Here is a 55542-nt window from a genome sequence, read left to right as displayed (position 1 = left end):
GTTCCGGAGGATGCTGAGCCGGGTGACTACACGGTGGTCGCCACCGACGACGCGACGGACACCCCGGCGGAGACCCCGCTGACGGTGACGCCGGGTGCGGGTGAGATCGACCCGTCGATCACGGCCGACCCGGTCGAGGTCGCTCCGGGCGACGCCACGGACGTCACAGGCACGGGCTTCACGCCGAACGGCATGATCACCCTGTACCTGATGGACGAGGACGGGAACGTGCTCGGCGAGCCGGAGCCGTTCGAGGCGGACGGTGACGGGATGTTCGTCATGCCGCTGAACGTGCCCGAGGACGCCGAGGACGGCCCGCACACGGTCGTCGCGGTCGACGAGACCACCGGCCTCGAGGCCACCACCATGGTGGAAGTTACCTCGGGTGAGGAAAACCCCTGCTTCGACCCGAGCCTGATGGCCACGACCGAGGTCGTGACGGCAGGCGACGACGTGCTGGTCACCGGTATGGGCTTCGCGGCGGGCACCGACGTCTCGGTGCAGCTCACCGGTCCGGACGGGGAGCCTCTGGGCGACCCGATCATGGTCACGGTGAACGACCAGTGCGGCTTCCAGGTGACCATCACGGTGCCGGAGGACGCGGACCCGGGGCTGCACGAGATCGTCGCCACTCCGGAGGACGGCAGCGACGGCGCTTCGGTGCCGATCGCGGTCTGCGGTCCGGAGGGCGTGGCGCGTGCGCTGGACGCGTGGTTCGAGCACGGCACGGTCGAGCCGGGTGACAGCCAGACGTTCTACGCCTCGGGCTTCGACCCGGGCGAGGTCGTCGTCGGCATGATCTACTCCTCGCCGGTCGCCTTGCAGGGCAAGCCGGCGAACGACGACGGCGTGGTCAGCTGGACCTTCACGGTTCCGGAGGGCTTCACCGCCGGGCCGCACGTGGGCATCGCCACCAGCACGGAGATGGGCGACCACGCCATCGCCACCTTCGACGTGGTGGTGCACGACGGCAACGGCAACGGCAACGGTGGCGACGACTGCGACTGCAACGGCTCCGGCGGGAACGGCGGCTCGCCGTCGGCCGACGGTTCCGACGGCCACCTCGCCGCGACCGGTGCGGATGCCGGGACTCTCGCGGCCTTCTCGTTCCTGCTGCTCGCGGCGGGTGCGGTGCTGATCCGCCGGCGGCAGGTGATGAGCCGCCGATGAGAGAGGCGGGATCACGGACCGCCTAGCGGCCCGGTGACCGCAGGAAGTTGGGCCGGCCCGGTGCGACGCGAGTCGCGCCGGGCCGGCCCATGTTCGAGGATCGGTGAGGCAAGGGGCTCGGAGCAGCGATCTTCAGGGGGTAGCAGGGTGCAGGATCACAGCAGTGCAGGGCGGCGGTGGTGGGGCCGGCAGGGGGCCGTGACGGCGGTGGTGGTCGGTCTGGTAGCGCTTGCCGCCGTGGTCGTCGCTCTTGTGGTGGTGTCCGCGGGGCCCACCACAGGGGGCGAGCAGGCGGCGCGGTCGGCCTCCGGGCCGTCGTCGGGCGCGGTGGACGAGCCGGACTGCGGCGAGAACGAGCCGATCACGGAGACGCTCAGCAGCGGGTCCTCCTGGACGATGTGCTGGCGGGTCGATCCCGACGCCGGGCTGATGCTGGAGGACGTGACGTTCGCCCCGGTCGGGCATGCTCCGATGCAGGTGCTGGCGGCGCTCTCGATCGGGCAGCTCGAGGTGCCCTACGACACCGGCCTGCGGAACACGGAGGACATCACGGCGCAGGGGTTCGGCGGGCGGCAGATGCTGACGCTGAACGAGCGGTCGTGCGGCGGGGAGCGGGTGTCCGCGGACGTGCCCACCCTGGGTGACGGCAGCGTGGGGAGCGTCGAGACGCGCGAGGTGCTCTGCCGCGAGACGGTGGACGGTGGCATCGCCTACCACGCGCAGGACGACGAGGCCGGGACCGAGCCGCTGGTGGAACGGCGGGCCGACCTGCGACTGTCCACGGTGTCGAAGGTGGGCTGGTACGAGTACGTCACGCAGTACACGTTCGGGGCGGACGGGTCGATCACGCCGGAGCTGGGCGCGACCGGCGAGCTGTCGCCCGAGGACTACACCGACGCGGAGCACGGCTGGGCGATCGGGGAGGGCGACCACGACCACGCGGCCAGCCACTCGCACAACGTGGTGTGGAAGGTGCACTGGGCGATCGACGGGCGGGGCGGTCAGGAGGTCGAGCAGTACGACGCCGAGGACACGCGGGAGAAGGGCCCGGAGGCACGCGTGGTCAAGGGGCGCCTCACTCCCGTGCCGCGGGAGGACACCCGGGAGGCGGTCGACCGGCGGTGGTGGCGCGTGGTGAACCCGGACCGCCTGAACGACGACGGCCACCCGGTCAGCTACGAGATCGACCTGGGGGCGTCGTCGTCGTTCACGTTCACGCGGGACGACGGGCACGAGCACGGCGGCTACGACATCGCGTTCACCGAGGCGACGGACTGCGAGCTGTTCGCGACGGCGAACCGGGACGGCCACTGCGGGCGCGGGGTGCCCGACTACGTGGCGGACCGGGAGGAGCTGTCCGACGTCGTCTCGTGGGTGGCCGTGGGCTTCCATCACGTGCCGCGGGACGAGGACCAGAGCCCGATGGAGTCGCACTGGCAGGGCTTCACCATGCTCCCGCGCGACGTCACGGCGACGAGGCCGGACGTGCCGCCGGGGCGCGAGTCCGTGAACGGCAGCCCGTCACCCGCGCAGTAGCGCCTCGACCTGGCATGAGGTCTCCGTCCTGACCACGAACCTGCCGCACCGCCCGAGAGCGGTGTGGCGACCTCGTGCGGACGACGGAAGCCTCGTGCCGGGTCAGCGGGGGAGGTGGGCTTCGATCTCCTCGACGACCTCCGGGGCGTCCGGGACCGTCTGCGGGGCGAAGCGGCGGACCTCGCCACCCGGCAGGACGAGGAACTTCTCGAAGTTCCAGCGCACGCGGCCGGCGTGGCCCTCGGCGTCCGTGGCCTTCTTCAGCTCGGTGTACAGCGGGTGCGTGTTGCGTCCGTTCACCTTGACCCGGTCCACGACGGGGAACGTCACCCCGTAGGTCGTGGAGCAGAACTCGGCGACCTTGTCGTTGCTCCCGAGCTCCTGGAAGAACTGGTTGCTGGGGAACCCGATCACGGTGAACCCGCGCTCCGAGTAGGTCTTCTGCAGCTGCTCGAGCGCGGTGTACTGGGGTGTGAGGCCGCAGCGGGAGGCGACGTTGACCACGAGGACGACGTCGTCGGAGTGGTCGGCGAGCGTGATCTCGCTGCCGTCCATCTGCCGGAAGGGAATGTCGTAGAGGCTCATGCCTCCCATCCTGGCACGTGCGACCGCTGTAACCGATCCTCCGGCCGGCTCTGACTTAATCGGTTCACCTGGGTGCCCGTCGCGGAGGTGTCGGCCAGAGTCCGGGAGAGCCGACACAGGAGGTTCGACGATGAACCGCACCATTCGCCGCTTCGCGGCCGCCGTCGCCGCAGCGGTGGCGCTCGGCGCACCGCACGCCACCGCGGCACCGCCGCCGGACGCCGCCGGCGCCGTGGACGCCGAGGACCCCGCAGCGACCGCCGTCGACCTGGTCGATCCCGCGGCCACGCCCGCCACGCGCAGCCTCTTCGCCTACCTGGGGGACGTCCGCGGCGAGGGGATGCTGTTCGGTCACCAGCACACGACCAGCTACGGGGAGTCCTTCTCCGAGGCCGACGGCGTGGCGTCCGACGTCCTGACCGCGACCGGTGACCATCCGGCAGTCTTCGGGTTCGACACGCTCATCATCGAAGGGCGTGAGGCGCCGGGCCGCCTGGACAACACCCGGGAGGAGAACGCCCTGATCCTGGCGGACTCCATCCGGGAGGCCCACGAGCTCGGCGGCATCAGCACGCTGTCCGTGCACATGGAGAACTTCGTGACGGGCGGCGACTTCTACGACACGTCGGGTGACACCCTGCGGGCCGTGCTGCCCGGTGGCAGCCACCACCAGGACCTGGTGGACTACCTCGACACGATCGCCCTGGCCGCCGACAACGCCGTGGCCGACGACGGGACGCCAATCCCCGTCGTGTTCCGGCCGTGGCACGAGAACGGCGGCTCCTGGTTCTGGTGGGGTGCGGCGTTCGGTACCCCAGGCGAGTACCAGGAGCTGTACCGCTTCACCGTGGAGTACCTCCGCGACGTCAAGGACGTGCACCAGTTCCTCTACGCCTTCTCGCCCGGCGGAGGGTTCGGCGGTGACGCCGAGACCTACCTGCGCACCTACCCGGGTGACGACTTCATCGACCTCCTCGGGATCGACACGTACGACGGCACCGGCGGCTCGGAGGCCGGCCTGACCGCGATCACCCAGGACCTGGGCATGATCGCGAACCTGGCCGACGAGCGCGGCAAGGTCAGCGCCTTCACCGAGTTCGGGCTCACCGGCGGTGTCCAGCCCGACGGCGAGAACGCCAACACCACGTGGTACACGGATCTGCTCGACGCGATCCACGCCGACCCCGACGCCTCCCGCAACGCGTACATGCTCACGTGGGCCAACTTCGGCGGTTCGACCACGCCGTACACGCCCACGGAGGGCGAGCTGCTCCCTGACTTCCAGGCCTATCACGCCGACCCGTACAGCTACTTCGCCGACGACGTCACCGGCGCGTTCGACGTCGAGACGGAGGCGGCGCCCGCGGTGCCCACCGCACACCTGGCCTCGCCGGCACCGGGGTCGCGCGTCGCGACCGCGGCGACGACGTTCCGCGCCTCGGTGCGCGGCCACGACGTCGATGCGGTGTCCGTCACCGTCGAGGGCACGGACACCCAGGTCGACCTCACCCCGCCGCCGGGCACGGGAGAGGACTCGCTCTGGTGGTCCGGGGACTGGGCCGTGCCCGCCGACCTGCTGGACAACTCCACCCGCGCGGTGACCCTGTCGGCCGAGTCGGACGGGTCCACCGTGGTGCTCCAGGAGGCGTCGGTCGTGTTCGGCCCGGCACCGGAGTACGGCCCCGGCGTGATGGACGACTTCGAGGGGTACGGCGACCGCGACGCGCTAGCCGCGCAGTATGTCCGGTACGGCGCCAACGAGCTCGACCTGGTCACGGCCGCCGCCGGCGACGTGGGCGAAGGGGAGCAGGCGGCGCGCCTGTCCTACGACTTCTCCACCCAGACGTACACCGGGTTCGGTCGGCAGGTCGGTGCCGACTGGAGCGGGAGCTGGGCGTTCCAGGCGTGGATCGACCCCGACGCCTCCGCCAACACGCTGGTGCTGCAGATGGTGGCGGGCGGCGTCTCCTACGAGGCATACCCCTCGCTGGAGGGCGACGAGCCCTACCTCGTGACCCTCCCGTTCGCCGACTGGCGTCCCGCCCCGTGGGACGAGGGGAACGTGGACCGGCGCGTCACCCAGGACGACCTCGCCGACGTGAGCCAGTTCAACGTGTACGTGAACGAGGCCGAGGGTGGGGCGGCGGCCGGTGCCGTCGTCGTCGACGACCTGCGGGCGGTCACCGGGACGCCGCCACCGCCGCGCTACTCCGACGTGCCGCGTGACCACCGGCACCACGAGGAGATCGAGTGGTTCGCGGACCTGTACGAGTGGGGCCAGGACGGGCGGTTCCTGCCTCGCGAGGTCGTGTACGGCGAGGAGCTCGCCGAGGTGCTGGAGGCGTACGAGCCCGGCGCCGACGTGTCCGGGATCGGCCACTGGCACCCGCAGCACGCCGTCGCGCGGACCCTGTGGGAGCTCTACGGCTCTCCGGAGACCGACGGGCCGGCCTACCGGGACGTCCCCGAGGAGTCGGCCGCCGCGGTGGCCTGGGCGGTGGAGGCCGGAGTGGTCGAGCCGTACTCCCACGACGTGTTCGGCGCGTGGTTCCCCGTGCAGCGCGAGGACGTCGCGGTCTACCTGTACCGCTACGACCGGCTCCCACCGCCGTTGCGTCCCGAGACCCTGTTCGACTTCGCCGACGGCCCGCAGGGCTGGTACGCGCTGAACGGGAACGGCACGGCCACGGCCTCCGACGGCGTGCTCACCGCGGACCTCGGGGCCGACGGCGACTGGGTCGGTGTCACGGGTGCGTGGGACCTGTCCGGCCGGACGTCGCTGACGTTCGACGCGGTGGCGACGACCGGCTTCGACACCAAGGTCGCGCTCCAGCTCGGCACCGACTGGACCTGGTGCGAGACCGGCTACACGGGCTGGACGTCCGAGCCGGGGACGGTCGCGGTCGACCTCACGAGCCTCTCGGCGGACTGCGCCGCGATGCTCGACGACGTCAAGGCGATCAACGTCTACCTCAACGAGGGCACCCACACCATCGACGACGTCGGCATCGCCTGAGGCCACCCATGGGGCGGCGCGGGTGACCGCGCCGCCCGGACCCTCAGGTGGTGGGCGGCGACTCGCGCAGCCGCAGGCGGGACTCGAAGCGGCGCGGGGCGCCGGTCAGCGGGTCGTCGAACTCGACAGAGCGCGCCAGGAGCTGGAGCGGGCGGGAGAAGTCGTCCGGGGCGTCCGCGCGGAGCACCGGCCAGAACGGGTCGTGCAGCAGCGGCGTGCCGAGGCTCGCCATGTGCAGGCGGAGCTGGTGCGTCTTGCCGGTGCGCGGCTCGAGGCGGTAGTGCCCCAGGCCGCGGGCGTCGTCGCGGGCCACGAGCGTGATCAGCGACTCCGCGTTCGGCTCGCCCGGTACCTCTTGTGCGGGCGCGGTCCCGCGGTGCTTCTCGATCCGGGAGCGAACCGCGACCGTCCTTCCGTCGCCGAGCCGACCGACCAGGCTGCTGTCCGACGACGGCGATGTGAGCCGCGGCAGCGGCGCGACCGCCTCGTAGACCTTCCTGACCCGCCGCTCCTGGAAGAGGAGCTGGTACGCGCCCCGCACCTCGCGGCGGACGGTCAGGACCAGCACGCCGGCGGTGGGCCGGTCGAGGCGGTGCACAGGGCTGAGCTCGGGCAGGTCGAGCGCCGCGCGCAGGCGCACCAGCACGGTGTTCCGGATCCACCGGCCGCGCGGCATCGTCGCGAGGAAGTGCGGCTTGTCGATGACGAGGAGTTCGTCGTCGCGGTGCAGGATCTCCGGCTCGAAGGGGATTCCGGGCTCGTCCGACGGCGGGTCCCGGTACAGGAAGAGGAATCCGCGCGGCTCGTAGGGGGTGCCGGGGGTGATGGGCTCACCGCGCCCGGTGACGACCTCGCCGGCGGTGATCTTCTCGCGCAGGCGTAGGACGTCGTCGGGAAATCGGTCGAGGAGCCACGCGTACGACGTCGGATACCGGGCGACGGTCGCGGCATCGTGCGGAAGGACGAGGCGTGTGGGATTCAGTCCGTCACGCACGGGGAGGGGTGGGCGCACGCGGTCACGGTAACGCGGGCCGGAGGGGCTGTTGGTTGCCGTTGGCAGGACGGTGCGGACGAGCACCGCGGAGATGCCGCCGTGCGGGCCATGACCGCATCCAGCCCTCCCGCCGTGCCTCAGCCCGCCAGCCCGACCGCGTCCTCGCGCTGCTCAGCCCGCCAGATCAACTGTGAAGACGCCCCGGATCTTGCCCGCTGGTTCTGGTCGTTCCGGCACCGATCCTCGCTAGAATCGGCTACAAGTCGGGCAAACTTCTCGGCGGCCTGGTCGGCTAGGAGCGTATGTGTACAAGGTGGTTATTGTGGCCAACGATCCTCGGACGATGCGGTTGGCTCAAAACGAGCTTCGGGCGGTCGACGACGTGTTGATTGCTGGTGTCGCGCTCGATGCGGCCGGTGTCTCAGAGATGCTTCGCGTGACCGAGGCTGATGTCCTGGTAGCCAACACCGCGGTGTGGCCGGAGGTGGCACGTGCGGTGATGGGCCCCAGTTCGACGTTCACCGCAAAGGTGATCGCCTTGAGCGGCGAGCGCGATAGGGAATCGGTCGCCGGACTCGTGGCTTCGGGCGTAGACGTCGTCGTCCAGGTGCCCACCCGGTCCGGAACGTTCGCTCAGGCGATCAGGGCGGTGCTTGCAGACGTGACATTCGTGACGGCTCCGTTGGTAGACGAAGGGCGGCGGCTGGTTGCGAAGCTCAGCGAGCGTGAGCGCGACGTGCTTCGCGCGATTAGTGACGGGATGTCCAACGCCGAGATTGCCGATGAGCTCGTGATCGGCAAGGAGACGGTGAAGTTCCATGTCTCTGCCCTGTTGCGCAAGGCCCGGATCAGGGACCGGCAGATGCTCATCGTCATGGCGCACCGTCTCGGGCTTGTGGGCCGCGGATCCGAGCGCCCATGGCTGCGCTACCACATCAGGTAGGCAAGACCACTCCAATGGGGGGGGGGTTACGGAGGCGCTGCTTTCATAAGGTGGAATCGCAAACCATGAGCCGCACAAACCATGAGCCGCAACTGCGCTTCCTGGCGCCGGCTGCATGGCTTGCACCTGTCAGGGAAAGGTGGAACGTCGATGTCGGCAATGTCAAGCCGTATGGTAGCCAATCTGCGGCGAGGTGCGGCGGCGATGGTGGCAGGGCTGCTCAGCCTCGCCGTTGTTACTGGTGTGATGGTCGGTACGCCCGAAGCGCGTGCCGATGAGGCCAGCATTGAAGCCGAGGAGGGTGTACCTGCAGCGTTTATGATCGACATGCCATTGGCGCTCAGTGCGACCGTCGACGGAACCACCAAGGTTGAGGTGACGGCTTGGCCGTCCCCAGAAGTGGACAAGCAGTTGGAGCTCGATGAAGAGTTTACGCTGCATACTGTGGAAGCATCGACGTCGATCAGCGGCGGCCAGATGGCGGTCCATGTCGATCCGACGACGATCCCCGCGGACTACATCAGCGCGGATGGCATGGTCGACTTCGAGGTCCAAGTGCTCAACCTTGATGCGGGGTGGACTCGATCGACAGCGACAACCTCGCGGGTTGTTGAACAGGCAACCGGACCGACCTGGATCGACCCGTTGTACACAGTTGAGGACCTGTCGGCACTTGGTGCCGAGGTTGTCTCCGCGCCGGTTGCTGACCTGGTGGAAACCGCTGAACTTCCGGACGAGTGCGAAGACTCGGAGACTATTGTCGAAGACTGTGAGCCCGAGATGCCTGCTACGGCGACGGGTCCGTCGGGCCTGGCGGCCGGCGACTGCATCTATTGGGCCTCCGACGGCCGCAGGGTGGCGGACAAGCTGGTGATGGTGCGAACCGGCGCAACGTTCGCCTTGAAGACTGATGACCGTGGCTCCAAAGCCCATATGATCTACCAAGATGGGCGGGAGCACAATACAACATCAGGTATTGGTGTTTCGTTGAACAATTCGAGTTGGTACGCCGAGGGAACCAAGTCGACTTCTGACGACTGGGGAATGATTTTCGGCAAGAGCCAGGGCTACAAGTCCTATCGGATTCAGATGAAGTATGGCAAGTATATGCACAAGTACATCGTGTATCCCAATTGCTCCCCGCTTGGCTCGTACACCAAGTACGGATTCAAGTGGCGCGCGCGCTTCGAGACCGGCGGTGTCGCGGCAGTGAATATTAGCCGACCGAAGGCATTTAGCAATTGTGCGCCAGTGGGCACGGGGGACTGGTTCAGATCGAGTTCTTCGGGGTCGGCGTACGAACATGGTGGTGGTGTCATCATCAAGAGCGCGATCGAGATCAACCTGAAGTCGAAGAGCCAGTACTCCTCGCGAAAGAAGTATGTATACAGCGTGGTGGGACCCAAGCAGATATGTGGCAACAATCGCTCCCCCTCGAAGTCGAGGCTCCAGATGTTGAGGTGGCGCTCGTAGGCAGGGCCAGGTGTGCGCAGGCTGTCGGGCCGAATCCAGATCGGCCCGACAGCCAGTGATTCCGATCTCCGGCTTGTGGCGCAGAAAGTGGTGAGGGCGTGCGACTGTCCCGAGTGTGGATTGTGCCGATCGTTGGCCTGGCTGTTCTGAGCGCTTGCGGCTCGCTCGGCGACGGCGTCGATCGGCATCGAGACGATGAGGTGCACGGCGCGCTGTCGGTCATGCCCGGTTCTGGGGGTGCCACGCTTGAGGTGCCAGGTTACGTCAAGAAGGGCGAGGAATGGGATGGGATCTTTGGGTCACACATCCCATGCCTGAACGATGAGGCTGTTCCCGTGACGATCACGGGGATTCGATGGAAGGTCGATGACGAGACTCGCCCCGTCTCGGTGACCCCGTACTCCCGGGTGTTTGACAGCCGAGAGGCTCCCCCCATTGGGAGTGCACGGGGGAATATGTCCGATCCGGAGTTTCCTGAAGACCTCAAGTCGTTGGAGATGCGCAAGGGTGTTGATGAAATTGAAGTAACAAGACCCTGCGGTGACGACAGCACTCCGTGGAAAAAGGGCATCGAGAATGAAATTCTGTTTGTGATTCGGTCGGGACCGGAGGGCGCCGGTATCAGGAACGTCACCGTCTCCTACACCACGCCGGACGGTAAGAAGCACGAGTCTGTCAGTCACTGGCGGTTCTACCTCTGCGGATCGAACGTCCCGAAGAAGTATGGCTGTGACTGACCTCAGTTCTTCAGGCGGTGGGTGGGTCTGCCTGGCGCCGTGCCGCCGTCGACCATCGGAACCCGCCTGGTAACGACTGGCGGACTTTCTCACCAACTACGTCGCCGATCTGATCAACCGAGATGTTGCGTGCGCGATTCTGGGCATGAACGCGAGTCCGCTACGCAAGATCGGCGCACCGCTCGGCGAACTGCTCGAGGGGTTCGTCGCCATGGAGATCGCACGCCGGCTCACCTGGAGCGAAGCCCGGGCGGAACTGTTCCACTACCGCACCAAGGACGGGTACGAGGCCGACCTGATCCTGGAGAATCCTCTCGGTGAGGTCGTAGCGATCGAGGTCAAGGCGACCGCGACACCGTCGCCCGATCACTTCCGCGGCATCCGGCACCTGCATGAGCGCATCGGCGAGGACCTCGTCGCCGGCTTCGTCCTGCATACCGGGTCACGCACACGCCCGTTCGGGCCAAAGTATCGAGCGATCCCGATCAGTGCGCTCTGGCAGACCGAGGTGTCTTGACCAGGTACGCCGGCCCGCCAGACAGATGAAGGGCCGCCAGGCGTACGATCCGGCGCGGACCGGGAGGTGGAAGAATCGGCCTCGTGAGCACCACCCCGCCCCTCGGCGCCCTGCCCGGGTTCGACCCCGAGTACCCCGCGCGCGCCGTCGTCGACCTGACCGCCGTCCGCGACAACGTGCGGTCGCTGCGCCGTGCCGCCGGAGGGGCCGCCCTCATGTCCGTCGTCAAGGGCGACGCGTACGGGCACGGGCTGCTGCCCGTCGCGCGGGCGGCGCTCGCGGGCGGCGCGACCTGGCTCGGGGCGGCGCAGGTCGGCGAGGCCCTGCGACTGCGGCAGGCCGGGATCACCCCCGCCGAAGCGCGCGTCCTCACCTGGCTGTACGCACCGGGCGCCCCGTTGGAGGAACTGCTGCTCTCGGACATCGACGTCGGCGTCGCCGCACCCTGGGGGCTCGACGCGGCGGCCGACGCCGCCCGCTCCGCCGGGCGTCCCGCACGCGTGCACCTCAAGGTCGACACCGGACTCGGCCGCAACGGCATCACCCCGGACGACCTGCCCGCCGTGCTCCGGCGCGCCACCGAGCTGCGTGGCCTCGTCGAGATCACCGGCGTCATGTCGCACTTCGCCTGCGCCGACGAGCCCGGCCACCCCAGCATCGATGCCCAGACCAAGGCGTTCGAGGACACCGTGTCCGCGGTCGAACGGGCCGGTTTCACGCCCGAGGTGCGGCACCTCGCCAACTCTGCCGCGACCCTCACCCGGCCCGAGACGGCGTGGGACCTCGTGCGCACCGGCATCGCCATGTACGGCCTGTCACCCGTGCCGCAGGTCAGCGTCCCCAGCACCTACGGCCTGCGGCCCGCCATGACCCTGGAGGCGCGGCTCGCCACCGTGAAGCGCGTGCCCGCGGGCAGCGGCGTCTCCTACGGGCTGCACTACACGACCACGCAGGACACCACGCTCGGCGTGATCCCCCTGGGGTACGCGGACGGCATCCCGCGGCACGCCAGCGGCGGTGCGCTCGGGGCCGGCGGCCCGGTCCTCGTGGGCGGGGGAGTCGACGACGTCTCCTCGCCCGACGCCGGTCCCGGTTCCGCACGCGTCGTCCGGGTCGCGGGCCGGGTGTGCATGGACCAGATCATGGTCGACCTCGGCCCGTACGCGACCGAGCGGGCGGGCGACGTCGTCACCCTGTTCGGGCAGGCCGACGGCGTCGAGCACGCGGGCGCCCCCAACGCCGAGGACTGGGCGCAGGCCGCCGGCACCATCAGCTACGAGATCGTCACCCGTGTCGCCGCGCGCGTCCCGCGCGTCTACGTGGGAGCACAGGAGGTGGGCGCGGACCGCACGGACCTCGGTGCGCTCGCCGGAGAGGGAGCATGGTCATGAGCGGCACGACGACGAACGGAACCGTGACGCTGGAGCTGGCCGACGCCGACGCGACGCGCGCGCTCGGCGCGGCGCTCGCGGAGCACCTGAGGGCCGGCGACCTCGTGATCCTCACCGGTGACCTCGGCGCCGGGAAGACGACCCTGACCCAGGGGCTCGGGGCCGCGCTCGGTATCCGCGGGCAGGTGGCGTCACCGACGTTCATCATCGCCCGCGAGCACCCGCCCCTGCCGCGCGAGGACGGCACCCGCGGCCCGACGCTGGTGCACGTGGACGCCTACCGGCTCGGCGGGCTGGAGGAGCTCGACGCGCTGGACCTGGACTCGTCGCTGGACGAGTCCGTCACCGTGGTCGAGTGGGGACGCGGCCTGGCCGAAGCCCTCACGGAGGACCGCCTGGAGATCGACCTCGCCCGGCCGCGCGGCGGAGAACCGGACCCGGACGACCCGGAGTCCGGCGTGCGCCGTGCGACGGTCCGCGGCGTGGGAGAGCGCTGGGCCGGCCTGCGCCTGTAGCCGGGCGTGGTGGCCGCCGTCCTGCTCTCCGTCGGCGGACGGTGTGGTGATCCCGCATATTCACCCGGCCGTGCCCGTTGCTAACGTCTGACGACCGAGAAACAGGCACCGGAGCCGTAGCCCGCCACGGCTCCGGACACGAACCGAGGTGGTCTCACATGGTCTCCCGCCGCAGCTCCATCACCGTCGCCGTCGCCGCGGCCGCGATGCTGACCGTAGGGGTAGCGCTCGTCCCAGGACTGCCGGGCCCCGCGGCGGCAGGTGACTCCGCCGCCGGCCCCGCGTCCGCGGCGGCCGGACCGGCGTCGACGGCGGCCGGCCCGGCCCTCGTCACCCCCGTCGAGGCCAACGGCCGGCTGCACGTGTGCGGCGTCAACCTGTGCAACGAGGACGGGACGCAGGTCCAGCTGCGCGGGATGAGCTCGCACGGCACGCAGTGGTACTCCCGGTGCGTCAACGACGCGTCGCTCGACACGCTCGCGGACGACTGGGGCGCCGACGTCATGCGGATCTCCACCTACGTGCAGGAGGGTGGCTACGAGACCGACCCGGAGGGGTTCACCGACCTGGTGCACACCTACATCGAGGAGCTCACGGCGCGCGGCATGTACGTCGTCGTCGACTGGCACATGCTCGACCCGGGCGACCCGAACGTGAACCTGGAGCGCGCCAGGACGTTCTTCACGGCCGTCGCCGAGCGGCACGCCGACAAGGACAACATCATCTACGAGGTCGCGAACGAGCCCAACGGCGTGTCGTGGCAGGACCTCAAGGGCTACCACGAGCAGATCGTGCCGGTGATCCGCGAGCAGGACCCGGACGCCGTCGTCCTCCTGGGCACGCGCGCCTGGTCCTCGCTGGGCATCTCCGAGGGCTCGGACGAGTCCGAGGTGGTGAACGACCCGGTCGACGCCTCGAACGTGATGTACACCTTCCACTTCTACGCCGCGTCGCACGGCGACGAGTACCTCGACGCGCTCTCCCGCGCCGCGGACCAGATCCCGATGTTCATCACCGAGTTCGGCACGCAGGACTACGCGGGCGAGGGCGCGAACGACTTCGCCATGTCCGAGCGATACCTCGACCTGGCGGCGTCGAAGAAGATCAGCTGGGTGAACTGGAACTTCTCGGACGACCACCGGTCCGGTGCCGTCTTCACCGAGGGGACCTGCTCCGGCGACTCCTACGGCACCGGCAACCTCAAGGAAGCCGGCCTCTGGATCCGTAACCGCATCCGCACCGGGTCGTGACCCGGCCAACTACGCTGGTGCCGTGCCCGTCCTCGCCATCGACACCTCCGCCGCCGTGTCCGTCTCGCTCGTCAGTGAGACCGGTACCCGCCTCGCCGCCCGCTCGTCCGCCGAGCGTCGGCGGCACGCCGAGTCGCTCGCGCCGCTGATCACCCAGGTCATGGACGACGCCGGGGTCGACAGGACGGCGCTGACCGCCGTCGTCGCCGGGACGGGGCCCGCGCCGTTCACCGGGCTGCGGGTCGGGCTGGTCACCGCCCGGACGCTGGCGCTCGCGCTCCGGATTCCCGTGCTGGGCGTGCCCAGCACCGACGCGCTGGCCGCGCAGGCGGTCAGCGACCTCGGGCTGGATCCCGACGACGAGGTGCTGGTCGCGTCGGACGCCCGGCGCAAGGAGGTCTACTGGGCGCGGTACCGCGTCGTCGCGCACGAGGGGCCGCACGGGGTGCCGATCGTCGAGACGGTGGCGGGGCCGGACGTCGGACGCGCGGCGACCGTCGCGGAGGCGCTGCCGGGCGTGCCGGCCGGCCCGACTGGTGCCGCCGCGGAACCCGGCGCGACCACCGGTGCGCCGGGTGCGGGGGGTGTGCCGGGTCCGGCGTCGGCTGCGGGCGCCACCAGGACCGCCGTCGTCGGCGAGGGAGCCGCACTGTACCCCGACGTCCTGCCGCTCGACGACGACGCGCCGCTCCTGCCGGACGCGACCGTGCTGGCGCGCCTCGCGCTCGCGCGGCGCGACGCGGGGGCGGACCTCCCGACCGAGCCGCTCTACCTGCGCCGTCCCGATGTGCAGGAACCCGCCGCGTCAAAGTCTCCCGCGCTCGGCTAGCCCCACCTATCCTGGACATATGGCCGAGTTCCACATCCGCCCGCTCCGCAGCTCCGACTTCGATCGCGTGCTGCAGCTGGAACGCGAACTGTTCGGACGCGGCGCGTGGACCTACGGAATGCTCGCCGACGAGCTCGCCGCGCTCGGTCGCTGGTACGTCGTCGCCACCATCGACGAGCCCGGCTCGATCGGGCCGGACCCGGTGGTCGGGTACGCGGGCCTCTGGTTCGACGGCGACGACGTGCAGGTCATGACCATCGGCGTCGACACGAGAAACCAGCGCAGCGGCGTCGGCCGGCTGCTCCTGGACGCACTGATCGATCGCGCCCGCACGTTGAAGGCCCAGGCCGTGCTGCTCGAGGTGCGCGTGGACAACGAGCCCGCGCTGGCGATGTACGGCCGGTTCGGCTTCGAGGTGCTCGCCCGGCGCAAGCGCTACTACCAGCCCGAGAACAAGGACGCCTACACGATGCGTCTCGACCTGCGGGCGGACGCACGCGACGCGACGAAAGGCGGCAGCGCCGCCTGACGCGAGAACGAGGAGCTTTCTTTCTCGGCAGTGGCCGGCCCGGGGATCCGGACCGGTTGTCGGGAGGCGGCCCGCCACGACCGAAGGGAAATGACACGTGAGGGAACGGGTACTCGTCCGCGCCACGGAGCTGGCTGCGGACCTCCAGGTCACGGCGGGGACGCACCGGGATCCCCAGGTGGGGGTGCCCGTGCTGCTCGACGTGCGCTGGGCACTCGGTATGACCGACGGTGCCGAGCAGTATCGCGCCGGGCATCTTCCCGGGGCGGTCTACGTCGACCTGGAGACCGAGCTGGCCGCGCCCGCCTCGCCCTCCGCCGGGCGGCACCCGCTGCCGTCCGCCTCCGCGTTCCAGGCCGCCGCCCGCCGCTGGGGAGTCCGCGAGGACTCGCGCGTCGTCGTGTACGACGGCGTCGGCGGCACCTCCGCGGCCCGCGCCTGGTGGCTGCTGCGCTACTACGGGTCGGACGACGTGCGCATCCTCGACGGCGGTCTCGACGGCTGGACCGCGGCCGGCTACGCGCTCGAGGTCGGTCGCGTGACCGCCGAGCCGGGGGACCTCGTGGCGCGGCCCGGAGGGATGCCCGTGCTCGACGCCGCCGATGCCGCCGAGCTGGCGGACGGTGACGGCGTCCTGCTGGACGCGCGGGCCGGGGAGCGATACCGCGGCGAGGTCGAACCGGTGGACCCGCAGGCCGGGCACATCCCGGGCGCGGTCTCGGCGCCGACGGTCGAGAACCTCGGTGCGGACGGCCGGTTCCTCGACGGCGCCGGGCTCCGGGAGCGGTTCGCCGACCTGGTTCTTCGCGCCGGCAGCACCGCCGCACCGTACGAGGAGAGACCTGCCTCCGAGCGCGTCGGCGTGTACTGCGGATCCGGCGTCACGGCGTCTCACGAGGTAGCGGCGCTGGCGGCCGTGGGGGTCGAGGCAGCGCTCTACCCGGGTTCGTGGTCCCAGTGGTCCAGCGACCCGTCCCGTGGCGTCGCCACGGGCTCCTGACGTCAGACCGTGATGGTCGTCAGCTGCATGGACGAGTCGACCGGGATGTCGAGGGTGCTCGGGGCCACGCCCGCGCGCACCACGGCCGAGCCGAGAGCCGCGATCATCGCGCCGTTGTCCGTGCAGTAGCGGATCGGCGGGATGCGCAGGTCGATCCCGGCCTCGGCGCACCGCTTCGCGGCCATCTCGCGGAGCTGCGAGTTCGCGGAGAAGCCGCCGCCGACGACGAGCGTGTCGACACCGTGCCGCCGGCAGGCCGCGATCGTCTTGGTGGTGAGCACGTCGGCGACCGCCTCGGCGAACGACGCGCACACGTCCTCGACGGGCACGGCCAGGCCGGCGTCGGTGCGGGCCTCGACCCAGCGGGCGACCGCGGTCTTCAGCCCGGAGAAGCTGAAGTTGCTCGCGTGCCGCTCCTGGTCCTTCGGCGCGGTGAGGCCGCGCGGGAAGCGGATCGCGGTCGGGTCGCCCTCGCGCGCGAGCCGGTCGACGTGCGGGCCACCGGGGTAGGGGAGCCCGAGGAGGCGGCCCACCTTGTCGAAGGCCTCGCCGGCGGCGTCGTCCAGCGTGGCGCCGAGCTCGGTGACGTCCGTGGCGACGTCGTCGACGAGGAGCAGGGAGGAGTGGCCGCCGGAGACGACGAGGGCCATGACCCGGTCGGGGAACTCGCCGTCGACGAGCTGGTCGACGCAGGCGTGGCCGATCACGTGGTTCACCCCGTACAGCGGCTTGTTCAGCCCGATCGACAGCGCCTTGGCGGCGGACGCGCCGATGGTCAGAGGGCCGACCAGCCCGGGACCGGCGGTGACGGCGATGGCGTCGACGTCGCCCAGGTCGACGTCGGCCTCTCCGAGCGCGCGCTCGATGGTGGGGACCATCGCCTCCAGGTGGGCGCGGCTGGCCACCTCGGGGATGATCCCGCCGAAGCGGGCGTGCTCCTCCATGGACGAGGCGACGGCGTCGAACAGCAGGTCGTTCCCGCGGACGAGGGCGACACCGGTCTCGTCGCAGGAGGACTCGATGCCGAGGACAAGGGGGTCGGTCATGGCTCCCAGCGTAGTTCGCGCGCCTGTCCGGCGTCGTCAGGCGGGCTGCGTCCGCGCCTCCCCGGGAGATCCGCCCGGCGGGAGCGGACGGCCCGCCGCCATCTCCGCGAGCATCGCCTCGGCCACCGCCGTCAGGTCGCCCCCGGAGTCCCGCGCCACCCTGAGCTGGCGCTGGTAGGAGGGCCCGTCCCGCACGATGTCGGCCACGGCGGCGAGCTGGTCCGCGCAGCCGAGCCGCTCCGCCGTCGGCTGCAGCTCGACCAGGACCTTGGCCACGGCGTCGGCCACGGACAGCTGGTCGCCGTCGGCCGACGTGATGATCGTCGCGTCCATGCCGTACCGCGCCGCCCGCCACTTGTTCTCCTTGACGTACCAGGGCGGCAGGGTCGGTAGCTCCCGGCCGTGGTCGAGCTCTGTGGACAGGTGCTCCACGAGGCAGTGCGTCAGCGCGGCGAGGGCGAGCGTCTCGGTGAGGTTGGTCGGCCCGTCGCAGACCCGGACCTCGATGGTGCCGTAGGCCGGCGACGGCCGGACGTCCCAGTGGATCTCGTTGAACTCCTGCGCGACCCCGACCCGCCGCATGTCCTCGGCGTACGACTCCACCTCGTGCCACTCCGTGAACGGGTACGGCAGGCCCGCCGTCGGGATCTGCTGGAAGAGCATGGCGCGGGTGGACGCGTACCCCGTCTCGACGCCGCCCCAGAACGGCGACGACGCCGACAGCGCCTGCAGGTGCGGCGTGTACGGCAGCATCCCCTGGACCAGCGCGAGCACCTTGTCGCGGTCCTCGACCCCGACGTGCACGTGCAGCCCCCACGTCACTAGCTGCCGCACGAACAGCTGGATGCGGTCCACGAGCCGGGTGTAGCGCTCCTTGTCGGTGACGAGCTGGTCCTCCCAGCGTGCGGACGGGTGCATGGCGCCGCCGACCACCGCCGCACCGCGGACCTGGGCCGCCGTGGCGACCCGGTCGAGCAGCTCGCCGAGGTCGGCTCCGGCCGCGCGCACGTCCCCGCACACGCCCGTGGCGATCTCCACGGTGTTCTTCAGGAGCTCGACCTTGATGCGCGGGTCGGAGCCACCGGGCGACAGCTCGTCGACGACCAGGGAGGCGACCTGCGACATCGCGCCGGAGCCGGTGTCGACGAGCCCGACCTCCCACTCGAGGCCGATGCTGGAGCGCCGTGACGTGCCGAACGGCACGGGTTCGGGGCGTGTCATGCCCCGCCCCGAACGGGCTCGACCAGCAGGATCGTCTGCGCGCCGGCGACTCGCGTCAGCACGATCGTCGCCTCCTCGGTCCCCGTCAGGACGAGCTGCTTGCGCAGCTGTTCGGGCACGACGGCCGTGCCGCGCTTCTTGATCGTCAGCCGCCCGACGTTGCGCTCCCGCAGGTACGCCTTGAGGCGCTTGAGCCCGAACGGGAGCGTGTCGAGGACCCGGTATCCGGTGGCGACGGGTGCGGAGCCGTTGGTGCCGAGCGGCGCCGGAGCGTCGGTCGTGATGTAGGCGATCGTGGGGTCGACCAGGCGTCCGTCCAGCTCGGCGGCGGCGTGGGCGACGAGGCCGGCTCGGATCACGGCGCCGTCGGGCTCGTAGAGGTACTCGCCGACGGAGCCGGTGGAGGCTTGCAGGGCCGCGCCGTCCGGATGGTCCGAGGCGCGCAGCACGCGTGTCCGGGTGTGCTCCTTGCCGTCGGCGTCCAGGAACGTCCGGACCACCAGTGCGCTGCGGCCGGGCCCGCCCGGCGCGAGCGGGCCGAACCACAGGCCGGCCTCGACGACGTCGTTGTCGACCGAGACCCACTGCGCCTCGGCGGCCTCGGGGAGCCCTTCGTGCGGGATGCCCGGGCCGACCTTGACCCCCAGGGCGGGGACGGTCGCGCGCAGCGCGAACACGCTGTCGAGCGCGGGCTCGTAGGCGCGGGGGTCGAAGACGCGCCGGGTACCGCCGCCGCGTGCGCGCGTGCGGCGTGCCGGGTCGGCGTAGACGCCGTCGACGTGCTCGGCCCGGAGGTCGAGGGCCAGGCCGTCGGCGTTGCGCGCCTCGGCCTCGGGGAACTGCCGGAGGTTCCAGGCGGCGATCCGCGACGTCACCTCGTCCAGGTCGGTGGCCAGCACGCGCAGCCCGGCCCCGGCGAACGCCATGGCATCGGCGCCGATGCCGCTCGTGAGGTCTGCGACGTGGGTCACACCGGCGTCGGTGAACCGGTCGGCGTGGAGCGTGGCGACGAGCAGGCGGGTCGCCTGCTCGAGGCCGTCGGCGGTGAACAGCATGCGTTCGGCGAGCTCGCCGAACTTGGTCCGTGCCCTGGCGCGCAGGCGGGACTGAGTGAGAGCAGCGGCCGCGAGGTCGGGCGCGACGCCTTGCTCCCGAAGCGTGGTGGCGGTGCGCATGGCGACCCGTTCGTCGTACGGCGGGAGGTCCCCCAGCAGCGCCCGGCCATCGGGACTGAGAAGTTTGCTCAGAATCGCCTCATCCATGGGCAGATCTTTCCATAAAGCCCCTGCTGATAGCGAGACCCTGAAGGAGAAGTGTCCTCAGTTCGACATATCACCACTCGCCTGCCGGGGTGCGACCATCCGGGGCGGCCCCACGGATCTGGCACTCGCCTTGACCGAGTGCTAGCGCCGACCTAGATTTGGGTTGTCACCGCTGCACGGCCCTTGGGCCGGCGCGGCGGTGCCGCGAGATGTTCCGTGCCCGCCGGCACCCGCGACGACGGCGGTCCGCCGAACGCTCGAGCAAACCAGTCAACGTAGCTGATCTTCGATCTGCTCAGGAAAGAGGAGGTCCGACGTGTCGGTCCCCATCAAGCCGCTCGAGGACCGGATCGTTGTCAAGGCCCTCGAGGCCGAGACCACGACCGCTTCCGGCCTGGTCATCCCGGACACTGCCAAGGAGAAGCCCCAGGAGGGCGAGGTCCTGGCCGTGGGTCCGGGCCGCGTGAACGACAGCGGTAACCGTGTGCCGGTGGATGTCGCCGTGGGTGACAAGGTCCTGTACTCGAAGTACGGCGGCACCGAGGTGAAGTACGCGGGCGAGGACTTCCTGGTCCTCTCCTCGCGCGACATCCTCGCCGTGGTCGCAGGCTGAGGAAGCCTCGACCCAGGAGGTCACGACGACGGGGTGTCCTGCCGTCGTGACCTGCTGCTGCGAAGGGCCCCGCACCGATCGGTGCGGGGCCCTTCGTGTCAGGCGGTCGCGGACTTGCCGGCGAGGATGGCGGACCGCTCGTCCTCACTGAGGGCCCCCCACACCCCGTACGGCTCTCGCACTCGGAGCGACTGTTCGCGACACTGCATCATGACCGGACAGGACCGGCAGATGGCCTTGGCTGCTTCGGCTCGACGGCGACGCGTGGACCCGCGTTCCCCCTCGGGGTGGAAGAACAGCGTGTCGTCCGCGTCGCGGCATGCCCCCTGGTACTGCCACTCCCACAGCTCCATCACCGGGCCGGGCAGTCTCGAGATCTCCGTCATGCCGAACAACCTACAAGTTGTGCAGAAGTTGTTCAAGGGGCATTTTTGCGCCAGCGCTACTGATTCAGGTTGTGACGAACCGCGCCACCTCTGGCGAGGTTTGGTGGATATCGCCCTGAAACATGCGGAGATAAGCGGCACACCGGGCGGATCGGTGGCGAACCTTTGCATGTCTCGGCAGAATCGGTTCCATGACATCGACGCGGCCTGCCCAGAGTCAGGGCGGGTCCCGCCCGTCGAGTCCCGGCCTCGCCGTCGCGGCGGTGGCCAAGCGCCTGGGGGTCGCGCCCGCGACCCTGCGTACCTGGGACCGTCGATACGGGCTGGGCCCGTCGGGCCGCACCGCGGGCTCCCATCGGCGCTACACCCCCGATGACGTGGCAAGACTCCTCGTCATGCGGCGACTCACGCTGGAGGGGCACGCGCCGGGCGACGCCGCCCGGGCCGCGATCGAGGCGAGCGCCGAGGAGCTCGCCACGGTGCAGTCGGACGAGCCGGAGGAGTTCTCACCGAGGGACCGGGACTCGTCGTCGTCCCCCGCCGGCCGGGCCGCGGCCGGTGAGCGTGACGATGCCGATCCGCAGGCCGGGTCGGAGCTCAGGTCGGGTGTCGCTGCCGCGGAGAGCTCGAACCGGCCCGCGTCGTCGGCGTCCGGCGCGGTCGGGGGCGCGCCGTCCGAGCCGGAGGGTTCGCGTCGCGGCCACCTGCGCGCGCTGCCCGGGGGCGGCGGGGCGCAGCAAGAGCCCGGACGGCCGCGCCAGGTGAACAGCGCTGCCTGGTCAGGACGGGTGTCCGCGCTGGTGGACGCCGCGATCAAGTACAGCCGCACCGCGTGCGACGCGTTGCTGCGGATGAGCCCCGAGGACGACCCCTCGGCGTGGTGGACCGAGCTCGTCGAGCCGGCGTTCGACCAGGTCGCCGTGCGGACCGTGCTCGCCGGGCCCGGCGAGGTGCCGGAGATGGTGCTCGCCGCGGCCGCGCTGTCGAGCCTGCGCGGCTACACCGAGGAGTTCGAGCGGGAGGTTGTCGAGGCCGGCGGGCCGCCCGCCAACCACCCGAGCCGGATGCGCAAGATCGTGCTGGTGTTCGCCGCCCCGGACGAGCTGGTGCCGCTGTCCGCGCACGCCTTGGCGGCGTCGCTCGCGGCGAAGGGGACGATGGCGCGGATCGTCACCGGCCCCGCCAGCATGCACCGGTCGGTCGAGCTGGTGACGATGGTCCGGCCGGCCGCCGTCGTCCTCGCGACGACGCAGACCCGGCCGGCGCTCGACGTCGTGCACGCGGTGCACGAGGCGTATCCGGACCTGCCCCTGTTCGTCGGCATGCGCGCCGACGCGGCGGCGGGCGACGTGCCGCTGGGCCCGACGGTCCAGCGCGTCCGCTCGTTCAACGGCCTCCTCCACGAGGTGCTGGCGGTCCTCAAGTAGCCCGCGGTCCCGCGGACGTCCGCGGAGGGGGCGCAGCACGCCGGGCGACGCGGAGAGGGGCGCGCGGTACCGGTGCGAGGGTGATTTCGACGGTGACGGAGGCGACGCTCTCCGGATCACCGTCCCTGGAATATCGCGGGGTCTCGCACCGTAGACTCTTGACATGGAGCCCACAGCACCCCAAGCGCACGACCCGTTCGGTTTCCTCGGCCTCACGTATGATGACGTGCTGCTGCTGCCTGGCCACTCCGATCTGGCCCCGTCGGACATCGACACGACCTCCCGTCTGACCAGGGAGATCTCCATCCGCGTACCGCTGGTCTCCGCCGCGATGGACACGGTCACCGAGTCCCGCATGGCGATCGCGATGGCGCGCCAGGGCGGCATCGGGGTGCTGCACCGGAACCTGTCCATCGAGGACCAAGCGCTCCAGGTGGACATGGTGAAGCGGACGCAGACGGGCATCATCTCGAATCCGGTCACCATCGGTCCGGACGCGACGCTCGAGCAGCTCGACCGGCTCGCGGGGGAGTACCGGATCTCCGGTTTCCCGGTGGTGGACGCGGACAACCGGCTCATCGGCGTCGTGACCAACCGCGACCTGAGGTTCACCCCGGTCGCCGAGTGGGCCACCACGAAGGTCGACGAGGTCATGACGTCGAGCGGGCTCGTCACGGGCCCGGAGGGGATCGCCCGCGACGACGCGACGGCGCTCCTGCGGCAGAACAAGGTGGAGCGGCTGCCGCTGATCGACGGCGACGGCCGGCTCACCGGACTCATCACCGTGAAGGACTTCGTGAAGTCGGAGCAGTTCCCGCACGCCTCCAAGGACGGGCAGGGACGCCTGCTCGTGGGCGCGGCGATCGGATACTTCGGCGACGCGTGGACGCGCGCCACCACCCTGATCGAGGCGGGGGTGGACGTGCTGGTGGCGGACACCGCGCACGGGAACGTGCGGCTGCTGCTGGACATGGTCAAGCGCCTCAAGACCGACCCGTCCACCCGCCACGTGCAGGTGATCGGCGGGAACGTCGCCACCCGGGAGGGCGCGCAGTCGTTCGTGGAGGCCGGTGCCGACGCGATCAAGGTGGGCGTGGGGCCCGGCTCGATCTGCACCACCCGCGTCGTGACGGGCGTGGGCGTGCCGCAGGTGACCGCGGTGTACGAGGCGTCGCTGGCCGCGCGCGAGGCGGGCGTGCCCGTGATCGCCGACGGCGGGATGCGGCACTCCGGCGAGATCGGCAAGGCCATCGTGGCCGGTGCCGAGGCCGTGATGCTCGGGTCGATGCTGGCCGGCACCGAGGAGGCCCCGGGCCGGACGATCCTGATCAACGGCAAGCAGTTCAAGTCGTACCGTGGCATGGGCTCGATGGGTGCGATGTCGTCCCGCGGGAAGAAGTCCTACTCGAAGGACCGGTACTTCCAGGCCGAGGTGACGAGCGACGACATGATCGTCCCCGAGGGCATCGAGGGCCGGGTGCCGTACAAGGGCACGCTCGCCACGGTGGCGCACCAGCTCGTCGGCGGACTGCACCAGACGATGTTCTACACCGGTGCCCGGACCGTGCCGGAGCTGCAGTCCAAGGGCCGGTTCGTGCGCATCACGTCGGCGTCGCTGCAGGAGAGCCACCCGCACGACGTGCAGATGACGGTCGAGGCGCCGAACTACACGGGCCGCTGACGCGCGACGATCACTCGTGCGGCGCCGCTGACGCGGCGTTCATCGGTGCGGCGCCGCTGGCGCGGCGGGCGCGGCGGCGCTGACCGGATCCGCTGCGCCGACGCGGCGCCCGCGTCAGAACCAGCGTCCCAGGGTCGTGGTCTCCTGATCTGCGTAGCCGAGCCTCGCGTAGAAGTCGACGACGGCCGAGTTGCTGCTGCGCACCATGAGCATGACCTTCCGCGCACCGGCGGCACGCAGCCATTCCTCGCCGGCGGCCACGGCGGCCCGGCCGAGGCCGCCGCCCTGGCGTCCGGGGGCCACCGCGATGTAGTACAGCCATCCTCGGTGGCCGTCGAGCCCGGCCATGACGGAGGCGACGACGCTCCCAGGCGTGGTCTCGTCGTCGCTCGTCAAGGCGTCGCCGGCTGCCGGGGAGCCGGTACCCGTGGCGGCGACCTCGTCCACAGGGCCCTTGTCGTCGTCCCGGAAGACCAGGATCGTCGAGGTCGGGCCGCTCCGGGCGTCGGCGATGTCGACGTGCGGGTCGTTCCACGGGCGCGTCAGGCCAGAGGCGTGCCACAGCGCCACGACGCCCGCGACGTCGTCGTCGGTGATCTCGGTGAAGTCGGCGGCAACCGTGGTCCGGCTCATGCGCCGGATCGTACGCACGGCGACCAGCCGCTCGGCGGCGCGGTTCGCCTGCCGGCCGGACCGATCAGGTCAGCCTGCCGTCTGGACCGGCCAGACGCGGGACGCGCCCGGGCCCTCCATGCCCTGCTCCGCGCGCCAGGTGTTGAACCCGTCCGCCCAGGCGGCGTGGGCGCCCGCCTGGGACTGGTGCAGGTCGATCAGGTGCGTCTCGTCGAGCTCGGGGAAGCGCGCCACCAAGGCCGCCAGCAGGTCGAGGGTGGCGAGGACGTCCACCTCGGCAGTGTGCAGCTCGCCGTCGGACGTGATGCCGTAGACCTCTGACAGGTCGCCGAGGCGCCGCTTGCCCGACCGGAAGCGGTCCTTCCAGCGGTCGATGACGAGCGGGTCGATGACCGGGCCCACCGAGTGGCCGAGCCGTTCGGGCAGCGTGGGCAGCCCGTGGCGGACCAGCTCGTGGTCCAGCAGGGAAAGGTCGAAGGCGGCGTTGTACGCCACCACCGGCACGCCCTGGGCCAGGTGCTTCGCGAGCTCGGACGCGACCTCCTCCAGCGCTCCCGCGGGCTGCTGCCCGTGCTCCCGTGCGTGCTCCGTCGTGATGCCGTGGATCGCCGCAGCCTCCTCCGGGATCTCCACGCCGGGGTCGACGAGCCAGGTGCGTACCTCCGTGCCGCCTGGCGCGCGGTACACGAGGGCGGCGGTGACGACACGGTCACCGGCCACGTCCACGCCGGTGGTCTCCGTGTCGAAGCCGAGCAGCGGCCGGCGGATCCAGCCGGGTCCGATGTCCATGGTGGGCTCCCTCCACTCGTGCTGCGTCCAGGTCCACACCGAACCTTGCCACTGGACACTGACACTGATGAGGAATGACGCGCGGGGGAACGTCCGGGGAGCGAGGTTTCCGCCCGGAGCGGAAGGCCGGTGCCCTGCTCGCGGTACCCGTGCCACGCTGCGCCCTTCGTCGGTCACCGTGAGTAGGCTGTCCCGGTGAGCAACGAGACCGAGATCGGACGTGGCAAGCGCGGGCGTCGCGCATTCTCCTTCGACGACATCGCCGTGGTGCCCTCGCGGCGCACCCGCGATCCGGAGGACGTGTCCGTCGGCTGGCAGATCGATGCCTACCACTTCGACCTCCCGATCGTCGCCGCACCGATGGACTCGGTGATGAGCCCGGCGACGGCTGTCGCGCTGGGCGAGCACGGCGGCCTCGGCGTCCTCGACCTCGAAGGCCTGTGGACGCGCTACGAGTCACCCGAGACCCTGCTGCGGGAGATCGCGGAGCTCCCGCCGGAGCGGGCCACCGCGCGCATGCAGGAGATCTATGCCGAACCGATCAAGCCGGACCTGATCACCGAGCGGCTGCAGGAGATCCGCCGTGCGGGCGTGACCGTGGCGGGGGCGCTGTCCCCGCAGCGGACGCAGGAGCACTACAAGACGGTCGTGGACGCCGGCGTCGACCTGTTCGTCATCCGCGGCACCACGGTCTCCGCGGAGCACGTGTCGGGGAACGCGGAGCCGCTCAACCTCAAGCGGTTCATCTACGAGCTGGACGTGCCCGTCGTCGTCGGCGGGGCCTCCACGTACACGGCAGCCCTGCACCTCATGCGCACGGGTGCGGCCGGCGTGCTGGTCGGGTTCGGCGGCGGTGCCGCGCACACCACGCGGGTCTCGCTCGGCATCCACGCGCCGATGGCCACCGCCGTGGCCGACGTCGCGGCCGCCCGCCGCGACTATCTCGACGAGTCCGGCGGCCGGTACGTGCACGTCATCGCCGACGGTGGCGTGGGGTACTCGGGCGACATCGTCAAGGCCGTGGCCTGCGGGGCCGACGCGGTCATGGTAGGCGCCGCGCTCGCCCGCGCGAGCGACGCCCCCGGGCACGGCTGGCACTGGGGACCGGAGGCGCACCACTCCGAGCTGCCGCGCGGCGAGCGCGTCGAGGTCGGCTCGGTGGGCACGCTGGAGGAGATCCTGTTCGGCCCGGGCCGTCAGGCCGACGGCACGCTGAACCTGGTCGGGGCGCTGCGCCGCGCGATGGCGACCACCGGCTACAGCGACCTCAAGGAGTTCCAGCGGGTCGAGGTCGTGGTCTCGCCGTACCGGCCGCGCTGACCGGGCCGGTCAGCACGTAGCTCGCCAGGGGCGCACCTCCAGCCGGAGGTGCGCCCCTTTGTCGAACTTCAGTGCACAACTATTGTGCAAACTATCTGTGCACACTTATTGTGTACGCATGACCGGCATCGAACCGCTCCCCGGGGAACCCGCCCCGCGACCCGACGGCGCACCCACGGACCCGACGCACCTCCATCTGACTGCCGAGGCGGTCAAGGTCCTCGCGCATCCGCTGCGCTCCCGCCTGCTGAGCACGCTGCGCCGCGACGGTCGCGCCACGGCCACGGACCTGGCCGTGCTGCTGCGGTCCAACACGGGCGCGACGAGCTACCACCTGCGGCGGCTGGAGTCGGTGGGCCTGGTCGAGGACACCGGGGAGGGCGCCGGCAAGCGGCGCCTGTGGCGCGCCTCGACGGGGAGCCACGGCTGGACGACATCGGAGCTGGCCGACGACGAGGACGCCGCCACCGCGCTCGGCTGGCTCGTGCGCGACTACCACCGGCTGTTCGACGCCGAGTACGCGCACTGGCTCGACGTCTCCGACGCCTGGCCGCGCGAGTGGCAGGACGCGGCGGAGATGGGCGACGTGTCGGTCCGGGTCACGCCGGAACGGCTCGTCCGGCTGAACCAGGAGCTCGAAGAGCTCGTGCAGCGCTACCGCGACGTCGACGCCGGCGACCCTCGCGCGCGGCGCATCCACCTGTGGAGGTTCGCCTACCCGATGGACGCCGACGACGTCCCGGGGCTGAGTGCCCACGGAGACGTCGGCGGGGACCCCGGTGGGGCCGCCGGCGGCGACGGGGCCGCCGGTGAGGGGGCGGCTGGTGAGGGGGCGGCCGGTGACGAAGCAGCCGGCGACGGGCCCGCCGGGGACGAGGGCCGGTCATGACGCCGGCCGCGGCCCGCCGGGTGCTGCTCACCCTCGGGTTCACCCGCTGGTTCCCGGTCGGGCTCGTGGTGGGCGTCACGACGCTGCTCCCGATCGAGCGTGGTCTCAGCGTGGCCGACACGCTGACCACGGCCGCGGTCGGGGGGCTCGTCGTCTTCGCGCTCGAGCTCCCGACCAGCGGATTCGCCGACGCCTTCGGCCGCCGCCCGGTCTTTCTCGCCGCCGCGGTGATCCAGGTCGTCGCGGCGACGCTGTTCGTCACGGCACAGACGTTCTGGGCCTTCGCCGTCGCGGCGGCCGCCTTCGGGGTGTTCCGCGCGCTCGACTCGGGCCCGCTGGAGGCCTGGTATGTCGACGCCGTGCACCGCACCGAGCCCGGCGCCGACGTCGACCGCACGCTCGCCGCCGCGGCCAGCGTGCTGGGCGGGTCGATAGCGGGTGGGGCGCTGATCGGCGGCGGGCTGATCTGGTGGCACCCGGTGACGACGTGGAACGCCCTGACGCTGCCGTACGTGGTGTACGCCGTGCTGGCCTGCGTGCACCTGGCGGCCGTCGCGGTCCTGATGACGGAGCCCCGGGACGCCGGTGCCGCCGTGCGGCCCGCCGGTGCCGAGGCGTCGCCGGGGCGTCCCGGAGTGAGAGCGTCGCTCGCCGTCGTCGCCGACGGGGTGCGGGGGGCGCCCGTCGTCGTCCGCGACGGGCTGCGGGTGCTCGGCACGAACCGCGTCCTGCTCGGCCTGGTGCTCGTCGAGGTGTTCTGGTCCCTCGCGATGCTCGTGTTCGAGACGTTCCAGCCGATCCGGCTTGCCGAGATGCTCGGCAGCGAGGAGGCGGCCGGTGCGGTGAACAGCCCGGTCACGGCAGTGGGGTGGGCGGTCTTCGCCGCCGGCTCGGCGCTGGCAGGGCTCGCGTCGGGCCGGCTGGGCGTGGCGCGCACCGCCATCCTCTCCCGCGTGCTCAACGGGACCGGGGCCGTGGTGATGGGACTCGTGGCCGGGCCGGCGGCGCTCATCGTCGCCTACCTGGTCACGTACGGTCTGCACGGCAGCGGCGGGCCGATGCACGCCGCGCTCCTGCACCGCGAGGCCGAGGCGGGGAACCGCGCCACCGTGCTGTCGATGAACTCGATGGTCGCGTTCGGCGCCTTCTCGATCGGGGCGATACTGCTCGGGCGGCTGGCGGACGTGACGTCGAACCAGACGGCGATGGTCGTCGCCGGCGCGGTGAGCGTGCTGGGGGCGCTCTGCTACCTGCCCGCGCTCCGGCGGGAGAAGCGGTTCTGACTCCGTGACCGGGTGAAATTCCCTGCCGCAGATCCGCCTGTTCGCGGAACCCGGGAACCATCGGGTGAATTCTCGGAAAGAATTTTCATCGCAGCACCCCTGTGTGCGGGATGATTTTATGCGTATGGTGGCCCGCATGATCGACGAGACACCGGGTAGGGCTGCGGTCGGATCCGTCTTCGACCCCGAGCATCCCGAGTCCACCTATGCCCTCGAGCCGGAGCTCGTGGCGCCGCTCGTCGCGCGGGTGGCCTCGTCGCAGGGCGTCGGGACGCACCGTTCGACGTGCCCGTTCACCGGCGCTCCGCTTGCCACGGTCCCCGTGTCGTCGTCCGCCGACGTCGCCGCCGCCGTCGAGCGCGGGCGGCTTGCCCAGCGGGCCTGGGGACGCCGGGTGCTGTCCGATCGCACGCAGGTGCTCGACAATCTGGCTCGAATCTTTCTGGTGCGGCAGTCCGAAGTGCTGGACCTGATCCAGCTCGAGACGGGCAAGGCGCGCAGGTCCGCGTTCGAGGAGGTCGGCGACGTCGCCCAGGTCGCCCGGCACTATGCCCTGAAGGCCCGGCGGTACCTGGCCACGGACCGTCCGGCCGGCATGATCCCGCTCGTCACCGGGGTGCGCGTGCAGCGCCGTCCGGTCGGCGTGGTCGGTGTGATCGCGCCGTGGAACTACCCGCTCACCCTCGTGCTGTCGGACGCCTTGCCGGCGCTGGTGGCGGGGAACGCCGTCGTCGTCAAGCCCGATCCGCAGAGCACGCTGACCGCGCTGTGGGCGGCCGAGATCCTCGAGGAGGCCGGCCTGCCCGCCGGGCTGTTCCAGGTGGTCGCGGGCGGCCGCGAGACCGGTGAGGCGCTGGTCGACCGTGCGGACCACGTCGCGTTCACCGGTTCCACCGCCGCCGGGCGCAAGGTCGCCGCCCGCGCCGGCGAGCGGCTCGTCGGCGCCACGCTGGAGCTCGGCGGGAAGAACGCCATCTATATCGCCGACGACGTCGACGTCGCCACCGCGCTGCCCGGCGTCGTCCGTGCCTGCTTCGCCAGCACCGGCCAGCTCTGCCTGTCGGCCGAGCGGATCGTGGTGCACGAAGCCGTGGCCGACGAGTTCGTCGCCAAGCTCGTGCGCGACGTCCGTAACCTGCGCCTCGGCGCCGGCCTCGACTACACGGCGGACGTCGGCTCCCTCACCTCCGACGCGCAGCTCGCCAAGGTCACCGAGCACGTCGACGACGCCCTCGCGCGCGGCGCCGTCGTCCTCGCGGGCGGCGTCCACCGCACCGACCTCGGGCCTTACTTCTACGCACCGACCGTCCTCGACGGCGTCCCGTCCGACGCGCGTGCCGCGCGGGAGGAGACATTCGGCCCCGTCGTCTCCGTGACGCGGGTGCGGTCCGACGACGAGGCCGTCGCCGTGATGAACGACTCCGAGTACGGCCTGCACATGTCCGTGTGGTCCGGAGACGTCACGCGTGCCCGGCGGATCGCCGACCAGGTCGAGGCAGGGTCCGTCTCCATCAACGACGGATACGTGCTGACCTGGGGTTCCGTGGGTGCGCCGACCGGCGGCTGGAAGGCCTCCGGGCTGGGGCGGCGGCACGGCGCGGCGTCGGTCGAGGCGATGACACAGACACGCACGGTCGTCACCGCGCGGGGTGCGGGACGCGGCCTCGGCATCGAGAACGTTCTCGGGCTCGACGGCGCGGCACCGAGCCGCATCCTCAGCGCGGCCCTCGAAGGGATGCGCAAGCTGCGGATCCCCTGACGGCACGCGTCGCCGGGGTATCCGGTCGCAGCCGTGGGCGCGGTCGCACCCCTTGGCGGTGGGCGTGGAGACGATCCGCACCCACGTCTCCTCGGCGCTGTCCGAGCTGGGGGCCCGCGACCGCACCCAGGCGGCGGTCCGTGCTTACCAGGCGGGCCTGATCGACCTGTAGCGCGTGGGGCGACGCCGGTTCGGCGGGTCGTCGTGTTCGACGGGTCGCCGTGATCCGCAGCTCGCCCGATCGGCAGCGCGTCGTGATCCGCGGGTCGCGCCGTGATCGGCAGGTCGGGCGACCGGTCTCACGACAGGCCCCACCGGGCGGGGCGGGGTGCCGAGGCGCATAGGGTCTGGGGGTGAGCGTCTTGATCGACCCGGCGGCCTGGCCTGCGCACGGGACTGTGTTCTCGCACCTCGTGTCGGACAGCTCGCTGGTCGAGCTGCGCAGCTTCGCGCGAGCGGCCGGTGTGCCGGACCGTGCGTTCGACCTCGACCACTATGACGTCCCGGCCGCCCGGTACGACACCCTGGTAGCAGCCGGCGCGGTTCCCGTCGAGGGCAGCGAGCTGGCCCGCCGGCTGGTGGCCTCCGGCCTGCGCATCCCCGGCGCCGAACGCGCCCGCAGCAAACGCAACCCCCTCCTCACCCGCTGGAACACCTTGTCCCCCACGGCGCCTACCAGGTCCGCCGCACCTGATCGGCAACTTGACGAGAGATCGGTAGTTCAATCTGCCGATCAATCACGGATTGACCGACCGCACGCGGGTGGGGACGGAACGTGGCCGGGGGCCGGCGCGCCCGGTCGGCAGTTTGATGAGAGATCGGTAGTTCAATTTGCCGATCATTCATGGAATGACCGACCGCGCTCGGGCGGGGGCGGGGTGCGCCCGGGTGCAGCGGGTGGGTTGGATGGGGGCGGGGTGCGTGATGGGGGTGGGGTGCGTGGTGGGGGTGGTCGGCTCGGCGGTGGCTGGGGTGCTGTGGGGGAGGTGCTGGACGGGCGTTGGCGGGAGCCGCATCGTACGTATCACACCGCGTTTCACCTGGCTTCCGCGCTCGACGCGCTGGATCTGCTGCTCGCCGATGCCGGGGCCGCGGGTGAGCCCGTCCCGGAGTGGGCCGCGTGGCAGGCCCGCGTCGCCCTGTGGTTCCACGACGCGGTGCACGACGGCGCCACCCCGGCGGACGAGGAGGCCTCGGCGGCACTGGTCCACGACCTGCTGGGCCCGTTGGCCACGCCGGAAGACCCGGCATCCGGGGCGGGACGCCCCGGGCCGGAGCCGCTGCTCCGGCAGCGGGAGGTGGACGAGGTCGCGCGGCTCGTCCTGGTGACCGCCGACCACGCCCCTGACCCCGACGACCTGCCCGGATGCCTGGTGAGCGACGCCGACCTGGCGATCCTCGGTGCCGCACCCGCCGCCTACACCCGCTACACCCACCAGGTCCGCGCCGAGTACGCCGATGTCCCTGAGAACCTGTTCCGCGAAGGGCGCGCCCAGGTGCTCCAGGCACTCCTCGGCCACGGTGACCTCTTCCGCACCCCCTGGGGCCGGGGCCGCTGGCAGGCGCCGGCGGCGTCGAACCTCGCGACGGAGCTGCGGACGCTGCGCCCCGAGCGGTAGCGCGGCGGTGCCCGTCCCGCAGGTCCGTGCGTGCCGGGTCCGTGCGTGCCGGGTCCGTGCGTGTCGGGTCCCGGCCGGCTGGGGGTGCTCCCCGGAGCCGGTGTGTGTCCCGGTCGTGCCGACCAGGTAGGTTGCAGCCGTGGCCATCCCCGTGAACCCCCGCCTGAGACGCCTGCGCAGGGTGTTCGACGTCCTGGCGATCGGCGTCGGCGTCGTCACGCTGCCGGTCGCGCTGCCCGTGTTCTGGGTCCAGGCAGTGGGCCACTCCCGCGTGGTCGCCGCCTCTGACGTGCCCGAGGTCGACGCCGTCGTCGTGCTCGGCGCCGGGCTGCGGTCCGACGGATCGCCGTCGACGTACCTGCGGCGCCGCGTCGAGGCCGGGGTCGCGTTGTACCAGGCGGGGCGCGCCGAACGGGTCATCCTCTCCGGTGATGCGCACACCCTCCCCAGCGGAGCGCTCTACGACGAGCCCGGTTCGATGCGCGCCCACGCCCTCGCCCTCGGCGTCCCCGACGACGCGCTCGTCCTGGACCGTCAGGGGTTCGACACGGATGCGACCTGCCGCCGCGCCCGCAACGAGTACGGCGTGCGGACCGCCGTCGTCGTCACGCAGGACTTCCACCTCCGCAGAACCCTGTTCACCTGCAGGTATGCCGGTCTGGACGCCGTCGGTGTCGGCGTGAGCAGCTCAAGCGTCACGCCGGTCAAGGCCCTGTTCGCCTGGAAGCTCCGCGAGATCCCGGCCAGCTGGAAGGCCGCGGCGGAGTCGCTGCGGCGCTGACCGCGTCCGGCGGTCCCGTCCCCGCGCGACGCCGTCCCCGCGCGGTCCCGCCCTGCGCGACGCCGCTACCGCGCGACGCCGGCACGTCCGTGGTCCGGGTCAGCCGACCAGCGCGACCGTCTGGCGGGCGATCGCCAGCTCCTCGTTGGTCGGCACGACCATGACGAGCGGAGCCGCGGCGGCCGGGACGTCCGAACGCTCGGGACCCGGGACGCCGAGGTGCCCGGCACCCGTGACGTCGGCGCCCGGTGCGGGCGAGACCACCCGGGCCTCGCGGGACCGTTCCTCGTTGCGCGCCGGGTCCACGGCCAGCCCGAGGAATCCGAGCCCGTCCACCACGCCCGCGCGCACCGGCGCCGCGTTCTCGCCCACGCCCGCCGTGAACGTCAGCACGTCGATCCCGCCGAGCACCGCCGCGTAGGCGCCCACGTACTTGCGCAGCCGGTGCAGGTACACGTCCAGGGCCAGGCGGGCGCCGGCGTCCCCGGAGTCGACGAGCCGCCGCAGCTCGCGCATGTCGTTCACGCCGCTCAGCCCCAGGATGCCGGAGCGCTTGTTCAGCAGCGTGTCGACGTCGTCCACGCTCAGGCGCCCGGAGCGGATCAGGTGGAAGACGATCCCGGCGTCGACGTCGCCGGAGCGGGTGCCCATCACGAGACCTTCCAACGGCGTGAGCCCCATCGACGTCTCGACGGCGCGCCCGCCCCGCACTGCCGACGCCGACGCACCGTTGCCCAGGTGCAGCACCACCTGCCGCAGCGACTCCGCCCCGCGGCCCTCGGCGGCCAGCTTCGCCGTCACCGCCGGGTGCTCCGCCACGGCCGAGGACACGAACTGGTGCGACGTCCCGTGGAACCCGTACCTCCGCACGCCGTGCTCGGCGGCGGTCTTCGCGTCGATCGCGTAGGTCGCGGCGGCGGGCGGCAGGTGGGTGAAGAAGGCGGTGTCGAACACGGCCACGTGCGGCACGTCGAGCAGCTCGCGCGCCACCTCGATCCCGGTCACGTTGGCCGGGTTGTGCAGCGGCGCGAGGGGAATCAGGTCGCGCACCGCGCCGACGACGTCGTCGTCCACCACCACAGGCGCCGAGAACGACGTCCCGCCGTGCACCACGCGGTGCCCGACGGCGACCACCCCCGCCTCCCGCAGCGCGGGCCCCACCTCCTCGAACAGGTCGAGGACCAGCCGCAGCGCGACCCCGTGGTCCGCCACGGCCCGGTCCCGGACCACCTGCGCGCCGTGCGCCTCGTGCGTGGCCCGGCCCGACTCCTCGCCGATGCGTTCGACGACGCCTCCGGCGAGCGCCTCGCCCGCCCCGGGATCCACCAGCTGGTACTTGAGCGACGACGAACCGGAGTTCAGGACGAGGACGGTGCGCATGCGGACACTCTCCTGGTGGGTGCGGGGTCTGTGCTGACGCTCTCCGGCGCCGTGGTGTTACGCGGCGGGGCCGGTCTGGGCCTGGATGGCCGTGATGGCCACGGTGTTGACGATGTCCTGCACGAGCGCGCCGCGGGACAGATCGTTGACGGGCTTGTTCAGGCCTTGCAGCACGGGGCCGACGGCGACCGCGCCCGCCGAGCGCTGCACGGCCTTGTAGGTGTTGTTGCCGGTGTTCAGGTCGGGGAAGACGAAGACGGTGGCGCGTCCGGCGACGTCGGACCCGGGCAGCTTGGAGGCGGCGACCGAGGCGTCGACGGCGGCGTCGTACTGGATGGGGCCCTCGACCACGAGGCCGGCCGCGCGCGCCTTCACCGCCTCGGTGGCGGCGCGCACCTTGTCCACGTCGGCTCCGGTACCGGATGTGCCGGTGGAGTAGGAGAGCATCGCGACGCGCGGTTCGACGCCGAACTGCGCGGCGGTGGCGGCCGAGGACACGGCGATGTCGGCCAGCTCGTCCGACGTCGGGTCCGGGATCACCGCGCAGTCCCCGTACACGAGCACGCGGTCCGTGAGACACATGAAGAACACGGACGAGACCGAGGACGTGTCCGGCCTCGTCCTGATGATCTCGAACGACGGCCGGATGGTGTGCGCGGTGGAGTGGGCGGCGCCGGAGACCATGCCGTCGGCGAAGCCGAGGTGCACCATGAGCGTGCCGAAGTAGGACACGTCGGTGACGATCTCGCGGGCGCGCTCCGTGGTCATGCCCTTGTGGGCGCGCAGCCGCGTGTACTCCTGCGCGAACCGCTCCACGAGCGCGGTGCTCTCGGGGGTGCCGCCCGACGGCGACAGCACCCGGGCGGCGTGCAGGTTCAGGCCGAGCTCCGCCGCCCGGGCGCGGATCGCCGTCTCGTCGCCGAGGATCGTCAGGTCCGCGATCCCGCGCGCGAGCACGGTCGAGGCGGCCCGCAGGATGCGGTCCTCGCCCCCTTCGGGGAGCACGACGTGCCGGCGCTGCGCCCGGGCCCGCTCGATGAGCTGGTGCTCGAACATGAGCGGTGTGACCACCTCGGGACGAGGCAGGTCGAGCCGCGCGGCGAGCGTGTCCCCGTCCACGCACCGCTCGAACAGCGCGCGGGCGACGTCGATCTTGCGCTGCGAGTCGCGGGTGACCCGCCCGCGGACCTGCGACGCCTCGCGCGCGGTGCGGTAGGTGCCCAGGTTCGTGCGGATGATCGGGACCCGCGGCCGCAGCGCTTCCAGCAGCTCGCGCGCCCGGCCCTCGGGGAAGAAGCCACCGTTCAGCACGATCCCCGCCAGCGACGGGAACGACGGCGCGGCGTGCGCGGCCAGCAGCCCGGTGAGCACGTCGTTGCGGTCGCCCGGGGTGATGACGACGGCGCCGTCGGACAGGTGCGTGAGCAGGTGCTCGAAGCTCATCGCGCCGACGAGCACCTCCAGCGCCTCCCGGTTCAGGAGCTCCGGGTCGCCGAGCACCAGCTCGCCGTCGACGGCCTCCACGAGCTGGCCCACGGTGGGTGACGCCAGGAACGGCTCCTCCGGGATGGTCCAGACCGGCAGGTCCGGGACGGCCGCCGAGACGGCCTGGCGCACGTCGGCGGCGGTCAGCGTGTCGCACCGGTTGACCACCAGCCCGACGGCGATCGCGTAGTACGCGGAGAGCTCGGCGAGCGACGCCTCGGTGAGCGTGACCACCTCCTGCGGCGAGCGTTCGCGGCCGGAGGCCACGAGCAGCACGGGAGCTCCGAGGTTCGCGGCGATCTTCGCGTTGAACGCGAGCTCGTTCACGCCGGCGACGTCCGTGTAGTCGGTGCCGAGCACGACGACGGCGTCGCACCGCGCCGCCAGGTCGTGGAAGCGGGCCACGATGCGGGCCATCGCGTCGTCCGGGTCCTCGTGCAGGTCCGCATAGGTGACGCCGACGGCGTCCTCGTACGGGACGTCGACACCGTCGTGCTCGAGCAGCATCTCCAGCACGTAGTCACGCTCGGGCTCGATGTCGCTCCCGGTGACCCGCGACACGGGCCGGTAGACCCCGACCCGCTGGCCCTGCCGCACCAGCAGGTCGAGGACGCCCAGCGCCACGGTGGACTTGCCGCTCTCACCCTCGGGTGACGCGATGACGATGCTGCGGGTCGCGCCGGTCACGTGCTGCTCCTCAGGGACTGTCTCGGACCACGGGCCTCCAACCTAGCGGCACACGACGCGCTGGCCGGCCCGCCCGCGGTGTGAGATCGACGCTACTCGTTGTCACCTCCCGTGTCGGACACGGCCGGCACGTCGGCGGCGTCGCCGGCCCCCGGCCAGACCCAGTCCCGGACCTCGGGGAGGTCGTCGCCGTGCTCGCGGGTCCAGGCACGGGCCCGCAGGCGGGCGTCCTGCATCCGCTGCCGCAGGCCCGCCTGCGAGGTGCCGAGCGACGGCACCCGGTCGATGACGTCGATCACCAGGTGGTACCGGTCCAGGTCGTTGAGCATGACCATGTCGAACGGCGTCGTCGTCGTGCCCTCCTCCTTGTAGCCGCGCACGTGGATGTTCCCGTGCCCGGTGCGGCGGTAGGTGAGGCGGTGGATGAGCCACGGGTAGCCGTGGTAGGCGAAGATGACCGGCCGGTCGCCGGTGAACAGGCCGTCGAACTCCGGGTCGGTGAGCCCGTGCGGGTGCTCCGTCGAGTCCTGCAGCCGCATCAGGTCGACGACGTTGATCACCCGCACCTTGAGGCCCGGCAGCTCGTGGCGCAGGATGTCGGCCGCGGCCAGTACCTCGAGCGTCGGCACGTCGCCCGCCGCCGCGAGGACGACGTCGGGCCGCGTGCCCGGCACCTCCGTGCCCGCCCACTCCCAGATGCCCAGCCCGCGGGTGCAGTGCTCGATCGCCTCGGGCATCGCGAGCCAGTTCGGCGCCGGCTGCTTGCCCGCCACCACGACGTTCACGTACTGCCGGCCGCGGAGGCAGTGGTCGTAGGTGGACAGCAGCGTGTTCGCGTCCGGCGGCAGGTAGACGCGGACGATCTCCGCCTTCTTGTTCACGACGTGGTCGATGAACCCGGGGTCCTGGTGGCTGAACCCGTTGTGGTCCTGCCGCCACACGTGGCTGGACAGCAGGTAGTTGAGGGAGGCCAGGGGGCGCCGCCACGGGATGTGGTTCGTGACCTTGAGCCACTTGGCGTGCTGGTTGAACATCGAGTCGACGATGTGGACGAAGGCCTCGTAGCTGGTGAACAGGCCGTGCCGGCCGGTCAGGAGGTAGCCCTCCAGCCAGCCCTGGCACTGGTGCTCGCTGAGCACCTCCATGACGCGTCCGGCGCGGACCAGGTGCTCGTCCACGTCGGGCCCGTACATCTCGGCGTTCCACTGCTTGCCCGTGGCGTCGTACACGGCCTGCAGCCGGTTCGACGCCGTCTCGTCGGGGCCGAAGATCCGGAAGTTGTCGGGGTTGCGGCGGATGACGTCGGTGAGCCACTGGCCGAGCACCCGCGGCGCCTCCGACGTCGAGCCGCCGGGCGCCGGGACGTCGACCGCGTAGTCGGTGAAGTCGGGCAGCCGCAGATCGCGCAGGAGCAGGCCGCCGTTCGCGTACGGGGTGGCGCTCATGCGCAGCTCGCCCGGCGGGGTCAGTCCGGTGATCTCGGCGCGCACGGCGCCGTCGTCGTCGAACAGCTCCTCCGGGCGGTAGGACCGCAGCCACTTCTCCAGTACCTGGAGGTGCTCCGTGGTGTCGCGGGCGCTGGCGAGAGGGACCTGGTGGGCGCGCCAGGAGCCCGTGGTCTTCTTGCCGTCGATCTCGGCCGGGCCGGTCCAGCCCTTCGGGGTGCGGAAGACGATCATCGGCCAGGCGGGGCGGGTGTCGTCCCCGGCGGCGGCGCGGGCCTTGATCGCGGCGATGTCGTCCAGCACCTCGTCGAGCAGCCCGGCGAACCGGCGGTGCGTGACGAGCGGGTCCTCGTCGGTGCCGTCGGGAACCTCGAAGAAGTAGGGCTTGTGCCCGTAGCCGGTCATCAGCGCGCCGAGCTCGTCCTGCCCGATGCGGGCGAGCACGGTCGGGTTCGCGATCTTGTAGCCGTTCAGGTGCAGGATCGGCAGGACGACGCCGTCGGCGGCAGGGTTGACGAACTTGTTCGAGTGCCAGGACGTGGCCAGGGGGCCGGTCTCGGCCTCGCCGTCGCCCACCACGGCCGCGACCAGCAGGTCGGGGTTGTCGAAGACGGCCCCGTAGGCGTGGCTCAGGGCGTAGCCGAGCTCCCCGCCCTCGTGGATGGAGCCGGGGGTCTCCGGTGCGACGTGGCTGGGGATCCCGCCCGGGAAGCTGAACTGCCGGAACAGCCGCTGCACGCCCTCGGTGTCCTGCGTGACTGCCGAGTAGGTCTCGGAGTAGGTGCCGTCGAGGTACGCCGCCGCGACCAGCCCTGGTCCGCCGTGACCCGGGCCCGTGAGGTACAGCGTGGGCTGCTTGCGGGCCTGGACGGCGCGGTTCAGGTGGGCGTAGAGGAAGGTGAGCCCGGGCGTGGTGCCCCAGTGGCCGAGGAGGCGAGGCTTGACGTGGTCACGCGTGAGGGGTTCGCGCAGCAGCGGGTTGCCGAGCAGGTAGATCTGGCCGACGGAGAGGTAGTTCGCCGCGCGCCACCAGGCGTGGAGGCGGGTGAGGTCCGTCTCGTCGAGGCGGCTCACGCCCGTGGCGATCCAGGGTGTCGCGTCGCGGATCCGGGAGACGTGGGGTGGTGGCGGGGGTGGGACGCTTGCCGGGGCCGACGGCGGGGTGCCGCCGGGGTCATCGGTGGCCGGGACGGTGGTCATCACACGCTCCTTCGCTCCGCCGTGCGGCGGACGTCTGGTGTGCGGCCCGGATGGCCGTGGGTCTCATTCGACCGTACGACGCTCCCGGCCGCCAGGGGTGAACAGCCCGGGGATCGCGGGCCTTGCGCCCCTTGACAGGACCTCGCACCCAGGGCTGACGGGTACCGTGGGGGCGTGAGTTTCTGGGCGGTGGCGAGGCAACCGCGGATGATCGTGCTGCTGCTCGTGTTCCTGCTGGCCGCGGGGGGCTGCGGCTGGCTCGGCAAGTGGCAGCTCGACCGCGCCTTCGAGCGGGCCGAGCTCGCGGCGGAGCAGGAGGCGCGCGAGCAGGCGGACGCCGGGCCGGCAGGCCTGGGCGAGGTGCTGAAGCCGCAGGTGTCGTTCCCGGGTGAGCTGGTCGGGCGGCAGGTCGAGGTGACCGGCGAGTTCGAGGCCGGCCGGCAGCTGCTGGTCAGTGGCCGGGCCGGGCCGGGCGGCGAGGTCGGGTACCTCGTCGTCGCGCCGCTGCGGGTGTCCGACGACGGCACCGGGGGAGAGTCCTGGGCCGAGCTGTCCGGGGCGCCGGTGCTCGCCGTCGTCCGCGGCTGGGTGGCGGAGCCGGCCGCGGCGGACGAGCCGCCGCCGGGCCGCGTGACCCTGACGGGGTGGCTGCAGGTGGGAGAGGCCGCGAGCGAGGCGGGCGCGGTCGACGCGGCCACGGTCTCGGCCGAGGACGGCGGATCGAGCGCCTGGCCCGTGGTGGGCGGCATCGCGCTGGGCTCGCTGGTGCAGGAGTGGGGCGGGCCGATCTACTCGGCGTACGCCGTGGACACGGAGGCGACGGGCGCGGTGGAGCAGCTGCCGCGGCCCATGATCGAGGGCGGTACGGGCGTGAACCTGCAGAACGCGTTCTACGCGCTGCAGTGGTGGGTGTTCGGTGGTTTCGCGGTGGCGCTGTGGGTCAGGCTCGTCCGCGACGAGATGGCGGGCGGCCGGCGCGGGGGACGGGCGACCGACCCGGACACGGGGATCGCGGGTCTCCCTGCCCGGTGAGCCTTCCCCGCGGCGGGTGGTCCCGGCGACGCCGTCCGCCCTACTAGGCTCGGGACGTGAGCACCGCCGAGTCCGAGACCCCGTCCGCACCCTCCGCCGAGGCCGCCGCCACCGCCATCCGCAAGGCCCGCGGCTCCCTGGCCCGCTACCGCGTCAGCGCGATCGTGACCGGCGTGATGCTGCTGGTCCTCGTCGTGGAGCTGGGGGTCAAGTACGTGCTGGGCGCGGTCATGGACGTCGGTCCGGTCATGCCGTTCATCGCGTGGGTGCCGTTCGCGCACGGGTGGATCTACGTGGTCTATCTCGTCACGGTGGCGGACCTGTGGTCGAAGATGCGCTGGGGTTTCGGCCGCCTGGTCACGATGGTGCTGGCCGGCGTCGTCCCGGTGATGTCGTTCCTGCTCGAACGGAAGATCCACGCCGAGGCGGAGGCGAAGCTCACGGCGCTCGAGGAGCGCTTCGGGGCCTGACGGACCCCGCTCGCCGTCGTCCGCCCTCTCCGGGCCAACGTTTCAGACACAACCACCCACATCCGTCACCTCCTGGCCTTTTCGATCTCAACAGCATAACGGCTATTGACCTTAATCGCTTAGATTTGGAAAGATAGTTCCACGCTAAAACTTCACCCGGAGCGGGGGCGGTTTATGGGTGAGACGAATTTCCTCTATCTGGCAATTGCGGCTGCCGTGCTGGCGATCCCGGCGCTCGTCCTGGTCCTGATCGCGACCGTGGCGTCCGGCTTCTCCGGCCTTCTGCGACTGGGGTTCGCGGCGCTCCGGGCGGGGGTCATCCCCGAGCACAGATACGTTCGTGACCGGGATATCGACCATCTTTCCGTGGTTCGTGGGGTCGCCGGGGTCGTGCTGCTGACGACGGCGGAGGTGATGCGCGCGGAGGCGCTCCCGACCAGGCTCCCCGCCCCCGTTCCCGACACCGGCCTGCCGTCCTGGATCGGCATCCTCGCCTACGGGACGTTGTGGGCGGTCGGTTCGCTCGCAGCGGTCTCTCTCTTCATGTCTCTTGGCTCGCTCGTGATGTATCAGAGGCAAGTTCGTTACCCTCCGCCCATCACGCCCGAGGACGGCCGCGCACGCTCGGTCCGCTCACCGTTCCTCCCGCTGCGCGCCCCGGCGACCCTCGCGGTGATCAGCATCCTCACCGTCACCTACGCGATGGTGCTGCCCCCGTTGTGGCCCGACGACGGCCTCGAGCTGCCGGAGGCGCAACCACCGGACGTGGGGTCGCTCCTGCTGCTGACCGTGCTCATGGTGATCGGGATCATCGGCCTGATCCTGCTCGTCGGCGTCGTCGCCGTCGGGCTGCCGCTGGCGATCGCGTTCCACTCGCGCGGCGCGGACGGGCACCCGGCGCTCCCGGCGCTCTGGTCGCTCGCGCTCGTGGGGCTCTACACGGTGCAACGAGGGCCGGAGTGGTTCGCCGCCGCGGCCGGCGGCGGGCCCGGCGACCCCCTCGGGGCGGCCGCCATGGCGGCCCTCACGGGTGTGCTGATCGTCGTCGCGATCTCCGGGTGGGAGCTGTCGCGGCTGCACGTCGTGCACGGCATCGACCCGTGGACGCCGACGGCCGTCCTGATCTCCGCACGCGTCGCCGAGCCCGACAACCTGCTCGTCGCCGACCCGCAGGCGCTCACCGCGGACCAGTTCCCGGTCAACCCGCAGAAGTACGGGCCGGCCTGGATCAGCAGCTATCTGAGGAGGAAGCTCTGGCAGGTCGGCCAGACGGTGAAGGGGTAACCACCCGGTCCGGGCCGCGGCACGTGGCCACCCTGTCGCGCCCGCACGGCGCTTTGGTTCAATGAGCGCGTGATCACGCACCCGTTCGACGCCATCACCCCCGACCAGCTCCGCGACGCGGGCAGCATGAAGTGGACCGCCTTCCCCGGCACCATCGGGGCGTGGGTGGCCGAGATGGACTTCGGCACCTCGCCCGAGGTCACCCGGGCTCTGCACGACGCCGTCGACCGTGCCGCCTTCGGCTATCTGGCGACCGCGCCGCGGGCCCGGATGGCCGAGGCCTGGACCCGCTTCGCCACGGACCGCTACGGCTGGACCGTCGACCCCGAGCGGGTCCGCCCGGTCTCCGACGTGCTCCACGCGCTCGAGCTCGTCATCCAGCACTACTCCCGGCCGGGGTCGCCGATCATCCTGCCCACACCGGCCTACATGCCGTTCCTCACCATCCCCGAGCACCTGGGCCGGGAGATCATCCAGGTCCCGATGGCGGTCACCAGCTCCCCGGACGGCCCGCGCTACGGGTACGACCTGGACGCGCTCGACGCCGCGTTCCGCGCCGGCGGACACCTCCTGGTGCTGTGCAACCCGCACAACCCGGTCGGCCGCGTGCTGCGGCCGGAGGAGATGCAGGCGATCGCCGAGGTCGTCGACCGCCACGACGGCCGGGTGTTCTCCGACGAGATCCACGCCCCGCTCGTCTACGAGGGCCACCGGCACGTCCCGTACGCGTCCCTGTCGGAGACGGCGGCCGGCCACACCGTCACGGCCACCTCCGCGTCCAAGGCGTGGAACCTGCCGGGCCTGAAGACGGCGCAGATCGTGTTCTCGAACGACGCCGACCTCACGGTCTGGGAAGCGCGGGGTGCGCACGACGAGATGGGTGCCGCGACCCTCGGCGTGCTCGCCGCCACCGCCGCCTACGACGAGTCGCGCGGCTGGCTCGACGACACCATCGCCTACCTGCAGGGCAACTTCGCCACCCTGTCCGACGAGGTCGCGGCGCACCTGCCCGGCGTCACGCTCACCCCGATCGAGGGCACCTACCTGTCCTGGCTGGACTGCCGGGCCCTCGACCTGGGCGAGCGGGGTGCCGCGACCGAGCCGGAGGGCGCCACCGGCGCCGCGGCCTCGCCCGCGAGCTTCTTCCGCACGCGGGCCGGTGTCGCAATGAACGACGGCGCCCTGTGCGGCGAGGCGGGCCGCGGGTTCGTCCGCCTCAACCTGGCCATGCCCCGCCCGGTCCTCCGGGAGGCCCTGGCCCGGATGGCCGACGCGCTGGAGCGGTGAGGGGCGTGCGGCGGGCGGCCTGACGGCCCGCCGTCGGGCACCCCGAGATCCCGCGGGCAGGGGCGCCGGCGAGGTAGGGGCAGGTGCTCACGTAGGGGCGTGGGGAGCGCCCCCTGGCGCCTACCCGAGCACCTGCCCCTACCTCGCCGGCGCCCCTGCCCGCGGGATCTCTTAGAATCTTCTGGTGACGACGCCCGCCACCGAGAACCAGCCCATTGCCGAACCGACCCCGCACCGTCCCGTGCTCGTGGTCGACTTCGGCGCGCAGTACGCACAGCTCATCGCGCGCCGCGTGCGCGAAGCGAAGGTGTACTCCGAGATCGTGCCGCACACGGCCACCGTGGAGCAGGTGCTCGCCAAGGATCCCGCGGCGATCATCCTGTCCGGCGGCCCGTCGTCGGTCTACGCCGCCGGCGCCCCCGCCGTCGACCCCAAGCTGTTCGACGTCGGTGTCCCCGTCCTGGGCATCTGCTACGGCTTCCAGGTCATGGCGCAGGCGCTCGGCGGCGAGGTCGCCCGGACCGGGCTGAGCGAGTTCGGCGGGACCGGCGTCGACGTGTGCGCGACCGGTGTCCTGCTCGACGGCTCGCCCGAGCACCAGACCGCCTGGATGAGCCACGGCGACGCGGTCCACGCCGCGCCTCCGGGCTTCGAGGTGCTCGCGACCAGCGGTGGCGCGCCCGTCGCCGCGTTCGAGGACCGCGAGCGGCGCCTCTTCGGCGTGCAGTGGCACCCCGAGGTCAGGCACTCCGAGCACGGCCAGGCCGTGCTCGAGCACTTCCTGTACGACGGCGCGGGGCTGGCTCCCGACTGGACGGCCGGGAACGTCGTGGCCGAGCAGGTCGAGGCCATCCGTGCCCAGGTCGGCGACGCGCGCGTGATCTGCGCGCTGTCCGGCGGCGTCGACTCCGCCGTCGCGGCCGCGCTGGTGCAGCGGGCCGTGGGGGAGCAGCTCACCTGCGTCCACGTCGACCACGGCCTGATGCGGGCCGGCGAGGTGGAGCAGATCGAGAGCGACTTCGTCGCGTCCACGGGCGTGAAGCTCGTCATCCGGCACGAGAAGGAGCGCTTCCTCGGGGCGCTCGCGGGGGTGACCGACCCGGAGCAGAAGCGCAAGATCATCGGGCGCGAGTTCATCCGCGTGTTCGAGGACGCGCAGCGGGCGATCGTCGCCGAGGCCGGAGCACACGGCGAGGAAGTGAGGTTCCTGGTCCAGGGCACGCTGTACCCGGACGTGGTGGAGTCCGGCGGCGGCGAGGGCGCGGCCAACATCAAGTCGCACCACAACGTGGGCGGACTGCCCGACGACCTCACCTTCTCCCTCGTGGAGCCGCTGCGGACCCTGTTCAAGGACGAGGTCCGGGCGGTGGGGCGCGAGCTCGGCGTGCCGGAGGAGATCGTGTCGCGGCAGCCGTTCCCCGGCCCAGGCCTGGGGATCCGGATCGTCGGCGAGGTGACCGAGCACAACCTGGAGATCCTGCGCCGTGCCGACGCGATCGCGCGCGAGGAGCTGACCCGGGCCGGGCTCGACGGCGAGATCTGGCAGTGCCCCGTCGTGCTGCTCGCGGACGTGCGGTCCGTGGGCGTGCAGGGCGACGGCCGCACGTACGGGCATCCCGTCGTGCTGCGGCCGGTGAGCTCCGAGGACGCGATGACGGCCGACTGGACGCGGCTCCCGTACGACGTCCTGTCGGTCATCTCGACCCGCATCACCAACGAGGTCCGCGAGATCAACCGCGTCACGCTCGACGTCACGAGCAAGCCGCCGGGCACCATCGAGTGGGAGTGAGCGCGTCGGAGGCGACGCGCCGCCGTACCGAGCCGATCCACGGAGCGCTGGTCGACCTCCAGGCGCTGTACCCGTCCACCCGGTAGTTCTCGTCGGCGGAGGTGCTCGCGGTGCGGATCGTGCAGGTCTCGGACACGTTCGCCCCGCTCATGGGCGGGATCGAGGCACAGGTGGCGCGGCTCGCCGCGCAGCAGGCCGCGGCCGGGCACGACGTCGAGGTGATCACCACGACGCCGCGTGCGCCGGGCGAGCGTGGGGTGACCACCGCTGTCGAGCACCTCGGGTCCGCCGGGGTGTCCGGCGCGGGGCACGCGGCGCCCGCCGTGACCGTGCACCGCATCGCGGAGCGCGTCCCCGGCGGCTGGCCGGTCCATCCCCGCTCGACGGCGCACGTCGTCCGGCGGTTGCGGGACGTGACGGCGCGTGGCGCGCGGCCCGACGTCGTCCACCTGCACATGGGTGTCCTCGCACCCACGGTCCAGTCCGCGCTGCGGGCGGTCACCCGGCTCGGCCTGCCCACGGTGCTGACCGTGCACAGCGTGTGGGGGCCCGCATGGCGTGCGTTCGCCGCCGCCGACCGGGTGTCCGGCTGGTCGCGGTGGCCGGTGCTGTGGTCCGCGGTGAGCGAGGTGACCGCCGCGCCGCTGCGGCGGATCGTCGGGACCCGAGGCGAGGTCGTCCTGCTGCCGAACGGGCTGGACCTGGCGAGATGGCGGGCCGAACGCCGCGATGTCGGCGCGGGCGACCAGCCGGTGCATGTGGTCTCGGCGGGCCGGTTCGCGCCCCGCAAGCGAATGCTGCCGCTGCTGGGAGCGGTCGCCCGGGCCTGCGAGACGATGGCCGGAAGTGACGGCGGGCGACCCCCCGAGGGCTCCGGGAAGCCGGGCGACGGCGGTCGCCTTCGCGTGACGCTCGCCGGTGACGGGGCAGAGCTGGAGCGGGCCCGCCGGTTCGTCGCCGGCCGCGGGCTGTCCGGCGTCGTCTCCCTGCCCGGCGCGCTCGACGGCGACGGGCTGCGCACGCTGTACGCGGACGCCGACGTGTTCGCCGCGCCCGCCGTGGCGGAGGCGTTCGGTATCGCGGCCCTGGAGGCGCAGGCCGCCGGCCTCGCCGTGCTGACGCGTGCCGGGTCGGGCGTGGCGGAACGTGTGACCTCGGGGGCCGGCGGCCTGGTCGTGCCCGACGACGCGGCCCTGGCACGCGCCCTCGCCCGCCTCGCGGGGGACCGCGACCTGCTGGCGAGGCTGCTGCGCCAGGTCCGGGCCGACGGCGACCGTCTCGCCGCCTACGCCTGGCCGGGCGTCCTGGCCCGGACGGAGCAGGCGTACGCCCGGGCGGCGGAGCTGGTCCACGAGCGATGAGGACGGTGCGGGTGCTCCCAGCCACAGGTGCTCCCACGGCTCCGCGTGGTCGCCAGGCTGCGTTCTCGGTGAAAGGGAGCCCCGACATGTCTACGCTCGTCCCGTGACTGAATCCGCAGCCCGGCCGACGACCCCGGCGGGTCCACTGTCCAGCAGGATCGTCCGAGAGGTGCGGCCGTTCGCGCGACCCGTGGCGGTGGTCGCCGTGCTCGCCGTCGTCTGGGCCGTGTGGGCGAGCGGCCCTTCGTGGGAGACGCCGGCCGTGGTCGTGCTCGCCGTCGCCGGTGCCGCGCTCGGAGTGATCGACGCGCGGACGCACCGCCTGCCGAACGCGATCGTGTATCCGACGACGGCGGCCGTGGGCGCGCTGCTGGTCCTCGCCGCGGTGGCCGGTGCGCTCGCCGGCGATCCTGCCTGGGACGCGCTCGGGAGGGCGGCGCTCGGGTTCGCCGCGCACGCGGGCTTCTACCTGCTGATGTGGTGGTTCTTCAAGGGAGGGATCGGGCTGGGCGACGTGAAGCTGGCCGGGATCCTCGGCGCCGTCCTGGCCTGGTGGGGCTGGGACACGTTCGTGCTGGGGGTGATGGCGCCCTATGTGGTGGGCGGTGTGGTCGCGCTGGTGCTGCTCGTGCTCCGGCTGGCGGGGCGCAAGTCGTACATCCCGTTCGGCCCGTTCATGCTGCTGGGCGTGGTGGTGGCCCTCACCTGGGAACGGCTGCTGGCCTAGCACGAACCGCGCCCTCCCCGCCGGGTGCACGACGCCGGGTGCACGGTGCCGGCGGGGCCGAGGTCGTCGGGCCCGCCGGCGTGCACCCGGCGTCGGAGAAGGGGCGGTCTGCCCGTGCGGCTACTGCTCGCCGCGGCGGCGGAAGCTCGACACGATCGAGCCCGCCACCAGCGCCACGCCGGCGCCGCCGAGCAGGAGGATCGCCGCGAGCCCGAAGTCGATCCGGGCCCCCGCGGCCGCGGCGAGCACGCCCAGGCCGACCGCCAGGACGACCAGGCCCCACACGACCGTCCCGACCCGCGGCCCGTACTGCGGCGCGGGGGGCGTCGGCGTGTACGGCCGCTGCGCGGCCTGGACCGGCGCCGCGGGTGCGGCGCCCGGGGCCGTCGCCGGGTGCTCGGCCGGCGCGCCGGCCGCCGGGGACGGTTCCCCGCTCGACAGGACGCTCGTCCGGTCCGGTTCGGCCTCCACCGACTCGGTCGTGTCGGTCCGCGGTTCCCCGGCCTGCGGTTCCCCGGCCTGCGGTTCGCCGGTCCGGGGTTCCTCGGCCTGGGTGGCGCCGGTCGGGATCTCCTCGGTCGGCGGCTCGTCCACGTGCTTCTCGTGCTCGCGGACCTGGTCGGGCTCGTGCGTGTGCTCGCTCATTTCTCCTCCTCGATGATGAGGTCGCCCGCGGCGACGTCCACGACGAGCCGGAGCTGCGCCCCGTCGTCGTCGACCTCGTCGCTGGCGATGTCGACCCGCTCGTTGACCCCGCTGTAGGTCCTGCTGTCGCCGTCCACGAGCCACTCCAGCGCTCCTGCGGAGATCGTGCTCTCGACCTCGACCGCGGCGCCCTCGGGGATGACGACGGTCGCGGAGCCCGCGCCGACCGCGATCGGCACCTCGACCGGTTCGCCCGGGTCGACCTGCGAGAGGTCGAGGCCTGTGAGGTCGATGGTGGGCTCGCCCCACCTGACCGAGTAGCCGTCCTCCGCCTCGGCGATCCTCGTCGGTGCGGCCGTGCCCTCGGTGATCGGCTCGCCGGGCTCGTACCCGTCGACGCGGCCGTCGAAGACCTTGTCCACGATCTCGCGCCCCTCGGACAGCCGGCTGTAGACGTTCGACTCCTCCTGTGCCCACCACACCGTCGGCAGGGCCACGATCAGGCCGACGATCGCCAGGGCCCCCAGTCCGCCGCTGGTGCGGCCACGTAGCCCGGCGACGACGATCGCGATACCGATGATCAGCAGGGAGATGCCCGTCCAGGCGCCCCAGGCCGCTGCGCCGCTGTCGGACGGCAGGAACGGGATCGTGACGTCGAGCACGCTCCTGTTGAGCATGAGCAGCGCACCGACCAGCAGGATCAGTCCGAAGACGATCCCGCCACCGCCGCCCTTGCGGCGCCGGGCGCGCGGGGGGAGCGGCTGCGCGTAGGGGGCTCCCGCATAGGCCGAGGTCCGGTGCGGGTACTGCGGCCCGCCCCCGGGGGGTGCGGGCGCGGTGGTCGGGGCGGTGCCCGAGGAGTCCGCGCGGTCGTCGAGCCCGACGGCCCCGTGCGCGGCCGGGCCGGAGGGGGCGCCACCGGTCGGCGGCTGGTACGGCGTCGTCCCCGGTGCCGGCGGGCCGCCGTACGGCTGCGTGCCCGGGTGCTGCTGCGCGGGCCCGTAGTGCTGCCCGCCGGGGTGCTGCTGTCCCCCACCGTAGGGCTGCGTGCCCGGGTACGGCTGCGCGTGGGGCTCGCCCCGGGTGGACGGGCGCCGGCGGGCCGTGCGGACCAGCAGGTACACGATGCCGCCCAGGACGGCGAGCCAGAAGAGCCCGCCGATCCACTCCGAGCTGCCGTAGAAGCCCCAGTCCCACGGCCCGCCCCACGCGAATCCGACCAGGAGCATCGTGGCCGCACCGAGGAGCGCGACGTCGAAGTTGCCGCGGACTGCCTCCTCGAGATGGATCCTGCCGTCGGACTGCTCCGGCAGCAGCGCCCAGCCGATGCCGTAGGCGATGAGACCGATGCCGCCCAGGAAGAAGGTGATGACGAAGAGGCCCCGGACCAGGAGAGGGTCCCAGCCGAGGCGGTCGGCGAGGCCGGAGGCGACGCCGCCGACCCACCGCCGGTCGGCGCGGTAGAGGCCGGTGCGACGGATCGAGTTGAAGAATCCGGTGCCGGCCGGCTGCTGCGGCTGCGGCTGCGGCGAGGCCTGCTCCTCGAACGAGGTCTGCTGCGCGCTCGGCTCGGGCTCGCCTGGTGGCGTCCGCCCGTCGCCTGCGGTCGGGTCTGTGGTCATGGCTCCATGCTCGTCGACCCTGGCCACGAAATGGATCGGGTGCTGCCCTGACCGGACCCTGGTTCGCTGTCCCGGAGACCCTGAGATGCAGGTCCCCGGCTCCTCAGGGACGTCGCGACGTGCCACGATCGTGGTGTGACGAACCAAGGAGCCCCGACGACGGATGGCGCTGCCGGTAGCCCGGCTGCAAGCGCGCCCACCGGCCCGCCGGGCGGCGCGCCGTCCGGCGCCGCGCCGTCCGCGCCGCCCGTCCACCTCACCCTGCGACGCCCGCGCGAGGGCCGCTGGGTGGCGGGAGTGGCCGCCGGGCTCGCCGCGCACCTGCGCGTGCCGGTCTGGCTGGTCCGGGTGCTCTTCGCGGTGGCCACCCTGATCAACGGGGCCGGCATCGTCGCCTATCTCTTCTGGTGGGTGACGGTCGCGCCGGGCCGTCCCGAGCCGGTGGCCGCCCGCCCCGCACGGCCCCGCCTCGCACCGCGGCTGGCCACCCCACCGGACCGGACCGGGGCTGCCGGCGAGGCGGGAGCCACCGGATCGGCCGAGGGCGGGCCCCGTTCGCTGACCGAGCGCCTGCGCCTCTCAGGTCCGGTCACCCGTCTCAACACCCGCGACATCACCATCGGCGTCGTGCTGCTCAGCGGCGCCGCCCTGCTGCTCGCGGTGCAGGCCGGCTGGAACCCGTGGGCGTCGTGGCTGCTGCCCGCGCTGATCGTGCTGGGCGGCGTCGCCCTCGCCTGGAGCCAGCTCGACGGGACGTCGCGCGGCCGGTGGTTCGGCGGTACCCCGCGCACCCGTGCCGGGATGCTGCGCCTGGTGGGCGGGATCCTGCTCACCATGGTCGGCGTGCTGATGCTGGTGGGGCAGGACGCGCCCGTCTACACGATGGTGCAGGCCACCGTGGCGTCGGTGGCGGTGGTCGCCGGCGTCGTCCTCGTGCTCGCACCCTGGTGGCTGAAGCTGGTCCGCGAGCTCGGCGACGAACGTGCGGCCCGCGCCCGCGAGGCCGAGCGCGCCGACATCGCCGCCCACCTGCACGACTCCGTGCTGCAGACCCTCGCCCTCATCCGCGCCCGCGCCGACGACTCCGAGTCCGTCGCCCGCATGGCCCGCGCCCAGGAGCGCGAGCTGCGCGAGTGGCTGTACGACGACCGCCCCTCGCCGGGCGAGTCCCTCTCCGCGGAGCTGCGCGAGCTCGTCGGCCAGGTCGAGGACGCGTTCGCGCCCCTGACCGTGGACATGGTCGCGGTGGGCGACTGCGTCCCCGTCCCCACCACGGCCGCGCTGCTCCAGGCCACGCGCGAGGCGCTCGTCAACGCCGTCACCCACGGCCGCGCGCCCGTCTCCGTGTACCTCGAGGTGGGAGAGGACTCCGTGGAGACCTTCGTCCGTGACCGCGGGGACGGCTTCGACCTCGACGAGATCGCGTCGGACCGCTTCGGGGTCCGGGAGTCGATCCTCGGGCGTGTCCGACGGCGTGGCGGCGTCGCCGAGGTGCAGAGTCGCCCCGGGTGGGGCACCGAGGTGCGGATGCGGGTGCCCCGTGAGGAGCCGGCGCCGGAACGGCCGAGGAGCAACGGGGCCAGGAACGGCACCGCCGCGACGAAGACCGACAAGACCGAGGAGACCGCATGACCGCCAACGACCAGGTCCGCCGGCGCGTGCCGGTGGTACTCGTCGACGACCACCACCTGTTCCGCACGGGCGTCCGGGCCTCGCTCGACGAGCGCGTCATCGTCGTGGGAGAGGCGGACGACGTCGACTCCGCGGTCGCCGTCGTGCACGAGAAGCGGCCCCCGGTCGTGCTCCTCGACGTCCACCTGCCCGGCGGGAACGGCGGCGGGGGAGCCGAGGTCGTACAGCGCTGCGCCGACGTGACCAGGCCGAACGGCGATGGCGAGGTACCCGTGCGCTTCCTGGCGCTGTCCGTCTCCGACGCCTCCGAGGACGTCGTCGCCGTCATCCGCGCCGGCGCTCGCGGCTACGTCACCAAGAACATCTCCGGCCCCGAGCTCTCCGGCGCGGTGCTCCGGGTCGCGGGCGGCGACGCGGTCTTCTCGCCGCGGCTGGCGGGGTTCGTGCTGGACGCGTTCGGGACGGGCGCCGCGGACGTCGCCGTGGCCGACGACGAGCTCGACCGGCTCTCCAAGCGCGAGCAGGAGGTCATGCGGCTGATCGCGCGTGGCTACTCCTACCGGGAGGTCGCGAGCGAGCTGTTCATCTCGATCAAGACCGTCGAGACGCACGTGTCGTCGGTGCTGCGCAAGCTCCAGCTCTCCTCGAGGTACGAGCTGACGCGCTGGGCCGCGGCACGACGGCTGCTGTAGCGGGGCCCGGCCCCGGGCGTCCACGTCCCGAGCCGGGACGGGATGTCACTGAGCGCCGGTCCCCGCCGCCGATGGGCCTTCGGTGCGGCGGGAGCCGGCGCTCAGCTGTCTGTGGGCCGGGTCAGCCGGCCGGTTCGTCGCGCCACGCGGGCGCGAGGCGGACGACGTCGCCGACGACGATCACCGCGGGCGGACGCACGTCCACCTCCGCGGCACGGGCGGCGATGGTCGCGAGGGTCCCGACGGTGACGCGCTGGCGGGGGCCGTAGCCGTCCTCCACGACCGCGACGGGCGTGCCGGCCGGGCGCGTGCCGGTCGTCAGCGCCGCGGCGGTGTCGGCGAGCCGGGAGACGCCCATGAGCAGGACCAGGGTGTGGTCGGGCCCACCGGGGGCGGCAGCGGCGCCGTCGTGCCCGGTCAGGACGCTGAACCCGCGGGAGACGCCGCGGTGCGTGACCGGGATGCCGACGGCGGCCGGGACGGAGACCGCGCTCGTCACGCCGGGTACGACCTCGGCCTCGACACCGGCGTCGCGGCACGCGGCGAGCTCCTCGCCGCCGCGCCCCAGCACGTACGGGTCGCCGCCCTTGAGCCGTACGACGTGCTGACCGGACGCGGCGTGCTGCACCAGGATCCGGTTGATCTCGTCCTGCGGCACGGGGTGGTTCCCGGCGGTCTTGCCGACCTCGATCACCTGGACGTCGGGCGCGAGCTCGTCCAGCAGCGTGCGCGGCCCCAGCCGGTCGGCGACGACGACGTCCGCCTGCGCGAGCAGCAGCCGCCCGCGCGCGGTCACCAGCCCGGGATCCCCGGGCCCGCCTCCGACGAGCGAGACCCGCCCCTTCGCCGGGGCGGCGTCTCCGCCCGGCGACGTGCCGGCTCTCGGTCCGCGGTGCCGGCGGACCGGGAGGCCGCCCGACTCGAGCTGCGCCTGGACTGCGGACCGGATCGCCTGCGCGCGCCGCGGGTCGCGTCCGCCGAGCACGGCGACCGTGATCTCGTCCGGGTCGCGCACCCGCGCCACGGCCGGCGTCCACGCCGTTCCGGAGCCGGCGTCGCCCGCGGAGACGCAGAAGATGCGCAGCTCCTCGGCGTCGTCGGCCACCTGCTGGTCGACGGACGTGTCGCCGGTCGCGGTGTGGACCAGCCAGGCCCCGTCGAGGTCTCCCGTGCGGTACTCCCGCCGGACCCGCTCGAACCCGTTCGTGGCGGCGTCGTGCGACAGCGCCGCCAGGTCCTCGCAGACCTGCGGTGCGACGACCCGCACCCGCGCACCGGCGTCGGCCAGGCCGCGCGCCCGGCGGGCGGCCACCGGCCCGCCGCCGACCACGACGACGAGCCGGCCCGCCATGCGCAGGCCGAGCGGGTACAGCGACCCGCCTGGCACGGGTGTCTCAGACATGCAGACCGCACTCCACCTTGTCCAGGCCCGCCCAGCGGCCGGAGCGCTTGTCGGCGCCCGCCTCCACGCGCTGCGTGCAGGGCGCGCAGCCGATCGACGGGTAGCCGTCCGCCAGCAGCGGGTTCACGACCAGCCCGTGGCGGTGCGCGTAGGCCTCGACCTGCTCGTCGGTCCAGCCGGCGAGCGGGTTGATCTTCACCACCTGGTTCTTCTCGTCCCAGGTGATCAGCGGGGCGTTCCGGCGGGCCGACGTCTCGCCGCGGCGCAGTCCGGTCGCCCAGGCCTCGTAGTGGCGCAGGGCGTCCCGCATCGGGGCGACCTTCCGCATCGCACAGCACTTCTCGGGGTCGCGCTCGTAGAGTCGCGGGCCGTACGCCGCGTCCTGCTCGGCGACCGTCCTGTCCGGGCGCACGTCCACGATGTTGACGTCCAGCGACAGCTCGGCGGCATCGCGCGTGCCGATGGTCTCGGCGAAGTGGTAGCCGGTGTCGCCGAACAGCACGTCCACCCACGGGAGCTGCTTCGAGACCAGGTGCGACAGCACCGTGTCCTGCATCGAGGAGGCCACTGCCAGCCAGGGCCCGAACTCCCGCACCGCCCAGGCGATGACGGCCTCGGCCGACGCCTCGCGCCGCTCGCCCGGCGGCACGCCGGGCAGCGAGGTCCCGTGGAGCAGCGCCTGTCCGCGCTCGACGACGTGCTTCAGCTCCTCGGGGGTGCGACGGCGGCGGACGCCGCCCGCGCGGACGTAGGCGTGCGCCTCTCGTGCGGTCGCCCGCGCGTCCTCCCGAGCCTTCGCCCGCGCACGGATCTGCGCGAGGCGGGACACGCTGCCTCCGAGGCTGGTCGCGGCACCGTCCGCGAGCTGGGCCTCGACCGGTGCGATCACCGTCGCCGGGACGGGAGAGGAAGGCTCCTCGGTGGCCGCGTCGGCCGTCACGGGCGAGGCCGGTGCCACGACCGCCGTCGAACCGGAGTGCGGGGCGCTCATCGGAGTGCCTCCTCGTCGGCGCGATGCGCCCAGGCGGCGAAGGTCTCGTCGCCCGTCCGGTCCTTCTCGAACTGGCGGGTGACGCGCTCGACGTAGTCGGCGACGCCGTCGGCGGTCACCTTGAGGCCACGGACGGTGCGGCCGAGGCCGGCCTCGTCGCGATCCTGCGACGCGAGCCCGCCGCCCAGGTGCACCTGGAAGCCGGGGACCTGGTTGCCGTCGTCGTCCATCACGAGCTGGCCCTTCAGGCCGATGTCGGCCGTCTGGATCCGCGCGCACGAGTTGGGGCAGCCGTTGACGTTGAGGGTGATCGGCTTGAGGCGTGACATGTCACCGAGCCGCTCCTCGAGCTGGTCGACGGCGTCGGCCGCCGCCTGCTTCGTCTCGACGATCGCGAGCTTGCAGTACTCGATGCCGGTGCAGGCCATGGTCCGGCGCCGGAACTCGCTCGGGCGGGCGTACAGGCCGAGCCCGGCCAGCGCCTTGGACAGCGACTTGACCTGGTCGCCCGGCACGTCGAGCACCAGCAGCTTCTGGTGGGGCGTGAGGCGGACGCGCGCGCTGCCGTGCTCCTCGGCCAGGTCCGCGACGCGGGCGAGGAGCTCGCCCGAGACCCTGCCCACGGTCGGCGCGACGCCCACGTAGAACTTCCCGTTCTTCTGCGTGTGCACGCCCACGTGGTCGTTCTCCGACGACGGCGGCGGGGGCTCGATCCCGTCCGGCAGCGCGTACCCGAGGTACTCGTCCTGCAGCACCTGGCGGAACTTCTCGGTGCCCCAGTCCTTCAGCAGGAACTTCAGACGGGCCTTGTTGCGCAGGCGGCGGTAGCCGTAGTCGCGGAAGATCCGGACCACGCCGTGCCAGACCTCGGGGGCCTCCTCGGCGGTGACGAACACGCCCAGGCGCTCCGCGAGGCGCGGTGCGGTGGAGAGACCGCCGCCCACCCACAGGTCGTAGCCCGTGCCGAGCTCCGGGTGCTCGACGCCGACGAACGAGATGTCGTTGATCTCGTGCACCACGTCCTGGCTCGGGTGGCCCGTGATCGCCGTCTTGAACTTGCGGGGCAGGTTCGCCAGCGAGGGATCGCCGACGAAGCGCTCCTGGATCTCGTCGATCACCGGAGTCGGGTCGATGATCTCGTCCTTCGCGATGCCGGCGACCGGACTGCCCAGGATCACGCGCGGCACGTCGCCGCACGCCTCCGTGGTGGACAGGCC

At 72.2% G+C, this 55542-nt stretch carries 46 protein-coding genes and 2 pseudogenes (1 of these 48 only partly in view); 32 read left to right on the top strand and 16 right to left on the bottom strand.

Features of this window, described 5'->3' with window-relative positions; translation table 11 throughout:
- A pseudogene (locus ACYU96_RS04855) lies at positions 1–1170 on the top strand (hypothetical protein); the annotation flags it as partial.
- A gap of 237 nt (positions 1171–1407) precedes the next feature.
- Complete coding sequence (locus ACYU96_RS04850; RefSeq protein ID WP_460749646.1) at positions 1408–2706, top strand: copper amine oxidase; 1299 nt, start codon at positions 1408–1410, stop codon at positions 2704–2706.
- Between the two features lie 102 nt (positions 2707–2808).
- On the opposite strand, the gene ACYU96_RS04845 is transcribed toward ACYU96_RS04850, so the two are convergent.
- Positions 2809–3291, bottom strand: coding sequence for a glutathione peroxidase (locus ACYU96_RS04845; RefSeq protein ID WP_460749643.1), 483 nt, complete (start codon positions 3289–3291; stop codon positions 2809–2811).
- Between the two features lie 130 nt (positions 3292–3421).
- Between ACYU96_RS04845 and ACYU96_RS04840 the strand changes: the two genes are divergently transcribed.
- The gene (locus tag ACYU96_RS04840) at positions 3422–6307 is read left to right on the top strand and encodes a glycosyl hydrolase (protein ID WP_460749640.1); all 2886 of its coding nucleotides are present in this window, start codon (positions 3422–3424) and stop codon (positions 6305–6307) included.
- A gap of 43 nt (positions 6308–6350) precedes the next feature.
- Here the strand turns inward: ACYU96_RS04840 and ACYU96_RS04835 are convergent, their stop codons facing one another.
- Positions 6351–7319: a pseudouridine synthase gene (locus ACYU96_RS04835; RefSeq protein WP_460749637.1), complete on the bottom strand. Its 969-nt coding sequence runs from the start codon at positions 7317–7319 to the stop codon at positions 6351–6353.
- Between the two features lie 286 nt (positions 7320–7605).
- On the opposite strand from ACYU96_RS04835, the gene ACYU96_RS04830 reads away from it, so the two are divergent.
- The 10 genes from ACYU96_RS04830 (at position 7606) to ACYU96_RS04785 (ending at position 16485) form a co-directional block, all read left to right on the top strand.
- Positions 7606–8244 (top strand): response regulator transcription factor, encoded by a 639-nt coding sequence (locus ACYU96_RS04830; RefSeq protein WP_460749634.1) that lies wholly within the window; start codon positions 7606–7608, stop codon positions 8242–8244.
- A gap of 171 nt (positions 8245–8415) precedes the next feature.
- Positions 8416–9717, top strand: coding sequence for a hypothetical protein (locus ACYU96_RS04825; protein ID WP_460749631.1), 1302 nt, complete (start codon positions 8416–8418; stop codon positions 9715–9717).
- 98 nt (positions 9718–9815) lie between these two features.
- Entirely contained in the window at positions 9816–10454 is a 639-nt protein-coding gene (locus ACYU96_RS04820) for a hypothetical protein (protein ID WP_460749628.1), read from the top strand.
- A 76-nt stretch (positions 10455–10530) separates the two neighbouring features.
- On the top strand, positions 10531–10971 hold the full coding sequence (locus tag ACYU96_RS04815) for a DUF4143 domain-containing protein (protein WP_460749675.1): 441 nt from the start codon (positions 10531–10533) through the stop codon (positions 10969–10971).
- An 83-nt stretch (positions 10972–11054) separates the two neighbouring features.
- The gene (alr, locus tag ACYU96_RS04810; RefSeq protein WP_460749625.1) at positions 11055–12362 is read left to right on the top strand and encodes an alanine racemase; all 1308 of its coding nucleotides are present in this window, start codon (positions 11055–11057) and stop codon (positions 12360–12362) included.
- The gene (tsaE, locus tag ACYU96_RS04805) at positions 12359–12877 is read left to right on the top strand and encodes a tRNA (adenosine(37)-N6)-threonylcarbamoyltransferase complex ATPase subunit type 1 TsaE (RefSeq protein ID WP_460749622.1); all 519 of its coding nucleotides are present in this window, start codon (positions 12359–12361) and stop codon (positions 12875–12877) included. Before alr ends, tsaE begins: the two co-directional genes overlap by 4 nt.
- Positions 12878–13035: 158 nt before the next feature.
- Positions 13036–14127 (top strand): glycoside hydrolase family 5 protein, encoded by a 1092-nt coding sequence (locus ACYU96_RS04800; protein WP_460749619.1) that lies wholly within the window; start codon positions 13036–13038, stop codon positions 14125–14127.
- A 22-nt stretch (positions 14128–14149) separates the two neighbouring features.
- Complete coding sequence (gene tsaB, locus ACYU96_RS04795; RefSeq protein WP_460749616.1) at positions 14150–14956, top strand: tRNA (adenosine(37)-N6)-threonylcarbamoyltransferase complex dimerization subunit type 1 TsaB; 807 nt, start codon at positions 14150–14152, stop codon at positions 14954–14956.
- Positions 14957–14975: 19 nt separating this feature from the next.
- Entirely contained in the window at positions 14976–15485 is a 510-nt protein-coding gene (rimI, locus tag ACYU96_RS04790; RefSeq protein ID WP_460749614.1) for a ribosomal protein S18-alanine N-acetyltransferase, read from the top strand.
- Between the two features lie 97 nt (positions 15486–15582).
- Positions 15583–16485: a sulfurtransferase gene (locus ACYU96_RS04785; protein WP_460749611.1), complete on the top strand. Its 903-nt coding sequence runs from the start codon at positions 15583–15585 to the stop codon at positions 16483–16485.
- Positions 16486–16487: 2 nt separating this feature from the next.
- On the opposite strand, the gene tsaD is transcribed toward ACYU96_RS04785, so the two are convergent.
- From tsaD to ACYU96_RS04770, 3 genes are read right to left on the bottom strand one after another with little or no spacing between them, the layout of a single operon-like run.
- Positions 16488–17531 carry a tRNA (adenosine(37)-N6)-threonylcarbamoyltransferase complex transferase subunit TsaD gene (gene tsaD, locus ACYU96_RS04780; RefSeq protein WP_460749608.1) on the bottom strand — a complete coding sequence of 348 codons (1044 nt, stop codon included), beginning with the start codon at positions 17529–17531 and terminating at the stop codon, positions 16488–16490.
- A 36-nt stretch (positions 17532–17567) separates the two neighbouring features.
- Positions 17568–18752, bottom strand: a complete 1185-nt coding sequence (locus ACYU96_RS04775; RefSeq protein ID WP_460749605.1) for a glutamate--cysteine ligase — start codon at positions 18750–18752, stop codon at positions 17568–17570.
- Positions 18749–20014 (bottom strand): class I SAM-dependent methyltransferase, encoded by a 1266-nt coding sequence (locus ACYU96_RS04770; protein WP_460749603.1) that lies wholly within the window; start codon positions 20012–20014, stop codon positions 18749–18751. The genes ACYU96_RS04775 and ACYU96_RS04770 overlap by 4 nt, the downstream gene beginning before the upstream one ends.
- Before the next feature lie 316 nt (positions 20015–20330).
- Between ACYU96_RS04770 and groES the strand changes: the two genes are divergently transcribed.
- Complete coding sequence (gene groES / locus ACYU96_RS04765) at positions 20331–20627, top strand: co-chaperone GroES (RefSeq protein ID WP_460749599.1); 297 nt, start codon at positions 20331–20333, stop codon at positions 20625–20627.
- A gap of 98 nt (positions 20628–20725) precedes the next feature.
- Here groES and ACYU96_RS04760 read toward each other — a convergent pair whose 3' ends face one another.
- Entirely contained in the window at positions 20726–21013 is a 288-nt protein-coding gene (locus tag ACYU96_RS04760; RefSeq protein WP_460749596.1) for a WhiB family transcriptional regulator, read from the bottom strand.
- A 191-nt stretch (positions 21014–21204) separates the two neighbouring features.
- On the opposite strand from ACYU96_RS04760, the gene ACYU96_RS04755 reads away from it, so the two are divergent.
- Positions 21205–22440 carry a MerR family transcriptional regulator gene (locus ACYU96_RS04755; protein WP_460749594.1) on the top strand — a complete coding sequence of 412 codons (1236 nt, stop codon included), beginning with the start codon at positions 21205–21207 and terminating at the stop codon, positions 22438–22440.
- 163 nt (positions 22441–22603) lie between these two features.
- Complete coding sequence (gene guaB / locus ACYU96_RS04750; RefSeq protein WP_460749591.1) at positions 22604–24121, top strand: IMP dehydrogenase; 1518 nt, start codon at positions 22604–22606, stop codon at positions 24119–24121.
- A 114-nt stretch (positions 24122–24235) separates the two neighbouring features.
- Here the strand turns inward: guaB and ACYU96_RS04745 are convergent, their stop codons facing one another.
- Positions 24236–24754, bottom strand: coding sequence for a GNAT family N-acetyltransferase (locus tag ACYU96_RS04745; RefSeq protein WP_460749589.1), 519 nt, complete (start codon positions 24752–24754; stop codon positions 24236–24238).
- 69 nt (positions 24755–24823) lie between these two features.
- Positions 24824–25543, bottom strand: a complete 720-nt coding sequence (locus ACYU96_RS04740; RefSeq protein WP_460749586.1) for an exonuclease domain-containing protein — start codon at positions 25541–25543, stop codon at positions 24824–24826.
- Positions 25544–25738: 195 nt separating this feature from the next.
- On the opposite strand from ACYU96_RS04740, the gene ACYU96_RS04735 reads away from it, so the two are divergent.
- From ACYU96_RS04735 to ACYU96_RS04705, 7 genes and pseudogenes are all read left to right on the top strand, one after another.
- Positions 25739–26863, top strand: coding sequence for a GuaB3 family IMP dehydrogenase-related protein (locus ACYU96_RS04735; RefSeq protein WP_460749583.1), 1125 nt, complete (start codon positions 25739–25741; stop codon positions 26861–26863).
- A gap of 118 nt (positions 26864–26981) precedes the next feature.
- Entirely contained in the window at positions 26982–27752 is a 771-nt protein-coding gene (locus ACYU96_RS04730) for an ArsR/SmtB family transcription factor (RefSeq protein ID WP_460749580.1), read from the top strand.
- Entirely contained in the window at positions 27749–29035 is a 1287-nt protein-coding gene (locus ACYU96_RS04725) for an MFS transporter (protein ID WP_460749577.1), read from the top strand. Before ACYU96_RS04730 ends, ACYU96_RS04725 begins: the two co-directional genes overlap by 4 nt.
- Before the next feature lie 136 nt (positions 29036–29171).
- Entirely contained in the window at positions 29172–30794 is a 1623-nt protein-coding gene (locus ACYU96_RS04720) for a succinic semialdehyde dehydrogenase (protein WP_460749574.1), read from the top strand.
- Positions 30795–31147: 353 nt separating this feature from the next.
- Positions 31148–31453, top strand: a pseudogene (locus ACYU96_RS04715) (DUF4031 domain-containing protein); the annotation flags it as partial.
- Between the two features lie 327 nt (positions 31454–31780).
- Positions 31781–32413 carry an HD domain-containing protein gene (locus ACYU96_RS04710; protein ID WP_460749679.1) on the top strand — a complete coding sequence of 211 codons (633 nt, stop codon included), beginning with the start codon at positions 31781–31783 and terminating at the stop codon, positions 32411–32413.
- A 139-nt stretch (positions 32414–32552) separates the two neighbouring features.
- The gene (locus ACYU96_RS04705; protein WP_460749571.1) at positions 32553–33194 is read left to right on the top strand and encodes a SanA/YdcF family protein; all 642 of its coding nucleotides are present in this window, start codon (positions 32553–32555) and stop codon (positions 33192–33194) included.
- Between the two features lie 99 nt (positions 33195–33293).
- Here the strand turns inward: ACYU96_RS04705 and ACYU96_RS04700 are convergent, their stop codons facing one another.
- The 3 genes from ACYU96_RS04700 to ACYU96_RS04690 form a co-directional block, all read right to left on the bottom strand.
- A complete protein-coding gene (locus ACYU96_RS04700) occupies positions 33294–34574 on the bottom strand; it encodes an acetate/propionate family kinase (protein ID WP_460749568.1) in 1281 nt (426 codons plus the stop codon).
- 57 nt (positions 34575–34631) lie between these two features.
- Complete coding sequence (gene pta / locus ACYU96_RS04695; RefSeq protein WP_460749565.1) at positions 34632–36746, bottom strand: phosphate acetyltransferase; 2115 nt, start codon at positions 36744–36746, stop codon at positions 34632–34634.
- 92 nt (positions 36747–36838) lie between these two features.
- A complete protein-coding gene (locus tag ACYU96_RS04690) occupies positions 36839–39391 on the bottom strand; it encodes a phosphoketolase family protein (RefSeq protein WP_460749562.1) in 2553 nt (850 codons plus the stop codon).
- A 174-nt stretch (positions 39392–39565) separates the two neighbouring features.
- On the opposite strand from ACYU96_RS04690, the gene ACYU96_RS04685 reads away from it, so the two are divergent.
- The 7 genes from ACYU96_RS04685 (at position 39566) to ACYU96_RS04655 (ending at position 47341) form a co-directional block, all read left to right on the top strand.
- Positions 39566–40423 carry an SURF1 family protein gene (locus tag ACYU96_RS04685; protein WP_460749559.1) on the top strand — a complete coding sequence of 286 codons (858 nt, stop codon included), beginning with the start codon at positions 39566–39568 and terminating at the stop codon, positions 40421–40423.
- Positions 40424–40479: 56 nt separating this feature from the next.
- Complete coding sequence (locus ACYU96_RS04680; RefSeq protein WP_460749556.1) at positions 40480–40893, top strand: DUF3817 domain-containing protein; 414 nt, start codon at positions 40480–40482, stop codon at positions 40891–40893.
- Between the two features lie 174 nt (positions 40894–41067).
- Positions 41068–42177: a hypothetical protein gene (locus ACYU96_RS04675; RefSeq protein ID WP_460749553.1), complete on the top strand. Its 1110-nt coding sequence runs from the start codon at positions 41068–41070 to the stop codon at positions 42175–42177.
- Positions 42178–42246: 69 nt separating this feature from the next.
- On the top strand, positions 42247–43464 hold the full coding sequence (locus tag ACYU96_RS04670) for a MalY/PatB family protein (protein ID WP_460749550.1): 1218 nt from the start codon (positions 42247–42249) through the stop codon (positions 43462–43464).
- Between the two features lie 184 nt (positions 43465–43648).
- Positions 43649–45253, top strand: coding sequence for a glutamine-hydrolyzing GMP synthase (guaA, locus tag ACYU96_RS04665; protein WP_460749547.1), 1605 nt, complete (start codon positions 43649–43651; stop codon positions 45251–45253).
- 110 nt (positions 45254–45363) lie between these two features.
- The gene (locus ACYU96_RS04660; RefSeq protein ID WP_460749544.1) at positions 45364–46614 is read left to right on the top strand and encodes a glycosyltransferase family 4 protein; all 1251 of its coding nucleotides are present in this window, start codon (positions 45364–45366) and stop codon (positions 46612–46614) included.
- Positions 46615–46717: 103 nt separating this feature from the next.
- The gene (locus tag ACYU96_RS04655) at positions 46718–47341 is read left to right on the top strand and encodes a prepilin peptidase (protein WP_460749541.1); all 624 of its coding nucleotides are present in this window, start codon (positions 46718–46720) and stop codon (positions 47339–47341) included.
- Between the two features lie 120 nt (positions 47342–47461).
- Here the strand turns inward: ACYU96_RS04655 and ACYU96_RS04650 are convergent, their stop codons facing one another.
- Both ACYU96_RS04650 and ACYU96_RS04645 read right to left on the bottom strand, forming a co-directional pair.
- Positions 47462–47986, bottom strand: a complete 525-nt coding sequence (locus tag ACYU96_RS04650; protein WP_460749538.1) for a hypothetical protein — start codon at positions 47984–47986, stop codon at positions 47462–47464.
- Positions 47983–49608 (bottom strand): PspC domain-containing protein, encoded by a 1626-nt coding sequence (locus tag ACYU96_RS04645; protein ID WP_460749535.1) that lies wholly within the window; start codon positions 49606–49608, stop codon positions 47983–47985. The genes ACYU96_RS04650 and ACYU96_RS04645 overlap by 4 nt, the downstream gene beginning before the upstream one ends.
- 135 nt (positions 49609–49743) lie before the next feature.
- Here ACYU96_RS04645 and ACYU96_RS04640 point away from each other — a divergent pair, with 135 nt between their 5' ends.
- Together ACYU96_RS04640 and ACYU96_RS04635 are read left to right on the top strand one after the other, a co-directional pair.
- The gene (locus ACYU96_RS04640) at positions 49744–51240 is read left to right on the top strand and encodes an ATP-binding protein (RefSeq protein WP_460749532.1); all 1497 of its coding nucleotides are present in this window, start codon (positions 49744–49746) and stop codon (positions 51238–51240) included.
- Positions 51237–51932: a LuxR C-terminal-related transcriptional regulator gene (locus tag ACYU96_RS04635; protein ID WP_460749530.1), complete on the top strand. Its 696-nt coding sequence runs from the start codon at positions 51237–51239 to the stop codon at positions 51930–51932. The genes ACYU96_RS04640 and ACYU96_RS04635 overlap by 4 nt, the downstream gene beginning before the upstream one ends.
- A 121-nt stretch (positions 51933–52053) precedes the next feature.
- On the opposite strand, the gene cobA is transcribed toward ACYU96_RS04635, so the two are convergent.
- The 3 genes in view from cobA to ACYU96_RS04620 are tightly spaced (each overlapping or abutting the next) and all read right to left on the bottom strand, a layout consistent with a single transcriptional unit that may run on beyond the window.
- A complete protein-coding gene (gene cobA, locus ACYU96_RS04630; protein ID WP_460749528.1) occupies positions 52054–53334 on the bottom strand; it encodes a uroporphyrinogen-III C-methyltransferase in 1281 nt (426 codons plus the stop codon).
- A complete protein-coding gene (locus ACYU96_RS04625) occupies positions 53327–54325 on the bottom strand; it encodes a phosphoadenylyl-sulfate reductase (protein WP_460749525.1) in 999 nt (332 codons plus the stop codon). Before ACYU96_RS04625 ends, cobA begins: the two co-directional genes overlap by 8 nt.
- Positions 54322–55542, bottom strand: partial view of a nitrite/sulfite reductase gene (locus ACYU96_RS04620; RefSeq protein ID WP_460749522.1) — the 3' portion only. The gene runs 549 nt beyond the window's last position; only the last 1221 of its 1770 coding nucleotides appear in the window; its start codon lies off the right edge, out of view — the gene reads right to left on this strand; it ends in the stop codon at positions 54322–54324. The genes ACYU96_RS04625 and ACYU96_RS04620 overlap by 4 nt, the downstream gene beginning before the upstream one ends.

The organism is Myceligenerans cantabricum (assembly GCF_054777735.1).
Note: the sequence above shows the minus strand (reverse complement) of the source record. Positions and strands in the feature narration are given on the sequence as shown.

Bases quoted from the DNA above. Each gene is read 5' to 3' on its own strand.
- ACYU96_RS04720 (WP_460749574.1), top strand. From the start codon at position 29,172: ATGATCGACGAGACACCGGGTAGGGCTGCGGTCGGATCCGTCTTCGAC.
- ACYU96_RS04740 (WP_460749586.1), bottom strand. From the start codon at position 25,543: ATGGACATCGGACCCGGCTGGATCCGCCGGCCGCTGCTCGGCTTCGAC.
- ACYU96_RS04755 (WP_460749594.1), top strand. From the start codon at position 21,205: ATGACATCGACGCGGCCTGCCCAGAGTCAGGGCGGGTCCCGCCCGTCG.
- cobA (WP_460749528.1), bottom strand. From the start codon at position 53,334: ATGTCTGAGACACCCGTGCCAGGCGGGTCGCTGTACCCGCTCGGCCTG.
- ACYU96_RS04625 (WP_460749525.1), bottom strand. From the start codon at position 54,325: ATGAGCGCCCCGCACTCCGGTTCGACGGCGGTCGTGGCACCGGCCTCG.
- ACYU96_RS04650 (WP_460749538.1), bottom strand. From the start codon at position 47,986: ATGAGCGAGCACACGCACGAGCCCGACCAGGTCCGCGAGCACGAGAAG.
- ACYU96_RS04760 (WP_460749596.1), bottom strand. From the start codon at position 21,013: ATGACGGAGATCTCGAGACTGCCCGGCCCGGTGATGGAGCTGTGGGAG.
- ACYU96_RS04745 (WP_460749589.1), bottom strand. From the start codon at position 24,754: ATGAGCCGGACCACGGTTGCCGCCGACTTCACCGAGATCACCGACGAC.
- rimI (WP_460749614.1), top strand. From the start codon at position 14,976: ATGGCCGAGTTCCACATCCGCCCGCTCCGCAGCTCCGACTTCGATCGC.
- guaB (WP_460749591.1), top strand. From the start codon at position 22,604: ATGGAGCCCACAGCACCCCAAGCGCACGACCCGTTCGGTTTCCTCGGC.
- ACYU96_RS04800 (WP_460749619.1), top strand. From the start codon at position 13,036: ATGGTCTCCCGCCGCAGCTCCATCACCGTCGCCGTCGCCGCGGCCGCG.
- ACYU96_RS04725 (WP_460749577.1), top strand. From the start codon at position 27,749: ATGACGCCGGCCGCGGCCCGCCGGGTGCTGCTCACCCTCGGGTTCACC.
- ACYU96_RS04700 (WP_460749568.1), bottom strand. From the start codon at position 34,574: ATGCGCACCGTCCTCGTCCTGAACTCCGGTTCGTCGTCGCTCAAGTAC.
- ACYU96_RS04775 (WP_460749605.1), bottom strand. From the start codon at position 18,752: ATGACACGCCCCGAACCCGTGCCGTTCGGCACGTCACGGCGCTCCAGC.
- ACYU96_RS04730 (WP_460749580.1), top strand. From the start codon at position 26,982: ATGACCGGCATCGAACCGCTCCCCGGGGAACCCGCCCCGCGACCCGAC.
- ACYU96_RS04690 (WP_460749562.1), bottom strand. From the start codon at position 39,391: ATGACCACCGTCCCGGCCACCGATGACCCCGGCGGCACCCCGCCGTCG.
- ACYU96_RS04675 (WP_460749553.1), top strand. From the start codon at position 41,068: ATGGGTGAGACGAATTTCCTCTATCTGGCAATTGCGGCTGCCGTGCTG.
- ACYU96_RS04770 (WP_460749603.1), bottom strand. From the start codon at position 20,014: ATGGATGAGGCGATTCTGAGCAAACTTCTCAGTCCCGATGGCCGGGCG.
- tsaD (WP_460749608.1), bottom strand. From the start codon at position 17,531: ATGACCGACCCCCTTGTCCTCGGCATCGAGTCCTCCTGCGACGAGACC.
- ACYU96_RS04635 (WP_460749530.1), top strand. From the start codon at position 51,237: ATGACCGCCAACGACCAGGTCCGCCGGCGCGTGCCGGTGGTACTCGTC.
- ACYU96_RS04845 (WP_460749643.1), bottom strand. From the start codon at position 3,291: ATGAGCCTCTACGACATTCCCTTCCGGCAGATGGACGGCAGCGAGATC.
- ACYU96_RS04825 (WP_460749631.1), top strand. From the start codon at position 8,416: ATGGTAGCCAATCTGCGGCGAGGTGCGGCGGCGATGGTGGCAGGGCTG.
- ACYU96_RS04840 (WP_460749640.1), top strand. From the start codon at position 3,422: ATGAACCGCACCATTCGCCGCTTCGCGGCCGCCGTCGCCGCAGCGGTG.
- ACYU96_RS04645 (WP_460749535.1), bottom strand. From the start codon at position 49,608: ATGACCACAGACCCGACCGCAGGCGACGGGCGGACGCCACCAGGCGAG.
- tsaE (WP_460749622.1), top strand. From the start codon at position 12,359: ATGAGCGGCACGACGACGAACGGAACCGTGACGCTGGAGCTGGCCGAC.